The sequence below is a fragment of the Paraburkholderia strydomiana genome (genome assembly GCF_031456815.1).
Lineage (GTDB): Bacteria > Pseudomonadota > Gammaproteobacteria > Burkholderiales > Burkholderiaceae > Paraburkholderia > Paraburkholderia caledonica.
The window spans coordinates 628,209-684,822 of sequence record NZ_JAVDVL010000002.1 but is presented as its reverse complement, the minus strand read 5'-3'; the positions used below and the strand labels follow the sequence as shown (position 1 = coordinate 684,822).

Below are 56,614 nucleotides of genomic sequence, written 5' to 3'. Positions count from 1 at the left end.
TCAGGCGGCGTCGATGAGTGGCGTTGCGCTTCCCGCCGCATTTGCCTTCGTGCCGACGGTGCTTACCCAAACGCATGTCGGCTACGGCTGGAGCATTGCGTTCGCGGGCGCACTGGTGTTGCTGGGCACGGCAATGACGGCTCATAGCGGCATGTTGCGCAACGCGCTGCTGTGGCTCGCGGTGATTGCAATCGCCGCAGGCAAGGCGTCGCTCGGGCACGCGGTGGACGCAGGGCCGGCATCCGCGGCCATCGCAATGCAAACGCTTCACGTGCTCGTGACCAGCGTGTGGGCCGGCCTCGCGATTACAGCCGGACTGGCGGTGTTGCCGGCGCTCGGCTTGTCGACCGCGCGCGGCATATTGATCCGCACAGCGACGCAGGTGTCGAACGTGTCGGTGGTCGCGGTGGGATTCGTGCTGCTCTCCGGCATCTTCAACGCGGTGCGCGGCTCCGGTGGCTCATTCGAGGCGATCGGGTCGAGCACATGGGGCCACGTTTTGATCCTCAAGCTTTCGCTTGTCGGTCTCGCGCTCGTGCTCGGCGGCCTCAATCGCTTCCTTGCGCTTCCGCGTCTGCGCCGTACTGCATCGACGATGGACGCCCATACGTTCACCAACGTGCTTTATCTGGAAGCGCTTGCCATGATCGGCGTTCTCGTCGCAGCCGCAGCGCTGTCGCATAGCGTGCCGGCGTTCGCGATGGTGAACTGAGTTCTATACGCGAGAGGACCGGCGTCACCGCGCGGGCTGTATTGCGTACACGTCTATGCATCCGCGTAAGAATGCGCCGCACGGTTTCAACGTGCGGCGCGATCACCAACTCAAGTGAACAACCGCGTGTCGAGCATTCGGCCGATCGACCAATTCATTCGAGTCCCAGCCGATGACCGAGAATCGGCGCACAAAATAGCGCAATTGCGCAGCCAGCTACTTTGCCTTCGAGTTCCGCTGCTGCCGCATGGGCGCCGTAGACATGCATGAGCAGATCGAAAAGCTGGGGGATGCAGTACACGACGGCGGCGACGACAAACCATTTTTCAATCGCCGCGATGCGCCAGCCGCGTTCATAGGCAACGGCCGCGCCGATCACGCGAAGCACGCCGAATAGCACCAGCGCGCCGACGGCCGCCTGCTCGCGCAGCAGATAATCCGGAATGAATTCGCCCATGAGACTCCCCGATGCATTCGTTGTTCGGACGCATTTCAGCAAGGAGCAGGCCATACATCTGTCTGATGCCGAACAAAGGGCAAGCAAGCCTTTCGGGCAAGGCCGGGGCGACGCAAGTCGTAGCGCCGTAATCTGTCACGGTGCCCAAAAGAGAACGCCGCCCGAAGGCGGCGTCCGTCAGCAAGCGAGTGAAGCGATTACCACTCGGCGACGCTGCCGTCCGCGTGACGCCAGACCGGATTGCGCCAGCGGTGGCCGACCTTCGCCATCTCGCGTACTTTCTCCTCGTTCACTTCGATTCCGAGGCCCGGACCTTGCGGAATCGACACGAAGCCGTCTTCGTATTTGAAGACTTCGGGGTTCTTGATGTAGTCGAGCAGGTCATTGCCCTGGTTGTAGTGAATCCCGAGGCTTTGTTCCTGGATAAACGCGTTGTAGCTCACGGCGTCGATCTGCAGACAAGTTGCCAGTGCAATCGGGCCGAGCGGACAGTGCAGCGCGAGCGCGACGTCGTAGGCTTCGGCCATCGACGCGATCTTGCGGCACTCGGTGATCCCGCCCGCGTGCGACGCGTCCGGCTGGATGATGTCGACGTAGCCGCCGGACAGAATGTGCTTGAAGTCCCAGCGCGAATAAAGACGCTCGCCCAGTGCAATCGGCGTGTTCGTCTGATTGACGATGTCGCGCAGCGCTTCTGCATTTTCCGAAAGCACTGGCTCTTCGATGAAGAGCAGTTTGTACGGGTCGAGTTCTTTCGCCAGCACCTTGGCCATGGGCTTATGCACGCGGCCATGAAAGTCCACGCCGATGCCGATGTTCGGCCCTACCGCCTCGCGCACGGCCGCGACGTTGTTGATGACGCCTTGCACCTTGTCGAAGGTGTCGATGATCTGTAGCTCTTCTGAGCCGTTCATCTTGACGGCCTTGAAGCCCCGTTCAACCACGGCGCGCGCGTTGTTCGCGACGTCGCTCGGACGATCGCCGCCGATCCACGAATACACCTTGATCCGGTCACGCACCTGGCCGCCGAGCAGCGCGTGCACCGGCACGCCGTGATGCTTGCCCTTGATGTCCCACAGTGCCTGGTCGACGCCGGCAATCGCGCTCATCGTGATCGGACCGCCGCGATAGAACCCTGCGCGATACATGACCTGCCAGTGGTCTTCGATCAGAAGCGGGTCTTTGCCGATCAGATAGTCCGACAACTCCTCGACCGCTGCCGCGACCGTATGCGCGCGGCCCTCGACCACCGGCTCGCCCCAGCCGACGATGCCTTCGTCGGTCTCGATCTTCAGGAAGCACCAGCGCGGTGGAACGATGAAAGTTTCGAGCTTGGTGATTTTCATAGTGTGCGTCTCCGATCGCATGCCAAATTTTCGAGGATCCTCATGCTACAACAAAAGGCCGCTACAGTACTATTAATAGTACTATTCGCCACATGTTGAGCGGCCTCGCCGCAAGGAGGAACCTATTCAGCACGATCTGCATGGGCGCGTCGCCCACAGGCTGGCTACTGCGATATTGCGCGGCGATTACGCGCCCGATTCGATTCTGCCGCGTGAGGCGGAGCTAATGGACGCGTTTGGCGTGAGCCGCACGGTGTTACGCGAGGCGCTACGCACGCTGACGTCGAAAGGGTTGATCGAATCGCGCCCGCGCGTAGGCACGCGGGTGCGGCCACGGCACGCGTGGAATCTGCTCGATGTCGACGTGCTCGACTGGTATTCGCGCGTCGCCGAGCCGATGCAGTTCGCGCTCAAGCTGCAGGAAATGCGGGAGATGATCGAGCCGTATGCCGCGGGTCTCGCGGCCGCTTCACATTCCGACGAGACATTCGGCGCACTTGCAGCCGCTCACGCCGCGATGACCGGTGCGCGTAACGTCGATGAATGGGTGCGGGCCGATCTGCAATTTCACCTGAGCGTGTTGATTGCGTGCAGCAATGAACTGCTGATACCGCTGGGCACGCTGATCGAGCGCACGCTCGAGGCGCAGCTTCGGCTGAATGCGAAACGTGCGGACGTCTTCAACGCTTCGCTCGCCGAACATACGGCGGTGTTCGAGGCGATTCGCGACCGCGACGCGCACAGGGCGCGCGACGCAATGGCGCGCCTGCTCAGCGTGACGCGCGCCCGCATCGAGGCGTGACCGGTTCATCGCCGCATGTGCCGTCGAGGCTTCTTGCGTCTTATGCGTCTGGTGGAGTGTCAGTAGACGGAGACCGGCAGCTTCGCGGCGATGAATGTCAGCGTGAGGTCGTTTAGATAAGCGACCATTGACGCCAACTGCGTGGTTCATGCATTTCAATGCCGGCATGCCGCGGTTCGAGCCGCTGGCGAATTTTCGACTGGAACGGCGGGGTTGAACGGCGTCGAAGTGACCGCCAGCGCCGGGTGTCAACGACGCAACTGGCGCAGCCGCTTCCGGTCGCGTGCTATTTCGCTTCGGAGCCTGTAGCCGTGCCCGACGGCGGCGCAAGTTCATAGCAGCCCGGCGCGGTTTTGCCCGCTTCCGGCGCTTGTGGATCGATGCACTTGAAAGCGCTTTGATCGCGCTGCACGAAGATCGTGTCGGCGGGACCGCCCGCGCCGCGAGGCGTATTGACGACGGCGACGATCTTGTAGCCGTTTTGCAGGAGTGTCGACAACGTGGTCTGACTTGCTCGCCACTGATTGTCGGTCGATTGCGCCAGAACGGCAGCTGCGGAAGCGGCGCCGAGAAGCGCGATCGATACGGCAGCCACGGCGCGCGCGGCGGTGCGGAACGTCATCAAGAAACCTCCTTGAAGTTGCGGGTGTAAAACAAAAAAGCCGCTGAACCTTGCGGATCAGCGGCTTTTTCTTGCAACTGGTGGCGAATCAGGGACTCGAACCCCGGACCTGCGGATTATGATTCCGTCGCTCTAACCAACTGAGCTAATTCGCCGAAAGAAGCGAGATTATGAGGATAGCACCGGGGGCTGTCAACCCCCGGCGCCCAACTTTTTCAGTTGCCGCCCGGGCAGGGCGCCTCAATCCTTTGCGTAGATGTCCGAGTCTTTGGTTTCACGGACGAACAGCATGCCGATCACGAAGGTAATGAGCGCGATCACGATCGGATACCACAAGCCCGAGTAGATATTGCCCTTCGCCGCGACGATCGCAAACGCCGTGGCCGGCAAGAAGCCGCCGAACCAGCCGTTGCCGATGTGATACGGAAGCGACATCGACGTATAGCGGATTCGCGTGGGGAACATCTCGACCAGCATCGCCGCGATTGGTCCGTAGACCATCGTCACGTAGATCACGAGGATCGTCAGAATCACCACGCTCATCGGCCAGTTGATCTGCGAAGAATCGGCCTTCGGCGGATAGCCGGCGGACTTCAGCGTCGTCGAAAGCGACTTGTCGAACACCTTCCCCTGATCTTTGGCGTCGGCGGCTTTGCCGTCATAGGTGGAGACCACCGTATCGCCGACCTTGATCTGCGCAAGCGTGCCCACCGGAGCCGCGACGTTTTCGTAGTTCAAGCCTGACTTCGAAAGCGCGCTCTTCGCGATGTCGCACGAACTCGTGAACTTCGACGTGCCGACCGGATTGAACTGGAACGAGCATTCGTCCGGGTTCGCGATCACCACGATCGGCGCCTTCGCCGTGGCCGTTTCAAGCGCCGGGTTGACATAGTGCGTCAGCGCCTTGAACAGCGGGAAGTACGTGAGTGCCGCGATCAGCAGGCCGGCCATGATGATCGGCTTGCGGCCGATCCGGTCCGACAGCGAGCCGAAGAACAGGAAGAAGGGCGTGCCGATCAGAAGCGCAATGGCGATCATGATGTTGGCCGTCGCGCCGTCCACCTTCAGCGTCTGCGTCAGGAAGAACAGCGTGTAGAACTGGCCCGTGTACCAGACCACGGCCTGGCCGGCGGTCAGCCCGATCAGCGCGAGGATCACGACCTTCAGGTTCTTCCACTGGCCGAAAGCCTCGGAGAGCGGTGCCTTGGACGTCTTCCCTTCTGCTTTGATGCGCTCGAAGACCGGCGATTCGTGCAACTGCAACCGGATCCACACCGAAACGCCCAGCAGGAGGATCGACGCGATGAACGGAATTCGCCAGCCCCACGCGCCGAACGCGTCTTCGCCCATTGCCGTGCGCACGCCGAGAATGACCAGCAGCGAGAGGAACAGGCCGAGCGTGGCAGTCGTCTGGATCCACGCGGTGTAGAAGCCGCGACGTCCCGGCGGCGCGTGTTCGGCCACATAGGTTGCAGCGCCGCCATATTCGCCGCCGAGTGCGAGGCCTTGCAGCATGCGCATCGCGATGAAAATCACCGGCGAAGCAATGCCGATCGCCGCATAGCCGGGCAGGAAGCCGACCAGGAAGGTCGACAGACCCATGATCACGATCGTGACAAGGAACGTGTACTTGCGGCCGACCATATCGCCGAGCCGTCCGAACACCACCGCACCGAACGGCCGGACTGCGAAGCCCGCGGCGAAACTGAGCAGCGTGAAGATGAAGCCCGCAGTCGGATTGACGCCTGAGAAAAAGCTCTTGCTGATGAAGGCCGCGAGCGAACCGGCCAGATAGAAGTCGTACCACTCGAAAACCGTACCTAGCGACGATGCGAAGATCACCCGCTTCTCATCGCGCGTCATGGGCACGGGCGAAATGTGTCCGCCAACGGTAGCCATATGTCGTCTCCAATATTGATATGCACGCGGTGCGCCGGCCCGCGGCGTTCCCGTGTAACCGATTATTGGAGTGAAAACTTACGGCCTTCTGACATGAAGGGCTGCTGCCGCAGCTTTTGATGCGCCGGCGGAATGTCGTGAACATCCGTCAACTGGCATGCAACGTCGCCTCGCGTGGCATGAACGCCGCCTATCTCGCTATCTGGCGCCCGTCGCGGTCAGTTCGCGTTAGGGTAAGTCCTGCCCCGTTCCAGCACATGCAAACTGACACGTACGAGCGTGCCTGCGAGCCGCGGAGAGTTCTGATAGATGTTGTCGTCGATAGTCAGCTCGCCGCCGTGCATCGTCGCAATCTCGCGAACGATCGCAAGCCCGAGGCCACTGCCGTCGCCCTCACGGCCGAGAATCCGGTAGAACCGTTCGATCACTCGCGAACGTTCGGCCACTGGAATGCCGAGGCCTGTATCTTCCACTTCCAGATGCACGAGCCGAGCGGCTTTCTCGTGTCTCACCCTGACCGTGATGCGGCCGCCCGCCGGCGTGTAGCGAATGGCGTTGTCGATGAGATTCGACAACATTTCGCGCAGCATGACGGGATTGCCTTCGACTTCGACGGGCTCGTCCGGCGCTTCGTAGCCGAGATCCATCTGTTTGGCGAACGCGGCCTGCACCCAGTCGCGCACGGCGTTGCGGGCCACTTCTGTCACTTCCACCGGCGTGAAAATCTGTCCGGACATGCGGTTTTCCGCGCGAGCGAGCGCCAGCAACTGCGTGACGAGGCGGGCCGCGTGTTCCGAACTCGTCGCGATCTGCTCGAGCGAGCGGTGCACTTCCGCCGACGCGTCCTGCCGCAACGCCAGCTCCGCCTGGGTCCGCAGGCCGGCAAGCGGCGTTTTCATCTGATGCGCGGCGTCGGCGATGAAGCGCTTCTGCAATTCCATGTTCTGTTCGAGGCGCGTCAGCAGATCGTTGAACGACGTGACGAGGGGCTCGATTTCCGGAGGCGCGCGACGCGCTTCCAGCGGCGACAGATCGTCGGGGCGCCGCGCGCGGATATGCGCCTGCAATGCGTGCAGCGGCGCGAGACCACGCGACAGGCCGAACCACACGAGCAGGATGGCGAGCGGCAGGATCACGAACTGCGGCAGGATCACGCCTTTGATGATGTCGTTGGCAAGCTGACTGCGTTTGTCGAGCGTCTCGGCGACCTGAACGAGCACGGGCTCAGCGCCGGGCGTCTGCGGAAACTCGACCGTCGTATAGGCCACGCGGATGTCGTTGCCGCGCAGCATGTCGTCGCGAAATGCGACGAGCCCCGGTTGCGGCCGGTCTTCTTCGTGCGGCAGCGGCATGTCGCGCTCGCCGGCCACCAGTTCGCCTCGCGTGCCGAGCACTTGATAGAAAACACTGTCGACGTTGTCCGTGCGTAAAAAGTCGCGTGTGGAGTCGGGCAGCGTCAGTTCGGCCACGCCGTTGACCGGGTGGATCTGGCGCGCGAGCACATAGGCGTCGGTTTCGAGCGCGCGGTCGAACGGTCCGTTCGCGATCGACTTGGCGACCAGATAAGTCACCGCGAGACTCATCGGCCACAGCAACAACAGCGGCGCGAGCATCCAGTCGAGAATTTCACCGAATAGCGAGCGCGGGCGGGCCTCGGCGGCGGCTTCGGTTTCGTCGGGCGGAGCGAACGGATTGGCGTAGCGCTCGTCGCGCGCCTCGTCGAGATCCGCCGCGCGGGCCGTCGCGCGATCGGCGCGTGCGGACATGGGTGTGCTCTATTTGTAGTGGTGGCTCGCCGGCATCCCGTCTGACTGCGGCGATGAAGGCGAAGAAGGCGGCTCGGGTTCGGGCTCAGCGGGCGCCGACGCGGCGGCGTTCGTACTGAGGTTTGCGGGCGCGACCGCCTTCTCGAGACAGTAACCGAGCCCGCGCACGGTAATGATGCGCACACCGCTCGGCTCGATTTTCTTGCGCAGCCGGTGCACGTATACCTCGATCGCGTTGTTGCTGACTTCCTCGCCCCATTCGCACAGATGATCGACGAGTTGCTCCTTCGAAACCAGACGCCCGATTCGCTGCAGCAGTACTTCGAGCAGTCCGAGCTCGCGCGCCGAAAGCTCGATCACCTGCTCGTTGATATAGGCGATCCGGCCCACCTGGTCGAAAGACAGCGAACCGTGCCGCACGACCGTCGGGCCGCCGCCCGCACCGCGCCGCGTCAGCGCGCGCACCCGCGCTTCGAGTTCGTTGAGCGCGAACGGCTTGGCCATGTAGTCGTCGGCGCCGAGATCGAGGCCTTTGACCCGTTCGTCGACGCTGTCCGCAGCGGTCAGGATCAGTACGGGCAGATTGGAGTTGCGAGCGCGCAGGCGGCGTAGCACCTCGAGTCCGGACATGCGCGGCAGGCCGAGATCGAGAATCAGCAGGTCGAAACTTTGCATGGACAGCGCCGTATCGGCCTCAACGCCGCTCTTCACGTGATCGACAGCATAGGCCGATTGGCGGAGTGATCGAACCAGACCGTCCGCGAGTATGCTGTCGTCTTCGGCAATCAGAATTCGCATGGTGCGCCAGCTCAAGGCTTGGCCGGCACCTCGGGTGTCCCCGCGGCGCACAGCGGTCTCCGAAAATTATTGTGGGTGGTTTGGGCAGCGCGGCGGTAAACATGCGCGTTCGCATGAGAATCGCGCTTGCCAAAACCACTGTTTTTTTATACAGTGTCTGGGTTTCGTGTGCTGTCCTTCAAAAGGTGGGCCGCACATCTGCCTCAGACGCCGTTCATCATAGCAAAGGACGATTCATGGAAGAAAGCAAGAAAGGCTCGGCTGGACTGACTGCTGAAAAGAGCAAGGCACTCGCTGCCGCCCTCGCGCAGATCGAAAAGCAGTTCGGCAAAGGGTCGGTCATGCGGCTCGGCGCAGGTGAGGTAGTCGAAGACATCCAGGTCGTTTCAACGGGATCGCTCGGCCTCGACATCGCACTTGGCGTCGGCGGTTTGCCGCGTGGCCGCGTGGTTGAAATTTACGGTCCGGAGTCGTCGGGTAAAACCACGTTGACGCTGCAAGTTATTGCTGAAATGCAAAAGCTGGGCGGCACGGCAGCGTTTATCGACGCGGAACACGCGCTGGATATCCAGTATGCGGGCAAGCTCGGCGTGAACGTGAACGACCTGCTGGTTTCGCAACCGGACACGGGTGAACAGGCGTTGGAAATTGCCGACGCACTGGTGCGTTCGGGCTCGATCGACATGATCGTGATCGACTCGGTCGCGGCGCTCGTGCCGAAGGCTGAAATCGAAGGCGAAATGGGCGATTCGCTGCCGGGCCTGCAAGCGCGTCTCATGTCGCAGGCGCTGCGCAAACTCACTGGCACGATCAAGCGCACGAATTGCCTCGTGATCTTCATCAACCAGATCCGCATGAAGATCGGCGTGATGTTCGGCAACCCGGAAACCACTACGGGTGGTAACGCGCTGAAGTTCTACGCGTCGGTGCGTCTGGATATTCGCCGCATTGGTTCGATCAAGAAGAACGACGAAGTGATCGGCAACGAAACGCGCGTGAAGGTGGTCAAGAACAAGGTGTCCCCACCGTTCCGCGAGGCGATTTTCGACATCCTGTATGGCGAGGGTATTTCGCGTCAGGGCGAAGTCATCGACTTGGGCGTGCAAGCCAAGATCGTCGACAAGGCCGGCGCGTGGTACAGCTATAACGGTGAGCGTATCGGCCAGGGTAAGGACAACGCGCGCGAATTCCTGCGCGAGAATCCGGACATCGCTCGTGAAATCGAGAACCGTATCCGCGAATCGCTCGGCGTGAATGCAATGGCTGAAGCGGTGACCGGCGCAGGCGCAGAAGTCGCGGGCGAAGAAGAGTAACCATTACGTGATACGCAAGGGCCGGCCACTGTCCGATAGCGGACGCAACGCGGGCGGCCCGCGTAATGACGAGAACGATTCGGTCGATCCGTCCGAATCGTTCGACGCGCATGATCGCGCTGCGGGCCGTGGCCCGCGGCGCGCCCAGTCTCACAAACCGCCTGCTAGCCCAAATTCCGCAGATTTCTCGGACCCATTCGAGACTGCAGGAAATGCCACGGCTACCGAGCCCACGTATAGCCGCTCACGTGACTCACGCCGAGCATCCGCCGACGCGAAGTCCGGGCAAAACGAAGCGAAAAAATCCCAGCGTCCCGCACGTTCGCTTAAGGGGCGCGCGCTCGGCTATCTGTCTCGTCGCGAATATAGCCGCAGCGAACTTGCACGTAAGCTGAAGCCGTTCGTCGAAGAGAACGACTCGCTCGATACGCTGCTTGATACGCTGGAAGCCGAGAACTGGCTGTCCGATTCGCGTTTCACCGAAAGTCTGATTCATCGCCGGTCGTCGCGAATGGGCACGAGCCGGATCGTCGGCGAATTGAAGCAGCATTCTGTCGACCAAACGCTAGTCGAAGAGGCGAGTGCCCAATTGCGCGAAACGGAGCTTGCGCGTGCCCAAGCGGTGTGGCGCAAGAAGTTCGGCGAACTTCCACAGACACCGGCCGAGCGCGCGAAGCAGGCGCGCTTTTTCGCATCGCGCGGTTTTTCGGGCGCCACGATCGGCAAAATCCTCAAAGGCATCGACGAAGAATGGAGCGGTGAATAGGCGCAAGCCGGGGAGTAGTCCGCGACCGCGCGCAGGATCGTCGAGCACGAAACCGGCTCTGGGCGGCCTGCAGGCCGTTTCGCCGCATTCGAGGCTGTCTCAAATACCCAGTATGCTAAAATTCACGCGTTTTCCAATTCGGCCTTTCCTTTCCGCATGCCGCTTTCCTCGCCAGTGCCCCGTCAATTGCGCCATCGCCGCGCAATCAGAGCGGAAGCTTTTGAGCGAGCCGATGGCCTGTGGGATGTGGAAGCGTGCTTGACCGACGAAAAGCCACGCGATGTGGCGCTTGCGTCGGGCGTCCGGCCCAATGGTCAACCGATCCATGAACTCTGGCTTCGCATCACCATCGATCGCAAGCTCAATGTCGTCGACGCCGAGGCGTCGTCCGACTGGGTGCCCTATCCCGGGCTATGCCAAGCCAGCAATCCTGCCTACCGTGCCCTCATCGGGCTCAATCTCCTTCACAACTTCCGTCGCGATGCTGCCCGTTTGCTGGCCGGCACGGCTGGTTGCACGCATCTCACCGAGTTGTGCGCGATCCTGCCGACCGCTGCTATCCAGGCGTTCGCCGGCGACGTGTGGGATACCGGTGACAAGGCGGCAGGCGCGAGCGCCAGTTCAGAAAATGAGTCGGCCGACGGTACCGCCGAACGTTTAAACGACAAACCGCCATTCCAGTTGGGACGCTGCCAGGCGCTGCGTTTCGACGGGGAGGCAGTGCAGAAGTTTTACCCGCGCTGGTATGGCTATGCGCCACGCCCAGCTGACCGCCCGGCATCGCCAGACAACGGGGCGGCCCGCCAAGAAGGCAGGGGCAATGCGCCCGGCATGTTGGACGGTAGCGGAAACGAAGTTCAATCCAACTCTCAGACTGAAGGGAATCACGCATGAAGATTCACGAGTACCAGGGTAAGGAAATCCTGCGGAAATTCGGCGTCGCGGTACCGCGCGGCAAGCCGGTCTTCTCGGTGGATGATGCGGTCAAGGCCGCGGAAGAGCTCGGCGGCCCGGTTTGGGTCGTGAAGGCTCAGATCCACGCGGGTGGCCGTGGCAAGGGTGGCGGCGTGAAGGTTGCCAAGTCGCTGGAACAGGTTCGCGAATACTCGAACCAGATCCTCGGCATGCAACTCGTCACGCACCAGACTGGTCCGGAAGGCCAGAAGGTGAATCGCCTGTTGATCGAAGAAGGCGCGGACATCAAGAAGGAACTGTATGTCGGCCTCGTGATCGATCGTGTTTCGCAGAAGATCGTCGTGATGGCATCGAGCGAAGGCGGCATGGACGTCGAAGAAGTCGCGGAAAAGACGCCCGAGCTGATCCACAAGGTTGCGGTCGATCCGTCGACGGGCCTGAAGGACGCCGAAGCTGACGACCTCGCGAAGAAAATCGGCGTGCCCGACGCATCGATCCCGCAAGCGCGCGCGATCCTGCAAGGCCTCTACAAGGCATTCTGGGAAACCGACGCATCGCTCGCCGAAATCAACCCGCTGATCCTGACGGGCGACGGCAAGGTCATCGCGCTCGACGCAAAGTTCAACTTCGATTCGAACGCACTGTTCCGTCATCCGGAAATCGTCGCGTATCGCGATCTGGACGAAGAAGATCCGGCTGAAGTCGAAGCGTCGAAGTTCGATCTGGCGTACATCTCGCTCGACGGCAACATCGGCTGTCTGGTGAACGGCGCGGGCCTCGCAATGGCAACGATGGACACCATCAAGCTGTTCGGCGGCGAACCGGCGAACTTCCTCGACGTGGGCGGTGGCGCCACGACGGAGAAGGTCACGGAAGCGTTCAAGATCATGCTGAAGAACCCGAACCTGACCGCGATTCTGGTCAACATCTTCGGCGGCATCATGCGCTGCGACGTGATCGCGGAAGGCGTGATCGCGGCGTCGAAGGCCGTGTCGCTGAAGGTGCCGCTCGTGGTCCGCATGAAGGGCACGAACGAAGACCTGGGCAAGAAGATGCTCGCTGAATCCGGTCTGCCGATCATCGCGGCTGACAGCATGGAAGAAGCGGCTCAGAAGGTCGTCGCGGCCGCTTCGGGCAAGGCGTAAGCCTAGTCCACAGCGCGTTTACCAGGATTAACCAGGATTACGAATGGCATCGCGCGAGCGACGCTGGCGGCGAACGTGTCGTCCAGTGGCGCTCCCGCGCGACGCCAAACGAACAGAGGTCAATACATGTCGATTCTGATTAACAAAGACACCAAGGTCATCACGCAGGGCATCACCGGCAAAACCGGTCAGTTCCACACGCGTGCTTGCCGTGAATACGCAAACGGCCGCGAAGCGTACGTTGCCGGCGTGAACCCGAAGCGTGCCGGTGAAGACTTCGAAGGCATTCCTATCTACGCGAGCGTCGCTGAAGCCAAGGCTGAAACGGGCGCGACCGTGTCGGTGATTTACGTGCCGCCGGCGGGCGCTGCTGCCGCAATCTGGGAAGCAGTCGAAGCCGACCTGGATCTCGCAATCTGTATCACGGAAGGCATTCCCGTGCGCGACATGATCGAGATCAAGGACCGCATGCGTCGCGAAAACCGCAAGACGCTGCTGCTCGGACCGAACTGCCCGGGCACGATCACGCCGGACGAGCTGAAGATCGGCATCATGCCGGGCCACATCCACCGCAAGGGCCGCATCGGCGTCGTGTCGCGTTCGGGCACGCTGACGTATGAAGCGGTTGGCCAGTTGACGGCGATCGGCCTTGGTCAGTCGTCGGCAGTCGGCATCGGCGGCGACCCGATCAACGGTCTGAAGCACATCGACGTCATGAAGATGTTCAACGACGATCCGGAAACGGACGCCGTCATCATGATCGGCGAGATCGGCGGTCCGGACGAAGCGAACGCGGCCGAGTGGATCAAGGGCAACATGAAGAAGCCGGTGGTCGGCTTTATCGCCGGTGTGACGGCGCCTCCGGGCAAGCGCATGGGCCACGCCGGCGCGCTGATCTCGGGCGGTGCCGATACGGCCGAAGCGAAGCTGGAAATCATGGACGCATGCGGCATCAAGGTCACGAAGAACCCGTCGGAAATGGCGCGTCTTCTGAAGGCCATGCTGTAAATCGAAACTGGCGCCCAGTTAGAGCGCCTTTTTTGATACGCTTACGAGATCCTTTCGTTAGCGTGCGGTTTCAAGAGCGGGGGAGTTAAACACTCCTCCGCTTTTTTATTGGCCGCGCTTCCCGTTCCCTTCTATTCTTTCGCTCATGTTCGAGTTCCTCGCCACGCTCCATTGGGGCGCAGTCATTCAGATCATCGTCATCGACATCCTGCTGGGTGGCGACAACGCCGTCGTGATCGCGCTTGCCTGTCGCAATCTGCCGCCAGCCCAGCGCACGAAGGGCGTGCTGTGGGGCACGGCGGGCGCCATCCTGTTGCGTGTCGTATTGATTGCGTTCGCGGTTGCGCTGCTCGACGTGCCGCTGCTGAAGTTCGCGGGGGGGCTGTTGCTGTTGTGGATCGGCGTTCGCCTGATGGCGCCGGCGCACGACGCGCACGAGAACGTGAAGCCCGCTGACAAGCTGATCTCGGCAATCAAGACGATCATCGTCGCGGATGCCGTCATGAGTCTCGACAACGTGATCGCCATTGCGGGCGCGGCCGAGGCCGCCGACCCGCAGCATCGCCTCGCGCTCGTGATTTTCGGGTTGGTGGTGAGCATTCCGTTGATCGTGTGGGGCAGCCAGTTGGTGCTGAAGCTGCTGGACCGTTTCCCGATCGTGATCACGCTCGGCGCCGCGTTGCTCGGGTGGATTGCGGGCGGGCTCATCATCAACGATCCGGCAGGCGACCGTTGGCCGGTCCTCGATACGCCGGTAGCCGAATATGGGATGAGCATTGCCGGTGCGCTGTTCGTCGTGATCCTCGGCTACCTGATCAAGCGCCGCAACGCCAATCGCGCGGCGGCTCAACATTAGCCATTCGGCCGACTGTGTGACACGAGCGTCGCTCGCTACGATGGAAGCGCCTGTTCCCGATCCGTGGGGCAGGCGTTTTTTGTTTCTGGAGCCTGCCGATGATCGTCACTTTGCCTTATTCCCCATATTCCCAGTCCGCGTTGATCTCCCAGTCGCGGCTCACGCGAGCACGCTGGTCGTCTACATTTGCGCGCGCGTGCCGGCGCCTCGGTCTCGGTTTTACGCTGATCGAACTGATGATCGTGCTCGCGATTGTCGGCGTGATCGCGGCCTACGCGATTCCCGCGTATCAGGACTATCTGGCGCGCAGCCGTGTCGGCGAGGGCTTGTCGCTTGCGGCGTCGGCGAGACTCGCCGTATCCGAAAACGCGGCGAGCGGCAACGCGTTTAGCGGCGGCTATGCGTCGCCGCCCGCGACGCGCAACGTCGAGTCCGTCCATGTCGACGACGACACGGGTCAGATCACCGTCGCCTTCACGACACGCGTGGCTCCGTCCGGCTCCAACACGATCACGCTCGTACCGTCGGTGCCCGACAACGTCGATGCACCCACCGCACGCGTCGCGCTGACAAAGGGTTCGGTGCAGGCAGGCGCCCTCGCGTGGGAATGCTTCGCTGGCGGTAAAACGGCGTCCTCTTTGCCCGCGCCGGGCGCGGGACCGAGTCCTGTCAACGCGCCTACGTTGTCGTCGAACCTTGCGCCGCCCGAGTGCCGCACGTAATGCAACGGACGGGCGCATGGCGGGCAGTTCGAGCGTAAATCGCTGATTTTCGGGATATTTCGGCTGGGCCGGCGCACAGCACAAGGATTTTTTTGTATAGTGCGCCGGTTGCTGACGCCCACCGCTTATTCGATGCCCACCCCATTCGCGCGCTACCTTTCTCTCGTTCTGTTGGCTCTCGCGTTGGTGCTGCCTTATGCAGTCGTCAACCATACCTATCCGATTCCGACGTTCTACGCGGAGTTCACCGCGCTCGCGCTGTACCTGTTGGTGGGCGCGGGCGTCGTCTTCCTGATCGCGAGTTCGCGGCCGCGTATCGGCTTTGCGTCCCCCGTCGTCGCACTCGTGCCGTTGCTGTTCGGCTTGCTGCTGGTCGCGCAGTCGGTGGTGTTGCCAGTCTCCCAGCCGTCGATGAACTGGCTCGGCGGCGGTTTCCTGCTCGCCGCTTTCATGGCGACACATGCGGGCTATGGCTTCGTACGCGCGAAGCTCAATGAGACGGCGCTTCGGTGGGCCGCCTCAGCGCTGGTCGTCGGCGGTCTTTACGCGGTGTTCTGCCAGGTCATTCAGCTGTTTCATCTCGAGGCACGAGTATCGCCGCTGGTCGTCGCGTACAACGTGACCGTCGAGCGTCGGCCGTTCGGCAACATGGCGCAGGCGAATCACCTCGCCACTTATATCGCGTTCGCGATGGCGGGCGCACTGTTTCTCGTCCAGACGCGCCGGATCGCCGTCGCCATCTGGGCATTGGTGTCGACGCTATTCGCAGTCGGACTCGCGCTGACCGTCTCGCGCGGACCGTGGCTGCAAATGGGCGTGATCGTGGTAGCCGGTTTCTGGATGGCGTTTGCGCAGACTCGCGCCGAGCCGCAATTGCGCCGCAGTCATCGTCAGTGGCTTATTCCGATCGCGCTCGGGGTGCTGTTCTTTGTCGTCAACGCGCTGATTCGATGGGCCAACGTGCGCTATCACCTGGAGCTGGGGCAGTCCGCGGCCGATCGCTTCAAGGATGCTGGCCAGATCGCGCCGCGGCTCGCGCTCTGGAAATACGGCTGGACGATGTTCCGGACTCATCCGCTGATGGGCGTCGGTTGGGGCGAGTTTCCGAGTTACCAGTATCAGTTCGCGAAGACCCTCGGCGGCGTCGAGATCGCCAACAATTCACACGACATTTTTATCGACCTGCTCGCGAAGACGGGCTTGATCGGCCTCGCGATCGTGCTGTTCGGTCTCGTTACGTGGCTGGTGCGGGTGGTGCGCGCTCCGCAGAGCGCCGCGCGTGTTTTCGGCATCGCGCTGATCGGCGTGCTCGTCATGCATGCGCTCGTGGAATATCCGCAGCAGTACATGTTCTTCCTGCTGCCTGCCATGTTCGTGTTCGGCCTGCTGGAGACACGCCCGCTGCGTCTCGTGCCCGCGCGCTTGTCGTTCGGCGCATTTGCGGTGGTCGTGTTCGGTGGCATTGCTGCGCTGTATCCGGTTTATCGCGATTACGCACGCGCCGAGGTGCTGTACTACGGCTCGCGTCCGGCCGAACAATATCGCGCCGATCCGTCGTTCCTGTTCCAGGCATGGGGCGAATACGGTATGGCCACGCTGTTGCCGATGGATTCGACGGATCTGCAACGCAAGCTCGCGATGCACCGCCAGGCGATGGCGCTGTTGCCCGGCGAAACGGTGCTGCGTCGTTATGCGGTGCTGCAGGCGTTGAGCGGCGATACGGCCGCGGCATTCGACACCGTTGAGCGGCTCAAAATCTTCGCGCAGGAGTTGAAGGACTGGCCGTCGCAATTGAGTTACCTGTACCAGCTCTGCGATGAGCAGAAGACGCTCGCCGGCTTCAAGGCCGAACTGGTCAAGCGTTATGGCATGCCGTCGGGCGACGTCGCGCCGGACGACGACAGCGACGAGGATTGAGCCGCGCTGTCGTTTGAGGTTGAGTCGAAGAGGGGACGACGTGAGTGGGTATTCAGCCCGCCACCCAATCCCCCGACTTCCCGCCATGCTTCTCCATCACCCGCACATCGGTAATCGTCATTCCGCGATCCACCGCCTTGCACATGTCGTACACCGTCAGCAGTCCAACCTGCACGGCGGTGAGTGCCTCCATCTCAACCCCAGTTCTGCCCAACGTCTCGACCTGCGCAGTGCAATGCACGCCCGGCAGCGTGTCGTCGAGTTCGAAATCCACTTTGACGCGCGTGAGCGCAAGCGGATGACACAGCGGGATCAGGTCGGCGGTGCGCTTCGAGCCCTGGATCGCGGCAATGCGCGCGACGCCGATCACGTCGCCCTTTTTGGCGTTGCCGTCGCGGATCAATGCGAAGGTTTCCGGCAGCATGCGGATCGAACCGCGTGCGATGGCAATGCGCTTCGTCTCCTGCTTGCCGCCGACGTCCACCATGTGCGCGTCGCCGGCAGCGTCGAAATGAGTGAGTTCAGGCATGGTTGGCTCCTTCAGAGGGCGCCTATCATAGCAGTGCAGCGCGGACGTCCGGCTTGCATGAACGAGCCGAATCCGCGCAACGGCTGATTACAATTGCGGCGTGCCCGCTTATCTTAGACCGCTTGTCCCTGAGCGAAGGGCGTCGCTTTCCGATTCCGTCATACGAACTCGCAATGCGTCCGAACCGGTTCCTTGCTGCGTTGCTGTGTGTCGCGCTTGCGGCGCCGCCCGAGGCGTTCGCGCAAGCGCGAGCCGCGTCCGGCGTCGCGCCTGTCGTTACGCAGTCCGCTGAGCCGCCGCTCGTGAGTGGGCCGGTGGAGTCGTACTCCGATCCGATGGTGCCGCCTGAGATCGCCCAAGGTGTATTCGGCGTGTACGGCGGCGCGGAAAGCCGCTTTTCCGGCAATTTTGGTTTGAACCGCGGCGCCGGCAATTCGACCGGTGGCGGAAGCAACGACGGCTGGCGCGCGCCGATTGCCGCGCAGCAACTACCCGACCTCGGCAGCGGCGGCTCGGGCTCGCTCACGCCGCAGGCAGAGCGCAAGCTCGGCGAACGCGTCATGCGCGACTTGCGCCGGGACCCCGACTATCTCGACGACTGGCTGGTGCGCGACTATCTCAACTCAGTCGCCGCGAAGCTCGCCGCGGCGGCCAACGCGCTCTATATCGGCGGCTATCGGCCGGACTTCGATCTGTTCGCGGTGCGCGACATGCAGATCAACGCCTTCTCGCTGCCAGGCGGTTTCATCGGCGTGAACACGGGGCTGATCGTCGCCACGCAAACCGAGTCTGAACTCGCGTCCGTGCTCGGTCACGAAATGGGGCACGTCCTTCAGCGCCATATCTCGCGGATGATCACCGCCGGTGAGCGCAGCACCTACGCCGCGCTTGCCAGCATGCTGTTCGGCGTTCTCGCGGGCGTGCTCGCGCACAGCGGCGACCTGGGCAGCGCGATCGCGTTCGGCGGCCAGGCTTATGCCGTCGACAACCAGTTGCGTTTCTCCCGATCCGCCGAGCACGAAGCCGACCGCGTCGGCTTTCTCCTGCTCGCCGGCGCAGGCTACGATCCGTATTCGATGATTACGTTTTTCGGCCGGCTCGACCGCGCGGCAATGAGCGACACCGGCATACCGGCGTATGCGCGCACCCATCCGCTGACCGGCGAGCGGATCGCCGACATGGAGGACCGCGCTCGCCGCGCGCCTTACCGTCAGCCGCATCAGGCCGCCGAATACGGGTTCGTGCGTGCGCGAGCGCGTCTGTTGCAGGACCGCTCCCGCAGCGAGTACGCGGACGAGATCTCGCGGATGCGCTCGGAGATCGAGGACCGCACCGCGCTGAACATCGCGGCTAACTGGTACGGCATTGCGTTTGGCCAGATGCTGCTCGAACGTTATGACGACGCGGCGGCTTCGCTGGCGTCGTCGCGCGCGGCGTTTGCCGCGGTCACACAGGCGACCAGCGACGCCCCCCGCAGTTCGCCGAGCCTCGACGTGCTGGCCGCCGACATTGCGCGGCGCGCGGGCCATGACGACGAAGCCGTCCGTCTCGCCGACCTCGCGCAAAAGCGCTGGCCACAGTCGCATGCCGCTATCGACATGCACATACGCACGCTGCTGACGTTGCGGCGATTCACCGAAGCCCAGGCGCTAGCGCAGAAAGAGACGCAGGCGCAGCCCGATCAGCCCACATGGTGGTTGTATCTCGCGCAGGCAAGCGTGGGGACTGGCGACGCGCTCACGCGGCGCCGGGCGCTCGCCGAAAAGTTTGCGCTCGAAGGCGCGTGGCCGTCGGCGATCCGGCAACTGAAGGACGCACGTGATATGAAGACGATCGGCTATTACGACCTCGCGACCGTCGACGCCAGACTGCATGAGATGGAGAAGCGCTACCAGGAAGAGCGGCTCGACGAGAAGGGCTAGGCGCGGGTTGAGCGGTTCCGCGCTACGCGAGCATGGTGAGAGGCGCGGCTGTCAATTGAATGCGCGCGCGTGAGCCGCACGGGTTGCGCGGCAGATCGGCGAAGGCTTCTGCCTCAAGCGTTCGCCGCCGGACTTTGAACAAAGTCGAAGCGCGACGCAATATCCGCCCGACGCACGGGCTCCAGCGACAGCTTCACGCCGTCGTTCCAGTGAAATTCGCCGCTCAGCGAATCTTCGGCGAGCGCTGCGTGATCCGCGAAAACTTCGAGATCGTGATCGTGCAACACGGCGACTCGCGGCTGCGCGGAGGTGTCGGCGAACAGAATGCTGCCTTCGTCATCGGCCAATACTGCCGACGGCTCGAAATCGTTGCCTGCCTGATCTTTCAGCGCCAGCGTGCCGTCGGGTTCGACTATCAGGCGCACGACCCAGGGCGTGTAGCCGAGCTCCACATATACGCGCTGCGGACCGTTCTGAAAGAACCATTGCCCGCGTTCGTCGCGCTCGTAATTGCGGTTGATGAAGCCGAGCAACGCCTCGTGACGGATCGGCACGCCCGACGAACCGCTCGCCTGCGCGGCGTCGTCGCGCATACGCCAGTTGCCGCGCCGGTCGAGCATCAGCCAGCCGGTGCAACTCGGTACGTTCGGCCACTTGGCCAACGCCTGCTTGACGATGTCATCCATGATCGACGTGCTGCTCCAGATAGCCGAGCACGCGCCGCGACAACCAGTCGATGCGGCCCGGAAACGGTCCGGTCATGAAGCCGGCGTGGCCACCGTGCCGCGGCTGATCCAGTTCCACCGCTGCCGACACCTCATGCCGCGACGGCAACGCCTCGGCCGGCAGGAACGGATCGTTGCGCGCGTTCAGCACGAGCGTGGGCACCTGAATGTGCGGCAACAACGGTCGCGTGGTTGCCGCGCTCCAATAGTGGTCAGTATTGCGAAAGCCGTGCAGCGGCGCGGTGACGACATTGTCGAACTCGTACATCGTGCGGCTTGCAAGCATCGCGTCGCGGTCGAAAAGACCCGGAAATTGCACGAGCTTCTGCGAAGCTTTCAGCTTGAGCGTCTTCAGGAAGTTGCGCGTATAGACGAGCCCGAAGCCCTGCGACAACGCTCGGCCGCCAGCGTGCACGTCGATCGGCGTGGAGATCGCGGCGGCGGCGGAGACGATCGACGCCGCGTCCTCGCGCTGCTCGCCGAGCCAGCGCAGCAGCACATTACCACCGAGCGAGACGCCCGCCGCGGCGATCGGGCCGCGATGCACAGCGCGCAGGCGTCGCAGGACCCAATCGACTTCGTTGCTATCGGCAAGATGATAAAAGCGCGGCAAGCGATTCAGCGTGCCGCTGCAACTGCGGAAATGCGGCACTACGCCGTGCCAGCCGTACTCGCGTGCGGCCGCCATCAACGTGGACGCGTAGTGCGATGCCGAACTGCCTTCCAGGCCGTGGAACAGAACGAGCAACGGTGCGTCGGCGGCCGGAATTGCGGCTGCCGTATCCGCTGCAAGCGTCGGGCGCGGCTCGCCGCCGTGCACGACCCAGTCGACGTCGATGAAGTCGCCGTCAGGCGTATCCCAGCGCTCACGGCGAAACGCCACCGCCGGACGCCGGGCGAACAGCGACGGCACGATGGTCTGCACATGCTTGTTCGGCAGCCAGAGCGGTGCGCGGTAGAGCAGGTCGATGGCTGCCTCGACGGCAGCTTCGGCGCGCGTCACGCCCGAAGACGTGGATCCGTCTTGCATCGTTCCTGACGAAGACTTGCTGCGGGGCGTGCTCATGCCGGCCGTGGAGCGAGAGTGCGGCGCTGCCGACCGCGCGTCAGTGAAGCGACCCTTGGCCATGTCGCATCTTCGTAGCGAACTGGCTGGCTGCTTCGTTCGGCATAGGGCTCGCGTGGATGTGCGCGATGCGCCACTCGCCGCGTTCGTGAACCATCACGTAGGTGGTGAAGACCATTGCAGGCAAGGCTTTCGGATCGACCGGGCGATGCGCTTCCGCGATCGCGTAGACGACGGTGCCCAGGCTGTCGTACACGCGGATATCGAGCGGCTCGATCGAGACCGGCGCGGCTTCGAGCTGGATCTGCAAGCCGGCCCGAATGCTGTCGAGGCCATGCAGATGCGAGCCGTCTGCACAGATGCAGCTCACGAACTCTTCATCGATCCACAGGCCCATGAGGCTGTCGATATTGACCTCGGCGACAGCCTGGTAATAGGCGTTGAGGGTATCGGCGGCAGCTTCGAAGATATGGGCAAAACGTGGCATGGCTCGTCAGTCTCTTGTGCGCGGCGCGCGGTTGCGGGGCAGCGGTCAGCGGGACAGTCCGGCGCACCGGACAATCGCCCCGGGCGCCAGAATGCCCGCGCCGTAAGGCGTGAACATGACGCGACGCGCTCAGGGGCGTGCGGTGTTGCGTGCGAGTGCTGCGTACGAGTGTCAGCCGGCTCAGCGATGCGCGAGCAACATGCCGCGCAGATCGCCGAAAACCTGCTCGGCGCTCAACTGCTTCAGACAGTTCAGATGACCAAGCGGACACTCGCGCTGAAAACAGGGGCTGCATTCGAGATGAAGCCATTGTACCTTCGCAAGCTCCGACAAGGGCGGCGTGTGGCGCGGATCCGTTGAACCGTAGACGGCCACGAGCGGCCGGCGCAGCGCCGCGGCGACGTGCATCAACCCGGAATCGTTCGTGACGACCGCATTGGCTCGCGCGATCAGCGCACATGCTTCGCCGAGCGCCGTCTGTCCGCACAGATTGCGCACGTTCGGCGCTTTCTCGGCAATCGCCTGCGCAAGCGGCGCGTCTTTCGGCGAGCCGAGTGCGACGATCTGCGTGTACGGGAACGACTGTCCGACCATTTGCGCGAGCGCCGCGAAGTGCTCGGGCGGCCAGCGTTTGGCCGGACCGTACTCGGCGCCGGGACAGAACACGAGCAGCGGCACGCGCGTGTCGAGGTTGAAGCGCGCCGACACGCGCGACGCTTCGTTCGGGTCGGCGTCGAGCCGCGGCATTGGCAGGTCGTCGGGGATTTTGGCGCCGGGAGCGTAGGCGAGGGCGGCGTAATGCCGGACCATCGGCGGACGCTCGTCTTTGCGCGGATTCGCATGACGCACGTTCAGCAGGCCGAAACGGCTTTCGCCGGTATAGCCGATCCGCAAGCGGATGCCCGCCATCCACGGAATCAGCGCCGACTTGAACGAGTTCGGCAATACGTACGCCGCGTCGTAGCCGACGTCGCGCAAGTCGCTCGCGAGTTGCCAGCGGCGCAGCATCTGCAGCTTGCCGTGCGCGAGGTCGGTCGCGTAGACATCATGGATTTCCGGCATGCGTTCGAGCACGGGCGCGACCCAGGAGGGCGCGACCGCGTCGATGGCGATGCGGGGATGCAGTTTCACGAGGCGCGCAAACAGCGGCTGCGCCATCAATGCGTCACCGATCCAGTTCGGTGCGATAACCAACGCGCGACGCATCAGAGTGATTGTCCGGTGTCGAAACGAAGCGCCGCGCGCGATGCGCGTGGCGCTTCGGATAGGTAAAAGTGAAAGGGGAAGCCGTCAGCGAGGCGCCGCGATGCCGTCATAGCTGTCATGCCGCCTGGTTGCCTTGCTGCTGCGCACCCGTCTGCTCGCGTTGCCTCGAACGCGCTGCCAATGGAGCGCAATGGAGCGCAACGGAAAGCAACGCGCCGAGACAACGCATGCGAGGCCGAGTCTCACGACACCGCGCGTTGCAAATTCACGCGATCAGTCGGACAGGCAGTGACAGGCGACTTCGCAGACAACGCCGAAGACGAGCGAGTCAGAGCGCGAGCTTCAGTGGCCCTTGATGACTTCGCCGTCGCGCAGCTTGTAACGGGTGCTGCAATAGGGGCAGCGCGCTTCGCCGTGCGTGACGTCGATAAAGACGCGGGGATGCGCGCTCCAGCGCGGCATGGCCGGATTCGGGCAGTACGCCGGGAGGTCTTTTGCCGTCAGTTCGACCAGCGGCATTTCCTTGATATCGCTCATGAGACTTTCTCGTTGTATGCAGGGTGCGTGCGGCGCGCCGTCCCGGACCGTCGTCAAACGAAGGCGGCCCGAAGCGAGGTGCGGCGCGCGTTAGATCTTGGTCAGCCAGTGCGCGTACTTCTCGCTCTTGCCGTTGACGATATCGAAGAAGCCCGACTGCAGCTTCTCCGTGATCGGGCCGCGCGCGCCCGCGCCGATCGTGCGGTTGTCCAGTTCACGGATCGGCGTGACTTCCGCGGCGGTGCCGGTGAAGAACGCTTCGTCGCAGGTATAGACCTCGTCGCGGGTAATGCGCTTTTCAATGACCGGAACGCCCATGTCGCGGGCGAGCGTGATGACCGTGTCGCGCGTGATGCCGTCGAGGCACGACGACAGGTCCGGCGTGTACAGCTTGCCGTTGTTCACGAGGAAGAAGTTTTCGCCGGAGCCTTCCGACACGTAACCGTCGACGTCGAGCAGCAGCGCTTCGTCGTAGCCGTCGGCGATGGCTTCCTGATTGGCGAGAATCGAGTTCACGTACCAGCCCGACGCCTTCGCGCGGACCATCGACACGTTCACGTGATGCCGCGTGAACGACGAAGTCTTTACGCGGATGCCCTTGGCAATGCCGTCTTCACCGAGGTAAGCGCCCCACGGCCACGCCGCGATCGCCACGTGGATGGTATTGCCCTTGGCCGAGACGCCGAGCTTTTCCGAGCCGACCCAGATGATCGGGCGCAAATAGCACGACTCGAGCTTGTTCTCGCGGACCACCTCGCGCTGCGCGGCGGCGAGCGTTTCGTGGTCGAACGGCACGTCCATCTGGAAAATCTTGGCCGAGTTCAGCAGGCGTTTGGTGTGTTCCTGCAAGCGGAAAATCGCGGTGCCGCCGTCTGCTGTTTTGTAGGCGCGCACGCCTTCGAAAACGCCCATGCCGTAATGCAGCGTGTGGGTCAGCACGTGGATCTTGGCATCGCGCCAGTCGATCAGCTTGCCATCCATCCAGATCTTGCCGTCGCGGTCGGCCATTGACATACGATTCTCCAGCAGGTGCGTGTTTATCTGAGCCCCCAGGCCCGTCGCCTCGCGTCAGGCCCCCGAAGGGGCGGGACAGCCGGTACGTGCCGGCGGCTTCCGGTGGGGTGCGGCGAAGAGCGTCATTTTAGCGTCTTTTGCACACGGAACGGGCATTTGGACGCACTTCGGGCGCTATAATTCGGCACACGCATAATTCACATCCGGACGCGCCAGCGGGTGCTTGACGACCTGGCGCCCATTTCCCTCATCGCGGCCACCTGCGCCGGCGCTTTTTCGCCTCATGCTCGCTCGTCTGTCAGATATCGATCGCCGTGCCTTCCGTGAAGGCGCTCGCGACTATTCGCCAACGCTCATGGCGATCTGCTCGTGGGGTCTCGTCACCGGCATCGCAATGAGCAAGTCCGTGCTCACGCTGCCGCAGGCGCTCGCCATGTCGCTGCTGTGCTACGCCGGTTCGTCGCAGCTGGCGGTGCTGCCGCTCCTCGCCGCCAAGCTGCCGGTCTGGACCGTGCTGCTCACGGCCGCCATGGTCAACATGCGTTTCGTGATCTTCAGCGTCGGCCTCGCGCCGCATTTTTCCTATCTGTCGATGTGGCGGCGCATCTCGCTTGGCTACTTCAACGGCGACGTGATCTATCTGCTGTTCGTAAAGAAGAACTTCCCGACCGGCTACGTGCCCGGCAAGGAGGCGTACTTCTGGGGCATGGCGGTGAGCAGCTGGCTGTCGTGGCAGGTCGCGTCGATCGCGGGCATCCTGCTCGCGAGCCTGATTCCCGACAACTGGGGCCTGGCGCTCGCCGGCACGCTTGCGCTGCTGCCAATCATGGTGGCGGCAATCGCGACCCGCTCCACACTGGTGGCGGTCGGCATCGCGGGCGTCGTCTCGCTTCTCGCGTTCGATCTTCCGTACCGGCTCGCGCTGCCGCTCGCGGTGATCGCGGCGATTATCGCGGGCAGTGCTGCGGATCTGATGGTCGAGCGCGCCGACTTACGGCGCATTCGCGGCGGCGCGGGAGATTCGCGGTGACATCCACGGAAATCTGGCTGGCAATTATCGGCATGACCATCGTCACCGCGGTGACACGCGCGATGTTTCTAATCGGCGGCGAGCGCACGGTTTTGCCCGCGCGCGTTCAGCGCATGCTGCGCTATGCGCCGGCCGCGGCGCTCGCGGCGGTAGTGCTGCCCGACGTACTGGCAACGCCCGAGGGCCTGTCGTTTGCGCCGTCCAACCATGAGTTCTATGCGACGCTTGCCGGCCTCGGGTGGTTTTTGTGGCGCCGCACCATGCTCGGTACGATCGTCGTCGGAATGGTGGTGTTCACGATGTTGCGGCTCTTCATGTAACTCCCGTGCGGCCGATGCTGCGCTGCGGCATGCAGCGCGCCGTCCAAATACGGGACATTCGCCTGTTCGCGGGTCAGAAGGCAGTTCGGATCAGTTAAAATGCCCCTTTCCGGGATGATCGCGCCGATGCCTAGCGCCTGCGCCGCGGCCTTGCCGCCGGCCCCCGACTTTGTGGAGCCGCCGTGCCGACGCGCTGGAGTTCACCGCGCCCAAAGCCCTGAGCGACGTCCGCCACCGCCTTCTCATCAACTCGCACACAAACGCCCATGAACAAGGTATTGCGTCTCTCCGATCTGATCGCCGAAGGCAAGCTGTCCGGCAAACGGGTGTTCATCCGCGCCGATCTGAACGTGCCGCAGGACGATCAAGGCAACATCACCGAAGACACCCGCATCCGCGCCTCTGTGCCGGCCGTCAAGGCAGCGCTCGACGCTGGCGCAGCCGTGATGGTCACGTCGCACCTGGGACGTCCGACCGAAGGTGACTTCAAGCCGGAAGATTCTCTCGCGCCGGTTGCAAAGCGTTTCGCCGAACTGCTTGGCCGCGACGTGCCACTTGTCGCGAACTGGGTGGAAAACGGCGTGAACGTCGCGCCGGGCGAGGTTGTGCTGTTGGAGAACTGCCGCGTCAACAAGGGCGAAAAGAAAGACTCCGACGAGCTCGCGCAGAAAATGGCGAAGCTCTGCGACATCTACGTGAACGACGCGTTCGGCACCGCGCATCGCGCTGAAGCCACCACGCACGGCATCGCGAAATATGCGCCGATCGCTTGCGCCGGCCCGCTGCTCGCCGCCGAGCTGGAAGCGCTCGGCAAGGCGCTCGGCGCGCCGAAGCGTCCGCTGGTTGCGATCGTCGCGGGCTCGAAGGTGTCCACCAAGCTGACCATTCTGAAGTCGCTGGCCGAGAAGGTCGATCAGCTGATCGTGGGCGGCGGCATCGCCAACACGTTCATGCTGGCGGCCGGTCTGAAGATCGGCAAGTCGCTGGCGGAAGCGGATCTGGTGAACGAGGCCAAGGCGATTATCGACGCGGCGAAAGCACGCGGCGCATCGGTGCCGATTCCCACCGACGTGGTCACCGCCAAAGAGTTCTCGCCGACCGCCAAAGCGGAAATCAAGGCCGTCGCCGATGTCGAAGACGACGACCTGATCCTCGACATCGGGCCGGAAACTGCGAAGGCGCTCGCCGCGCAACTGGAAAAAGCCGGCACCATCGTGTGGAACGGCCCGGTCGGCGTGTTCGAATTCGACCAGTTCGGCAATGGCACGAAGACATTGGCCGACGCCATCGCGAGATCGTCCGCGTTCTCGATTGCGGGCGGCGGCGATACGCTTGCCGCGATTGCCAAGTACGGCATCCACGACAAGGTGAGCTATATCTCGACGGGCGGCGGCGCCTTCCTCGAGTTCCTCGAAGGCAAGAAGCTGCCCGCCGTTGAAGTACTGGAATCGCGGGCTTAACGTGGCGACGCGCTCACCAACGTCGAAATCTGCAAAAGCGGACGGTCAGCGCGGCAAGCCGCGCGACACCGCAACAGCAGCGGCAGGGGAGCGCGCCACGCGCTCCGACGTGGCAACGGCGACAACGGCAGCCCCGGAGTCGGCGCTTGCCGACACGGTTGCGGCCGCGGTCGCGGCTGTCGGCGAAGCCGCTCACGCTGACAGTCATCCAGAAACATCCGGGACTTCTCCCGAGCTTGCGGAGTCGACCACTGCAGGCGACACCGCGGGATCGGCCGGCGACCAGGCTAGCGAATCGGCCGGCCCGCCGGCAGAACACCCCGATCCGCAAGTCGCGCCCGCTCCCTCGCCGGCGCCTCGCGTGCTGGTTTCGAACACTGCTTCACCCCATAAAGCGACGCTGGTTTCAACCGGCGCGCAGCCCCTGGCAGCATCTTTCGGTGCGCAGCCTCCGCATCCGACTCGCAGCGCTCTTTCCAGCGATCCCATCCAGACGAGGAGACTCATGCATCGCGCCACCAAGATTGTCGCTACCATCGGACCGGCTTCCAGCACGCCGGAGATCCTGCTGCAAATGATTCAGGCAGGCGCCGACGTGGTGCGGCTCAATTTCTCGCACGGCACGGCCGACGACCACCGCCAGCGCGCCGAATTCGTGCGCGAGGCGGCTCGCCAGGCGGGCCGCGAGGTCGCCATCATGGCGGACCTGCAAGGCCCGAAGATCCGGGTCGGCAAATTCGAAAACGGCAAGGTTTCGCTCGTCGCGGGTGAGCCGTTCATCCTGGACGCCGACTGCGAGCTCGGCAACCAGGAGCGCGCCGGTCTCGACTACAAGGACTTGCCCCGCGACCTGAAGCCGGGCGACGTGCTGCTGCTCAACGACGGCCTGATCGTGCTGAACGTTCAACGCGTGATCGGCAACGAGATTCATACGATCGTGAAGATCGGCGGCGACCTGTCCAACAACAAGGGCATCAACCGCCAGGGCGGCGGTCTGTCGGCGCCCGCGCTGACCGCCAAGGACATGGAAGACATCCGCACGGCCATGTCGCTCGGCGTCGATTTTGTCGCGGTGTCGTTCCCGAAGAACGCGACCGACATGGAAATGGCTCGCCAGCTGGCGAACATCGCCGGCGCACCTTACGGCATCAAGCCGAAGATGATCGCCAAGATCGAGCGCGCCGAAGCCATTCCTGCGCTGCAAGGCATTCTCGACGCATCCGACGGCATCATGGTTGCGCGCGGCGATCTCGCCGTGGAAGTGGGGAATGCCGCAGTCCCCGCGCTGCAAAAGCGGATGATTCGTATGGCGCGCGAGTCGAACAAGTTCGTGATCACCGCGACGCAGATGATGGAGTCGATGATCTACGCGCCGGTGCCGACCCGCGCCGAAGTGTCGGACGTCGCGAATGCGGTCCTGGACGGTACGGACGCGGTGATGCTGTCGGCGGAATCGGCAGCGGGCAAGTATCCGGTGCAGACCATCGAGACAATGGCCGCGATCTGCGTCGAAGCCGAGAAGTCGGAGCAGTCGGAGCTGGACCGGGATTTCCTCGATCGCACGTTTACGCGCATCGACCAGTCGATCGCCATGGGCGCGCTCTTCACGGCGTTTCACTTGGGCGCGAAGGCGATCGTCGCGTTGACCGAATCGGGTTCGACCGCGCTGTGGATGTCGCGTCACTGGACGCACGTGCCGATCTTCGCGCTCACGCCGCGGGTCGGCAGCGAGCGGGCAATGGCGCTGTACCGCAACGTGACGTCGCTGCATCTGGACACCAACACCGACCGCGACACCGCGTTGCAACAGGCGTTGGAGACGGTGGTCAGCAAGGGGTACGCGTCGCGTGGCGACATGGTCGTGCTGACCGTCGGCGAGCCGATGGGGCAGGCCGGCGGCACGAACACGCTGAAGATCGTGCGGGTCGGCGAGCCGTATTGATCGCATGCCCGGCGGACCGGGGTGAGTGAGTCGCACCCGCCCAGGTCGACCGCCCTGCATGGGACTGGAGTAACGCGCTAAAGCGCGAACTCCGGTCGACAGATTCGCATGACCGGTACTGGCTGGATCGAACGAAGCAGGTTGTCAGGCCCCGCGAGAGGCGGTGCACCCGCCGCGATTGCGTGCGTGGCGTGAATGTACGGGTGCGCACGGGTATGCAGCTTGCTTCGCGACAAGATCGCCCACAAGATGCCGGCGGCACAAGAATTCGTTTCAATCTAAGGAGTTACAGCATGCCTCTCGTATCAATGCGTCAACTGCTGGACCACGCCGCTGAAAACGGCTACGGCCTTCCGGCATTCAACGTGAACAACCTGGAGCAGGTGCAGGCGATCATGGCGGCGGCCGACAAGGTCAATGCGCCGGTCATCATGCAGGCTTCCGCCGGCGCGCGTAAGTACGCGGGCGAAGCGTTCCTGCGCCATCTGATCGAAGCAGCGGTCGAGTCCTATCCGCACATTCCCGTCGTGATGCACCAGGACCACGGCCAGTCGCCGGCGGTCTGCATGGCGGCGATCCGCAGCGGCTTTACGAGCGTGATGATGGACGGCTCGCTCGAAGCCGACGGCAAGACGGTCGCTTCGTACGAGTACAACGTCGACGTATCCCGCAAGGTCGTGGAAGCCGCGCATTCGATCGGCGTGACGGTCGAAGCGGAACTTGGCGTGCTCGGCTCGCTGGAAACCATGAAGGGCGACAAGGAAGACGGCCACGGCGCGGAAGGCACCATGACCCGCGAGCAATTGTTGACCGATCCGGAGCAGGCCGCCGACTTCGTCAAGCTGACGCAGTGCGATGCGCTCGCAATCGCAATCGGCACGTCGCACGGCGCATACAAGTTCAGCAAGAAGCCGACGGGCGACATTCTGTCGATCCAGCGCATCAAGGAAATTCACCAGCGCATTCCGAACACGCACCTCGTGATGCACGGTTCGTCGTCGGTGCCGCAGGAACTGCTCGCGGAAATCCGCGAATTCGGCGGCGACATGAAGGAAACCTACGGTGTGCCGGTCGAGGAAATCCAGGAAGGCATCAAGCACGGCGTGCGAAAGGTCAACATCGACACCGACCTGCGTCTCGCGATCACCGGCGCAATTCGCCGCTACATGGCGACCAATCCGGGCAAGTTCGATCCGCGCGATTACCTGAAGCCGGCGCGTGAAGCTGCGATGAAGATCTGTATCGAGCGCTACACGCAATTCGGCTGCGAAGGCCAGGCTGGCAAGATCAAGCCCGTTTCGCTTGATAAAATCGCGGAGAAGTACAAGTCGGGCGAGCTTGCGCAGGTCGTCCGCTAAGCGGTATTTGCTTCAGCGCAGGCTCTACGCCTGGCCGTCTGGCCAGGTTGTCGTTAGATCGCCGTTCCCGCATCATCCGGGGAACGGCGTTTCCCTTTTGTTCCGGTCACACTTTTTGCCTTACTTTTAGCGAACCACGACGATGTCTACCCTCTACGAATCCACGCTCCGCTCGCTGCCGCTGCTCGGCCGCGGAAAAGTCCGCGACAACTATGCAGTGGGCAACGACCAGTTGCTGATCGTCACGACCGACCGTCTGTCGGCGTTCGACGTCATCATGGGCGAGCCGATTCCGAATAAGGGGCGCGTGCTCAACGAAATGGCGAACTTCTGGTTCGAAAAGCTCAAGCACGTGGTGCCGAATCACCTGACCGGCGTGGCGCCGGAATCGGTTGTGGCGGCGGACGAAGTCGAGCAGGTCAAGGGCCGCGCGGTCGTCGTGAAGCGCCTCGAGCCGATCCTCGTTGAAGCCGTGGTGCGCGGCTATCTGGCCGGCAGCGGCTGGAAAGATTACCAGGCCACGGGTTCGGTGTGCGGTGTCGAATTGCCGGCTGGTCTGCAAAACGCGCAAAAGCTGCCTGAGCCGATCTTCACGCCGGCAGCCAAGGCCGAGATGGGCCATCACGACGAAAACATCACGTACAACGACATGGAGCGTCGCATCGGCACTGAACTGTCGGCCACGATCCGCGACATTTCGATCAGGCTGTACAAGGAAGCTGCGGATTACGCCGCCACGCGCGGCATCATCATCGCCGACACGAAGTTCGAGTTCGGTCTGGACAACCACGGCAAGCTGTACTTGATGGACGAGGCGCTCACCGCCGATTCGTCGCGCTTCTGGCCGGCCGACCAGTATCAGGTCGGCACCAATCCGCCGTCGTTCGACAAGCAGTTCGTGCGCGACTGGCTGGAAACGCAGGACTGGGCGAAAGAGCCGCCCGCGCCGAAGCTGCCGGACGACGTTATCCAGAAGACGGGCGAGAAATACCAGGAAGCGCTCGAACGCCTGACCGGGCAGAAGCTCGCCTGACCAGATCCGCGCCGTTCGAGAAAAGGAAGCCGCAAGATGAGTGAAGCACAGACCGCCCACACGCATGGCGCGCCGGTTATCGGCGTGCTGATGGGCTCCAGTTCCGACTGGGAAGTAATGAAGAACGCCGTCGCGATCCTGCAGGAATTCGGCGTGCCCTACGAGGCAAAGGTCGTCTCCGCGCACCGCATGCCCGACGAAATGTTCGCCTATGCTGAAAGCGCGCGCGAGCGCGGTATCCGCGCGATCATCGCGGGCGCGGGCGGCGCGGCGCACCTGCCGGGCATGCTGGCGGCCAAGACCACGGTGCCGGTGCTGGGCGTGCCGGTGGCGAGCAAGTATCTGAAGGGTGTCGACTCGTTGCACTCGATCGTGCAGATGCCGAAAGGCGTGCCCGTCGCCACATTTGCAATTGGGGAAGCGGGCGCGGCAAATGCGGCGCTGTTCGCGGTCTCTATTCTGAGCGGCACGAGCGGCGAATATGCCGCGAAGCTTGCGGCGTTCCGCGTGCGCCAGAACGAAGCGGCACACGCAATGGTATTGCCGGCGCTGTAAGCGCGCGCCGGGAAATGGGCCGATGCACCTGCTGAAACGGCCTCAGTAACGGCTCGATTGATACACGAAGTCCCCTGTCAGACCCACCGGCCGGACGGTTGCCATTGCAGGAGTTGCAGGACTGCAGGCACACCCGGTCGCGACCGACCACTAAGATGAACCCAGACAACACACCGGTTTCACCGATTTTGCCCGGCGCATGGCTCGGCATGGTTGGTGGCGGCCAGCTCGGCCGCATGTTCTGCTTTGCCGCTCAGGCAATGGGCTATCGCGTCGCCGTGCTCGATCCTGATGAAAGCAGCCCCGCGGGCTCGGTCGCCGACCGCCATCTGCGCGCGGCCTACGACGATGAAGCGTCGCTGACCGAACTCGCGCGGCTATGCGCGGCGGTGTCCACCGAATTTGAGAACGTGCCGGCCGCGAGCCTCGACTTCCTCGCGAAGACCACGTTCGTGAGCCCGGCTGGCCGATGCGTCGCCGTGGCTCAGGATCGCATTGCCGAGAAGCGCTTTATCGCGTCGTCGGGCGTGACGGTCGCACCGCACGTGGTGATCGAATCGTCGGACGCGCTCGCCGCGCTTGACGATGCGAAGCTCGAAGCCGTGCTGCCCGGCATCCTCAAAACGGCTCGCATGGGTTATGACGGCAAGGGCCAGGTGCGCGTGCGCAATGCCGCCGAAGTGCGCGAGGCGTATGCGTCGCTCGCCGGCGTGCCGTGCGTGCTGGAAAAGCGCTTGCCGCTGAAGTTCGAAGTTTCCGCGCTGATCGCGCGCGCGGCGAGCGGCGCTTCGGTGGTGTACCCGCTCGCGCAAAATACGCATCGCGACGGCGTGCTGTCGCACACCATCGTTCCGGCGCCGGACGCAAGCGCCACACTCGTCGAGCAGGCGCAACAAGCCGCGCTGCAAATCGCGGACAAGCTCGGCTATGTCGGCGTGCTGTGTGTCGAATTCTTCATCCTCGAAGACGGCTCGCTCGTGGCCAATGAAATGGCGCCGCGTCCGCACAACTCCGGGCATTACACCGTCGACGCCTGCGCGACCAGCCAGTTCGAACAACAGGTACGTGCAATGACCGGTATGCCGCTTGGCGACACCCGTCAGCATTCGCCGGCAGTCATGCTGAACATTCTCGGCGACGTCTGGTTCCCGGACGGCCCGAAGGGCGCGTCGGTCACGCCGCCATGGCACGAGGTCGCGGCGATGCCGGCGGCGCGTTTGCATCTGTACGGCAAGGAAGAAGCCCGTTGCGGCCGCAAGATGGGCCATGTGAATTTCACGGCTGCGACGCTCGAAGAAGCACGCACGGCGGGGCGCGACTGTGCGCGGCTGCTGCACATCGCCACGAGTTGACGCGCGAGCCATGCCCGATCGACAGCAACCCGCTCAACCCGGCGCAGACGCCGCCAATGCGCTGCCCGTGAGCGCCGAGCAAATCGAGCACGCAGCGGCGCTGCTCGACGCAGGCGGTCTCGTCGCGTTTCCCACGGAGACGGTCTACGGGCTCGGCGGCGACGCGGAGAACCCAGACGCGGTGGCTCGCATTTATGCGGCGAAGGGCCGGCCGGCAAATCATCCGGTGATCGTGCATCTGGCTCTGCAAGGCGATCCGCACTACTGGGTCGAGCACTTGCCTCAGGAAGCGCAGCGTTTGATCGACGCGTTCTGGCCTGGGCCGCTCACGCTCATCCTGAAGCGCGCCGCGCGCATACCCTCGGCGGTCAGCGGCGGGCAGGATTCGGTCGGACTGCGCTGTCCTTCGCATCCCGTAGCGCAAGCGTTGCTGCAGGCGTTCAGCGCGTTGCGCGACGGACATGGCGGCGTCGCGGCGCCCTCGGCGAATCGCTTTGGGCACGTGAGTCCGACCACCGCACAACATGTTCGCGAGGAGTTCGGCAGCGCGATTCATGTGCTGGACGGCGGCGCGTCCGACGTCGGCATCGAATCGACAATCGTCGATTTGTCGCGTGGTTTTCCCGCCTTGCTGCGACCGGGCCGCGTCACGCCGCAAGACATCGCCGACGTGCTCGGTGAAGCGCCGCGCCTTCCCGACGGCTCCGACGCAACGGCGCCGCGTGCGTCCGGAACGCTGAAGGCGCACTACGCGCCGCGCACGCCGTTGGCGCTGTTGTCGTTCACCGCGCTCGAACCGGTGCTAGCCGCCCGCGAGCCGGGCGAGCGCGTTGCGCTGGTCGCCCGCGCTTCGCGCGCGGGGCATTGGGCCGACGCCGAAGGCGTGCATTTCATTGCGGCCCCGGAAGATCCGCATGTGTATGCACGCGAGCTATACGGCTTGCTGCGGGCGCTCGATCGTGCCGACGTCACGCGCATATTGATCGAGAAGTTGCCGGATACGATCGAATGGATCGCCGTGAACGACCGCCTGGGCCGCGCGGCAGCGGCGTTCGAAGCGCAAAGCCACGCCTGAACTCTCGCATCCCGCGCCGTGCTCCGAAGTAGCGGAGAAGCGCGCAATAAAAAAACGCCTGGCTGCAATCGACACGCTCACACAGTCGATCGGCCAGGCGTTTCGCATTCCAACCTTCGCAGCTAAAGACCGCGTCACGCGCGGTCTCCCAAACTCCACTTATTTACCGAGCCCGGTCGCCGCGATCTGCTGCTGGACATACTGCGCGAACAACGCGTGCATGTGCGTGCTCGGGTGGACCGTGTCCGCGAACATGTAGGTCTGGTCGGCGCCGGCCACCGTGTAGGTTTGCGGCGAGCAGAACAGCGAAGAGGCGAACTGGCTGCCGTACTGCTCCGGAGTCAGGCCGTTCGTCGCGGCGGGATTGGCTCGGGCGTAGGCCGTTGCGTTGGCCTGCATCGCGCTCAGGTTGCACGCAGTGTCGGTGTTGGACACCGTGAAGCCGAGCGCCTTGTAGTTCGGCAACTGCTGATCCTGCCACGCGAACGCATCGACCACGATCACTTTGCCCGTGCCCACGAGGCCGAGCGCCGTGAGGTTCTGAACGAAGAGATAGTTATACGCGGCGGCGATTCCCGACAGCAGCGCGGCGGAGCCCGGTGTCTTCGCGTTGGACGCAACGCCTAGCGGCGTATTGCCGATGTCGGGCACAGTCGAGACCACCACGTGGGTCGCACCCGCGCCAACAATGGTTTTGACTTGCGCGGCCAGTTGGGCGGCGGCCTGAGCGACCTGCGGGTTAGACAACTGCTGCAGATAGCCGACGATGAACGCGACCTGGCCTGCCTGCGTGTTCGGCAGCTTGCCTGCCTGCACGAGCAGCGGGTATTGCGTCTGTAGCGCGGTGCCGAGCGCGGTCAGGTTAGCGGTGTTTTCCGCGAACTGGAAGATGTCGTTCGCTCCGCCGTTCACGAGCACGAGCTGATTCGGGTTGAAGCTCGAATGGGCACCGAGGTAATTCGCGACCTGGGTCACGATGGGCACCGTCGTGGCCGCCATGTTGTTAGGCGCCCAGCCTTTGCCTTGAGCATTGACGACGTCCGAGCCGCCCTGCGCATAACCGTAGCCGCCTGTTGCGACCAGCGGCTGGCCAAAGCCGCCGAGGTATGCCGGCTTCAAGGTATCGCCGTAATACTCGGCCACTTTCTGCGTCCACACTTCGCCCGGATTGGTCGTGAAGCGGCCGCCGCCGAAGCTGCCCTGAATCACCGGCGAATAGGTGCCGGCGTCCGAGAGGCTGTCGCCGAACGAAACAACTTGCAACTTGACGCCGCCCGCGGGCGTGCTGCTGGCGTTGTTGTTATTGTCGCTGCCACCGCCGCACGCGGCCAGCAGCGCAAACGCCGCGCTTGCGATGGCGGTTTGCGAGAGGCGCAACCAATGCTGTTTCCTCGATGCTGTGTGCTTCATGTTGACTACATCTCCTCGTATGTTTGGCCCTTGCGCCATATATTGCAGGCCGCGTCCACCGCGTCGGCGGCGTGACGACAGCTTACAGAATCTTCTACAGTCTGCGTCGTGCGGAAAACGCGGCCGTATCGTTGTTATCGTCGATGGTTGCGCGCGCAAGCGTGGCCGTTGAGCCGCCGCTGCTGCGCGCGTGATAGTCGGCCGCCCACGCGGGCGGTGCGAAAAGTGCACGCAGCTTGTTGCGCGCGCCGTGCACGCTCGCGAAGTCGCGCGCCATCGACGCCCATTCGTGGAACGTCACCTTCAGCGGGTTATACGTGTCGAGCGGCTCCACGATGCCGTACACGGGCGGCTCGCGCGGGTCCTCGTCGACGTAGCTGCCGAAGAGCCGGTCCCACACCACGAGCACGCCAGCGTAGTTGCGGTCGATATAGCGGTCATTGCGCGCGTGATGCACGCGGTGAATCGACGGCGTGTTGAATACGTACTCGAGCCAGCCGAGCTTGCTGCCCGTTTTGTTGCCGAATTTACCGATCGCCTGCGTATGCACGAAGAACTGGAAGCCCAGGTTGATCAGCACAATAGCGACGATCTGCTTCGGCGGAAACCCGAGTACGGCGAGCGGAATCCAGAAGAGCCACATGCCAGCCACCGGATACATCAGGCTCTGGCGGAACGCGGTCGAGAAATTCATCCGTGCCGACGAGTGGTGCACGACATGCGCGGCCCACAGCCATCGCACGCGGTGGCTGCAACGGTGAAACACGTAGTAGAGCAGATCCTGCGCGACGAACAGCACGGCAAACGAAAGCCAGCCTGCGTGCCACGTGTAGACGCGGTAGTGATCGTAGAAGAACGCATAGACAGGGATGATCGCGAGCCAGGCGAGCTTGTCGGCGGCTTGCTGCATGAGCGCGAGCGCTGCGTTGCACAGCGTGTCGCGCCAGCTATAGAGCCGCGCGCCGGGGCGCGTTCGCCGCAGGTGCCACGCCTCCCAGCCGATACATGCGAGAAAGACTGGCGCCATGGCGAACAGCAGCAATTCGGCGTCGAATTGCATGGTGTCTTCCTCCGTGGTCCCTTGTCGCCGCGTGATATGCCGCGGTGTTTTGTCGTGTTGCTGTGCGAGCGTGCAGCGCGTCTCGAACACTGCTCGACAGCGTACACGCTTAAGGTCTCACCGCGCGCCGCCTTCGCTAGAAGGAATCCTCAATGCGCTTCGCGCTTGCGCGGATTTTTCCTGGGCTTGCCATGCGGTGCCACGCCGGCCGATTCCGCGGCAGGCGCCGAGATTTTGCTGAAGCCCGAGCTCGGTCCCTGATACACCCATTCGAGCAGCGCGTCGTGCGCGGCGCGCGCGGCCTCGGAGTGCGGATCGTTGATGAAGCTCACCACCACGTAGCTGTTGCCGTCCGCCGATGCCACGTAGCCCGCGATCGCCCGCACGTCGCGCAAGGTGCCGGTCTTGATTTGCGCGTTGCCGCCCGCGCCCTGGTTGGTCAGCCGGTTGCGCATGGTGCCGTCGACACCGGCGATGGGCAGCGACTGCACGAACACCTGGGCGACAGGGCTCGCGTTGGCGCGTTGCAGCAGGTCGGCGAGCGACAGCGCGGTGATGTGCTCCTCGCGCGAGAGGCCCGAGCCGTTGTCGAGCGTCAGATATTCCATGTCGATGCTGTCACGCCGCAGGAACGCCTCGATCGCGCGGGCCGATTTGGCGGGCGTCGCAGGCCCTTTTTCTTCAGCCGCTCCGATCGACAGGAACAGGTTGCGCGCCATGGTGTTATTGCTGAACTTGTTGATGTCGCGAACGATATCCGACAGCACCGGCCCCTGATGCGTGGCCACCAGTTTTGCGCCGACGGGCACGGCGCCTTCGCGCGTCGCGCCGCTGAAGGTGCCGCCCGTCTGCTGCCACAAAGCAAGGAAGCCGCCCGCGAAGAACGCCGAGTGATCGAGCACCGCGACGTTGACGGTGCGCGGACCGCAGCGCACCGAATAGTCGCCGGCGAACGATGCGACGAGCGTGCCGTTCGGCGTCGGCGTGACGGTGGGCGACACGGATGCCGCTTCGCCGCGGCACGGGCCGTTGACCGCGCGCATCTGATTGTCGATCTGCAACTGTGCAAGCGCGGGCAGTACGTCGATGGTGACGGTGCCGTCCGATGAAGGCGTCAACGTGAACGACAGCGATTTGAATGCGTACAGCAGCGGGTCCGGCCCGACGTTGTATGGCGCGGTCGCGTCGTCGTCGAACGGCGGCAGATCGCGCGTCGACGGATCGAAGTAGCGCTTGTCGAGCACGAGCGCGCCGTCTATGCCGCGAATCCCCGCCTTGTGGATCTTCTGCACGAGGTCGATGAGTTCTTCGGGCACGAGCTTCGGGTCACCCGTACCTTGAATGTACAGATTGCCGTGCAGCACGCCGTTGGCGTCGACTGTGCCGTCGGCGTACGCGTTGGTGCGCCAGCGGTAGTCGGGGCCGAGAATCGACAGACCGGAGTAGGTGGTGACGAGCTTCATCGTCGAGGCGGGCATCATCGGCTTGCCCGCATTCAGCGCGACGATCGGCGTGCGATCGCCGACTTTTTCGATGACCACGCTGATCGACGACAACGGCACGTGCGCGCGCTGCAAGCCGATCATCACCGATTGCGGCAACACGGTGCTGACGTTGACGCTCGGATGGGCCGCCTTGACACGCGCCTGCGCAGCAAGCGGCAGCGACGCGCCGCCGGCAAGCGCAGCACAGACGAGCAGCCATGCGCTCGCGTGCGACGCCGCGCGGCGCGGCGCGACGGAACCACAGCAGGCGGACAAGGGTGCGATGAACGACGACGTTAAGCGCGAGCGCAGCGCCGCTTGATGAAGATGGCGTGCGGCGAAAGACAGGAAAGCGTGCGTCATGGACGGGCGAGAAAGCAAAATGTCAGGGCGTGCAGCACGCGGCGATTCAAAGCAGTGGAGATGCGCCGCACGAAGGTTCGCAGCGCGTCGGCGGGTTCGTCATTGCGCATGCGGCGTTGAGGCATTCGAGCTGGCGCGCATTGCTTGCGTACTACGTGAGTCAAGCCCGAAACCGCCGCGCGACGCAAAGCGCCCATTGTAGTGACATGCCGCCGCGCTGCGGTGAAAAAAGCGCCACACGGCGCGCACGCGCGGGGCGGGCGCTAGAATGCGGCATCATCGAATGTTGAGGGAACGGGACCATGCGCATCTTGCTAGTCGAAGACGACCGGATGATCGCCGAGGGCGTCCGCAAGGCGCTGCGCGGCGAAGGCTTCGCGGTCGACTGGGTGGAAGACGGCGAAGCGGCGCTCAGCGCGGCTGGCAGCCAGCCCTACGACCTCGTGTTGCTCGACCTCGGACTGCCCAAGCGCGACGGTCTGGACGTATTGCGCACGCTGCGCGCGCGCGGCCACGCTTTGCCGGTGCTGATCGTCACGGCGCGCGACGCGGTAGCCGACCGCGTGAAGGGTCTCGACGCCGGCGCGGACGATTACCTCGTCAAGCCATTCGATCTCGACGAACTCGGCGCGCGTATGCGCGCACTGATCCGTCGTCAATCGGGCCGCAGCGATTCGACAATCCGCCACGCCAATCTGACGCTCGATCCCGCGTCGCATCAGGTCACGCTCGACGGCGCGCCGGTGGCCTTGTCGGCGCGAGAATTTGCGCTGCTCGAAGCGCTGCTCGCCCGGCCCGGTGCCGTGCTCTCGAAGAGTCAGCTGGAAGAAAAAATGTACGGCTGGGGCGAGGAGATCGGCAGCAATACCGTCGAGGTCTACATCCACGCGCTGCGCAAGAAGCTCGGCGCGGACCTGATCCGCAACGTGCGTGGCCTTGGCTACATGATTGCTAAGGAAGCCTGAGCCGATGCGTTCAATCCGCCGTCAATTGCTGGTGTGGCTGCTTGCGCTCGTGTTACTCGGCGTCGGCGTGGCGGGCTGGTTGATTTACCGCCAGGCGCTTGCCGAAGCGAATGAACTGTTCGACTACCAGTTGGAGCAGATCGCCGCGGCTCTGCCGTCCGAACCGTTCTCACAAGTGCTCGGCTCGCGCGATACCGGCGACGAAGGCATCGTGCTGCAGATCTGGAATCGCAACGGCGTGCTGATGTACTACTCGCGTCCTCGCGCGCCGCTCGCGCCGCGCGCTGAACTGGGCTTCACGACCGAGCATACGGATCGCGGCGACTGGCGCGTGTATGGGGCGATCGTCGGCGATAACGTCGTGCAGTTGGCGCAGCCGCTGTCGGTGCGCAACCGCCTTGCCGCCGACGTCGCATTGCGCACGTTGTGGCCGTTGATCGTGCTGCTGCCGGCGCTCGGGCTCGCAGTGTGGGTGATCATCGGACGCGGGTTGCGCCCGCTGCGGCGCGTGACGAGCGCGCTCGATGCGCGTCATCCCGAGGCGCTCGATCCGTTGCCCGATCAGCGCCTGCCGCTCGAAGTGCAGCCGCTCGTGCGCGCGTTGAACGGGCTGTTGCAGCGGCTCGCCACCGCGCTCGACATCCAGAAGGCGTTCGTCGCCGACGCCGCCCACGAACTGCGCACGCCGCTTGCCGCCGTGCAGATTCAATCGCAACTGGTGGCGCGCGCGAAAGACGATGCGGCGCGCAGCGAAGCGCTCGCCGACCTGCAAGCGGGTGTGACGCGCGCGACGCGCCTTGCCGAGCAACTGCTCGCGCTCGCGCGTTCCGAACCGGACGGCCTCGGCGCGACCGACGCCGTCGACTTGCGCTCGTTGCTGCAGGACTGCGTGGTGACCTATGCGCCGCTGGCTGAAAATCGTGGCGTGGACCTCGGCATCGAGGCGAGCGAAGCGGCTACCGTGATCGGCGATCCCGAGTCGCTGCGCGTCATGTTCAACAATCTCGTGGATAACGCGACCAAATACACGCCGCGAGGTGGGCGCGTCGACGTGAGCCTGCATGTTGAACAGGGTCATCCGGTCGTGCGTATCGCCGACAGCGGACCCGGCATCGAGCCTGCGGAACGCGAGCGTGTCTTCGACCGTTTCTATCGTGCGGGCGCCGGCGAGAATCGCGTGCGTACCGATGTGGCCGGCAGCGGACTCGGCCTCGCGATCGTCCGGCGAATCGCGACGCAACATCACGCTACGGTGTCGCTCGACGAATCGCCGGCCGGCGGCCTTGAGGTTACCGTGCGCTTCTGAACCAATGCTTTCAATTTGCATGGTGCGGAAAAACCCCTGAAAAGAAGGCCAAAACACGATCTGTCGCTGCTTAAGACTCTTTTAAGCGATGCCCCGTACGCTTCCTGACATCCAAGTTTCTTTCTCCAGTCAGGAGTACACGATGAACGCGAAAACCTTGTCTCGCAGCGCTGTTGCAGCGGCTGTCGCCGTTGCGCTTTCCGCCGGCTATGTGGCGGGCCATCGCGACGTGCCCGCGCCCCAGGTCATCTCACCGGCGCAAGCGGCCATGATGCCCGCCGAAGCCGCCGCGAAAACCGGCATTCCCGATTTTTCCGGTCTCGTCGAAACGTACGGACCGGCGGTAGTCAACATCAGTGCAAAGCACGTCGTGAAGCGCGCGGCGCTGCGCAGTAATGGCGGCAATGGCGGCATGAGCGGCGGCAATCAGTTGCCGATCGATCCGAGCGACCCGTTCTACCAGTTCTACAAGCACTTCTTTGGCGGCGCGCCGGGCATGCAGGGCGGCGACGGCGGCGATGCGCCCGACCAGCCGAGCGCGAGCCTCGGTTCAGGGTTTATCGTCAGCAGCGACGGTTATATCCTGACCAACGCGCATGTGGTGGACGGCGCAAACGTCGTCACTGTGAGGCTGACCGACAAGCGCGAGTTCAAAGCCAAGGTGATCGGCGCCGACAAGCAGTCGGACGTCGCCGTCCTGAAGATCGACGCAAGCAGTCTGCCGACAGTGAAGATCGGCGATCCGCGTCAGAGCAAGGTCGGTCAATGGGTGGTCGCGATCGGTTCGCCATACGGTTTCGACAATACGGTGACCTCCGGCATCATCAGCGCGAAATCGCGTTCGCTGCCGAACGAAAACTACACGCCGTTCATTCAGACCGACGTGCCCGTGAATCCCGGCAATTCCGGCGGGCCGCTGTTCAATCTGCAAGGCGAGGTGATCGGCATCAACTCCATGATCTACTCGCAGACCGGCGGCTTCCAGGGACTTTCGTTCGCAATCCCGATCAATGAAGCGATCAAGGTCAAGGACGACATCGTCAAGACGGGTCACGTGAGCCGTGGGCGCCTGGGCGTCGCGGTGCAAAGCATGAATCAGACGCTGGCAAATTCGTTCGGCATGCAGAAGCCGCAAGGCGCGCTCGTCAGCTCGGTCGATCCGGACGGTCCTGCCGCGAAGGCGGGGTTGCAGCCGGGAGACGTGATTCTGTCGGTGAACGGCGATCCGGTGGGCGATTCGTCGGCGCTGCCTTCGCAGGTGGCCGGGCTCGCGCCCGGCAGCATGGCCACCGTGCAGGTCTGGCGTGACAAGGGCACGAAGGATCTGAAGGTGACGATCGGCTCGTTGTCGGACGCAAAGCTGGCCTCGGACAAAACCGATCAGCCCGCGCAGTTGCAAGGCCGTCTGGGCGTGGCCGTGCGTCCGCTGACGCCGGAAGAAAAGAGCAGCGCGTCGATCTCGCACGGTCTTCTCGTGCAGCAGTCGGGCGGCGCGGCAGAAAGCGCGGGTATTCAACCGGGCGACGTCATTCTCGCCGTCAACGGCCGGCCGGTGACGAGCGTCGATCAGTTGAAGCAGATGGTCTCCGGCGCGGGCAATAGCATCGCGTTGCTGATCCAGCGCGACAACGCGCAGATTTTCGTGCCGGTCGATCTGGGTTGATCGACGTCCGGTCAGTCATGACTGGTCGATGAAGAGCATCGAGTAACGCTTGCCGGTCTGTTTGCACTTACTGCAGACAGACCGGCATTTTTCTTTCTGTACCGGAAGCCGCAAACCGGGCGCTTTGCGGCGTGTGACGTGCGAAGCGGGCGATTCGCCGTGCTGACGAGCGGCCGCGTGGCACGGCAGTTGCATCCACGTTGAATCCGGTCCCATCGACGGGTAACGGATAAGGACGTCAATAAGGAGCAAACCGATGAAGAACCAACGCACTCAGCGAAAGATCGTAGCCGCCGCGGCCAGCGTGGCGCTCACTCTCGGTCTGGCGGGCGGCGCATACGCGCAGCAGGCGAGCGAAGTAACCGGCGGCACCACCGCCGACCAGACGAGCGCAGGCAACGCCAACGGCGGAGGTCTACCGCAAATCCAGCAACAAGGTGACGTGTCGTTCGTCTCGGGCGGCGTCGGTCTGGACGAGTCCAAGGCACTGCAGCAGGCGCAAAGCCAATGGCCGTTGTCGCTGCGCTTTACCGGACCGGGCTCAGACTACCTGGCCGACGTCCACGTACGCATCGTCGACGCGCATAACGGCGAGGTGTTGAGCACCGCGTCGCGCGGGCCCTACATGCTCGTGAGGCTGCGCCCGGGGCGCTACACGGTGCATGCGACCTACAAGGACCGCGACCAGTCGAAGGCATTGACGGTGCCCGCGAAGGGCACGGCGAAAGCGGCGTTCTACTGGAACACGCAGTAAACCCGGGGCTTGTCGGGCATGCAGCACGGAGGCCGCGCAATCGCGAGGACTTTGACCGATAATGAAGCCACGGGCCTGTCCCGTGGCTTTGCTGTATGCACGACCGCACACTTTCACGGAGCCGAGACATGAGCGATGCCTTGACACCTCACGCAAACCCGGACAAACCCTCCGGCGGGCACGCCATTACGATAACGGGCAATCATCACCGGGTGCGGGTGATTCATGGCGGCGTGACAATGGCCGACACGCACGCGGCGCTCACGCTCGCCGAGACCGGTCTGCCCGACGTTTTCTATTTCCCGCGTGAAGACGTGAACATGGCGCGGCTCGAACGCTCCACGCACACGTCGCACTGTCCGTTCAAGGGCGACGCATCGTACTACCACCTGCGCACTGAAGACGGCTTGATCGAAAACGCCGTATGGACCTACGAGACGCCATTCGAACAGGCGGCCCCGATCCAGGGATATCTCGCGTTTTACTCATCGCGCGTCGACCGCATCGATCAGACGTCCTGATCCGCTGTCGCGCGTCTGTCGGAGGCTGGGATGGAACTGAACGACGCGTTACGGATTCCACTTGCGCCGTCCGATGTCTGGGACGCGTTGCAAGACCTCGCGCTCCTGCGCGCCAGCCTTGATAACTGCGAGTCGTTCACGCGCCTTTCGCACGGCGAATACGCGCTGGCTATGACGGTGCCACTCGGGCCGCTGCGTGCGCGTTACGAAGCGCGCGCGCACGTCGCGGGCCAAGATTCCGGCCCTGCCGACGCGGAGCGCCGCACGATCAATTTCAAGGCGCGCGCCGAAGGTATCGGCTCACTGCGCGGACAAATCGAAGTGCGTCTGCGCGCGGAAGAGGGCGCGCTCGGCAGCAGGGAGCGCGGCACGCGGATCGACTACACGATCTGGGCGACGTCGTCGGGGCCGCTCGCTGAACTGCCCACGCGTCAGCTCGAAAACGCGCTTCATCATCTCGCCGACGATTTCTTCGCCGAATTCAGCGCGGTCGTGCGTGCGAAGCACGGGCAGGGACCGAACCGCGCGCGCGGTTCGGCGGCGCGTCGTCAGCATGTATTTTTACGGCCTATCACGCTGAGCGGTGTTTCGCGTCGCACCCGCGCCGAACATGGCAACCCGCTCGCCGGACGCGCTGCCAGCGTGTCGCACGGCGTCTCGCACCCCGAGCCGACGCCGCATGCCATGCCGAACTGGGCGTGGGCAGCGATGATTTTTCTCGTTGCGCTTCTGCTGTATGTAGCGCGCTGGATCAGCGAGCACTGACGGCGCTCTTGCTGTTCTTCATGCCTCGACCGGCGCGCGGAACGGTTGCGCGGTCTGTAGGGTCGAGTGTCGTGCGGGCGCGACTACGAATTCGCGGTGTACGACTACGAAAGCGCGTCGCTTTTCACCCTGCGTTGCTTCGCGACGTCGATGCCATGCTTCGCTTTTAATGTGTCATCCGGCGTTTGCTTCGCTCGTAGCGTGCGTGTCACGCGGCAATTGCGTGGGCGCTGTGTTTCATGCGCCGCGAAATTCTCTTCGCCATGCCGAGGGCGAGGTCCGAAAGGCTTCGGCGAAATGTTGACGCAATGACGCCGCCGACCCGAACCCGGCGATGCCCGCAATCGCTTCCACCGACTGATCCGAACTCTCCAGCAACTGCTGCGCGCGCGTGAGCCGTTGTGCGAGCAGCCACGCGCCGACGGTCGTGCCGGTGGCGAGCCTGAAGCGCCGCGTGAAGGTGCGCCGGCTCATCAGCGCGCGCGCCGCGAGGCTGTCGAGCGTGTGCGGCGCGTCGAGGTTGCCGCACACCCAATCGAGCAGACCCGAGAGCCGGTCTTCGCGGACGTTCGGCGGCAGCGGCTGCTGGATGTATTGCGCCTGGCCGCCTTGCCGGTGCGGCGATACGACGAGCCGCCGCGCGACGAAGTTCGCCACCTCGGCGCCGCACATCTTGCGCAGCACATGTAAACAGCAATCGAGGCCGGCAGCCGTGCCCGCCGATGTCAGCACGTTCCCGTCGTCGACATAAAGCACGTCGCGATCGAGCCGGACACGCGGATAACGGGCCGCGAAGTCGTCAGCCCATGCCCAATGCGTGGAGGCCGGGCGGTCGTCGAGAATGCCGGCGGCAGCCAGCACGAACGCGCCGAGGCATAGACCGACGAGTTGCGCGCCGCGTGCGTGCGCCGCGCGCAGTGCGTCGAGCAAAGCGGCTGGCGGCGGCTCAGCGGGATCGCGCCAACTCGGCACGATGATCGTGTCGGCTTCGGTGAGCGCTTCGAGGCCGTGAGTCACGGCAATGGAGAATCCTGCGGTCGTCGTCAGCGGGCCGGTTTCGGCTGCGCACACGCGGAAGTCGAAGCCGGGACCGCCGGCGCCGCTGCGGTCCTCGCCGAACACCACGCACGGCACGGAAAGGTGGAATGGGCTGATGCGGTCGAACGCGATCACGGCGACGATGTGCGAACGCTGTGCGCCGGGCTTTTCGGCGGCCGGGGCGGGAAAGGCTGCGGGTGTAGCCATGAGTCAGGCACCTTATGAGAGCAACGACGATGGCCCGATTCTAGCGAAGATTGTCAGTCGGGCCGCTGTTGGCAAAACGGGTGTAGGCGAACAATGCGTCATCGCGGCGGCCTCGCTTGCCTGAAGCTCGCGGGGCTGTGGCGCGCGACCTCATCAATCTTTCACAGGAGTCTTGCCATGACCACACCACGCCGTGCGTTGATCGTCATCGACGTGCAGAACGAATACGTAACGGGCAATCTGCCGATCGAGTATCCCGACGTCCAAAGCTCGCTAGCCAACATTGGACGCGCGATCGACGCCGCTCGCACCGCCGGCGTGCCGGTGGTGATCGTGCAGAACTTCGCGCCGGCCACTTCGCCGCTGTTCGCGCGCGGTAGCGAGGGAGCCGAACTGCACCCGGTGGTCGCTTCCCGTGAGCGCGATCATTATGTGGAAAAGTCGCTGCCGAGCGCGTTCACCGGCACGGACCTCGCCGACTGGCTGGCAGCACGGCAAATCGACACGGTGACGGTGGTGGGTTACATGACGCACAACTGCGATGCATCCACCATCAATCACGCGGTCCACGCGGGCCTCGCCGTCGAATTCCTGCACGATGCAACCGGCTCCGTGCCGTATGAAAACAGCGCGGGCTTTGCGAGCGCGGAAGAGATTCATCGCGTGTTCAGTGTGGTGCTGCAATCGCGCTTTGCGGCGGTGGCGAGCACCGACGAATGGCTTGCCGCCGTCAATAGCGGTGTGCCGTTAGAGCGCGGCAACATTTATGCATCGAATCAGAAGGCGCGCAGCCGGAATCGCTGATGCTGGCGTGAGGGACGCGGCTGAAAGGCCGCGAGTCGAGGGTCGCGTTTTGCAGGCCGCGGCGTATGGCGGTCCAACGCTGGTCCAGCGTGACAACGAGCGCTGCGAGGGCGGGCGCGGCCGTTTGCGCCAAATGGGAAGTTTGCCGACAGGGCAGCGACGACAGCCACCGCTCGGTCGGCCGCAAACTACACCGCGTGCGCCGCCCGCAGCCGCCGCGTCACGTCGACTTGCGCAGCGCCGGACTCAGACGCAATGCGTCGAAAATGCCTTCGACCATCCGCTCGCCGAGCGCGGTGAAATCCGTGGCATCGGGTAGAAACAGCATGTCGCGCAGCGATCCGCCGACGAACGCATGCACCATGGCAGCAGCGAGCTTCGTATCGAGATCTTCCGGCAATTGCCCTTTCGAGATCGCGTTGCGCAAGCCGCCTTCTATCTTGATCAGCGCCTCGCGCATATTGGTCTGATAGCGGACCATGACCGGTCCCATCTCTTCGACCAGCTCGCACTTCAGAAACAGAATGTCGAACACGCGACGGCGCCGCTGATCGGTCGCGGTATCGCGCACACAGACGATGCAGATCTCCATCAACCGCCCAAGCGGATCGGGCTCGTTCGGGTCCAGCGATGCGGCCTTGAGTTCGTCCAGCGGCAGCAGCACGCGGTCGAACATCTCGGTGAACAGATCGCTCTTGTGGGAAAAATGCCAATAAATGGCGCCGCGCGTGACCCCGGCCGCCTGTGCGATGTCGGCGAGCGAAGTGCGCGAAACACCCTTTTCGAAGAAGACCCGTTCGGCTGCGTCGAGGATGCTGTTGCGCGTCTCCAGCGCTTCTTCTTTGGTTCTTCTGACCATATTTGTATAACTTGCCCTGATTGCGGGTTTTCCCGAGCTTTTTTAAGTACGCTCGATGACAATCCGTTTGCCCTGAACTGTTTGGCGAAGCTTTCTTCCGGGTCCCCGCCCCGCAAGAGAAGTAACGCACTTTTACATCCATTCGTGAATGTATATATAATAGCACCCCACGATCGGATAGCCCAAGCTGTGACGACCGGTTAATATCCGTCACTGTTGTCTTCAGAACGCTTACGCGCCGTGCTTCAACGGGCGGCGCGGTGCGGCATTTCCCGGTATGGCGCATTTGGTTCAGGTTGCCTCGCAACTGTTGCCGGCAACCATGGGCTTTCGGTCGAGCGTCGCAAGACGCATGTGTGCGCCGTCGTCCCCGGGGTAGGGATGCGCGCACTTTTTCATTCTCAGTCATAGACAGAGGTCGCTCCATGCGCGTCGAACGGGTTCCATTCCGCTTAATCAGTGCCGCGACGGCTGCCATATTGCTGGCAGCATGCGGACCAAAACAATCTGCCCCGCCGCAACAGACGCCCGAAGTCGGCGTCGTCACAGTCCAGCCGACTACCGTACCTGTCGTCACTGAATTGCCGGGCCGCACCAGTGCTTTCCTCGTCGCGCAGGTGCGCGCGCGGGTGGACGGCATCGTGCTGCGCCGCGAATTCACCGAAGGCGGCCAGGTCAAGGCAGGCCAGCGCCTGTACAAGATCGATCCGGCGCCGTACATCGCCACGCTGAACAACGCGAAGGCGACGCTCGCCAAGGCGCAGGCCAACCTCGCGTCCACCACGGCGCAGGCAAGCCGCTTCAAGGTGCTGGTTGCGGCCAACGCGGTCAGCAAGCAGGACTACGACAACGCAGTAGCCGCGCAAGGCCAGGCTGCCGCCGACGTCGCCGCCGGCAAGGCCGCGGTCGAGACGGCGCAGATCAACCTGGGCTATACCGACGTGACCTCGCCCGTGACGGGCCAGATCGGCGTGTCGCAAGTCACGCCGGGCGCTTATGTTCAGGCGAGCGCCGCGACTCTGCTCGCCACCGTGCAGCAACTCGACCCGGTCTACGTCGACCTGACGCAATCGAGCCTCGAAGGTCTGAAGTTGCGCCGCCAGATGCAGGAAGGGCGTCTCAAGACGAACGGCCCAGACGCCGCGAAGGTTTCGCTCATTCTCGAAGACGGCCGTACGTATTCCGAAAAGGGCAAGCTGCAGTTCACCGACGTGACGGTCGACCAGGGCACGGGCTCTGTCACGGTCCGCGCGATCTTCCAGAACAAGGACAAGGTGCTGCTGCCGGGCATGTTCGTGCGCGCGAAGATCGAGGAAGGCGTGAACGAGAACGCGCTCGTCGTGCCGCAAGTCGGTATCACGCACGACCAGAAGGGTCAGCCTACTGCGCTCGTCGTCGGTGAGGACAACAAGGTCGCGTTGCGTCAGCTCGTCACCTCGGGCACGTACGGTTCGAACTGGGTGGTCGAGAGCGGCCTGAAACCCGGCGACCGCGTGATCGTGCAGGGCACCGACAAGGCGAAACCGGGCATGCAGGTCAAGACCGTCGCCGCGCAACTTCCCGCTACACCCGCCTCCGGCGCAGCCGCTCAAGGTGCGCCGGCCGCCAGCGGCAGTGCGCAGACGGCTCAACCTGCCTCCGCTGCATCGGGCGCGTAATAACAGGGAGCCCGCCACATGGCAAAGTTCTTCATTGATCGCCCGATTTTTGCATGGGTGATCGCCATCATTTTGATGCTCGCGGGTATCGCGTCGGTATTCACATTGCCGATCGCGCAATATCCGACCATCGCGCCGCCGGCTGTGCAGATCAGCGCAACGTATCCGGGCGCTTCGGCGAAGACGGTGGAAAACACCGTCACGCAGGTGATCGAGCAGCAGATGAGTGGTCTCGACCACTTGCTGTACCTGTCGTCCACTTCGGACGACTCGGGTACCGCAACCATCACGCTGACGTTCGCGGCCGGCACCAATCCTGACATCGCGCAGGTGCAGGTGCAGAACAAGCTGCAGCTCGCTACTCCGTTGCTGCCGCAAGCGGTTCAGCAACTGGGTACGAAGGTCACGAAGTCGAGCAGCAGCTTCCTGCTGGTCATGGCGTTCGTGTCCGAAGACGGCAGCATGAACAAGTACGACCTCGCGAACTACGTGGCGTCGAACATTCAGGACCCGGTCAGCCGTATCGACGGCGTGGGCACGGTCACGCTGTTCGGCTCGCAGTACGCAATGCGAATCTGGCTCGACGCGAACAAGCTGACCAACTTCGGCCTGACTCCCGTAGACGTGCAGACCGCGCTGCAGGCGCAGAACGTACAGGTTGCCGGCGGCTCGCTCGGCGGCACGCCGTCGGTGCCGGGGCAGGTGTTGCAGGCGACCATCACGGAAGCGACGCTGCTCAATACGCCCGAACAGTTCGGCAACGTGCTGCTGAAGGTCAATCCCGACGGTTCGCAGGTTCGTATCAAGGACGTCGCGCGCGTCGAGCTCGGTGGCGAGAACTACAACTTCGACACCAAGTACAACGGTCAGCCTACCGCCGGCTTCGGTATCCAGCTCGCCACCGGCGCGAATGCGCTCGCAACGGCGAAGGCAGTGCGCGCGAAGGTCGCCGAACTGTCGAAGTACTTCCCGCACGGCCTGGTCGTCCAGTATCCGTACGACACCACGCCGTTCGTGCGTCTGTCGATCGAGGAAGTGGTCAAGACACTGCTCGAAGGTATCGTGCTGGTGTTCCTGGTCATGTACCTGTTCCTGCAGAACCTGCGCGCCACGCTGATCCCGACCATCGCAGTTCCGGTGGTGCTGTTGGGCACGTTCGCGGTCATGAGCATGGTGGGCTTTTCGATCAACACGTTGTCCATGTTCGGGCTCGTGCTGGCAATCGGCCTCCTGGTGGACGACGCGATCGTGGTGGTGGAAAACGTCGAGCGGGTGATGGCGGAAGAGGGCTTATCGCCTCGTGAAGCCACCCGCAAGGCGATGGACCAGATTACCGGCGCGCTCGTCGGCGTGGCGCTCGTGCTGTCGGCGGTGTTCGTGCCGGTGGCGTTCTCGGGCGGTTCGGTCGGCGCTATTTACCGGCAATTCTCGCTGACTATCGTGGCGGCCATGGTGCTGTCGGTGCTGGTCGCGTTGATTCTGACGCCGGCTTTGTGCGCGACGATTCTCAAGCCGATTCCGCAAGGTCATCACGAAGAGAAGAAGGGTTTCTTCGGCTGGTTCAACCGGAACTTCAACAAGAGCCGCGACAAGTATCACTCGGGCGTGCACCACGTGATCAAGCGCTCGGGCCGCTGGCTCATCATCTACATGGTGGTGATCTTTGCGGTTGGTTTGCTGTTCGTGAAACTGCCGAAGTCGTTCCTGCCGGACGAAGACCAGGGCACGATGTTCGTGCTGGTGCAGACGCCTTCGGGTTCCACGCAGGAAACCACGGCGCGCGCGCTGAAAGACGTGTCGGACTATCTGCTCAACGGCGAGAAGGCGATTGTCGAATCCACCTTCACGGTGAACGGCTTCAGCTTCGCGGGCCGCGGCCAGAACGCCGGTCTCGTGTTCGTGCGGATGAAGGACTACGCGCAGCGTCAGCATGCGGATGAAAAGGTGCAGGCGCTGGTGGGCCGCCTCTTCATGCACTTCGGCAGCTACAAGGGTGCGCTCGTGTATCCGGTGAATCCGCCGTCCATTCCGGAACTCGGCACGGCTGCGGGCTTCGACTTCGAGCTGCAGGACCGCGCGGGTGTCGGCCACGAAAAGCTGATGCAAGCGCGCAACATGCTGCTCGGCATGGCCGCGCAAGATCCGACGCTGGCTCAGGTGCGTCCGAACGGCCTGAACGATACGCCGCAGTTCAAGGTGAACATCGACCACGAAAAGGCCTCGGCACTCGGCGTATCGCTGTCCGCAATCGACCAGACGTTCTCGATCGCGTGGGCGTCGCAATACGTGAACAACTTCCTCGACACCGACGGCCGGATCAAGAAGGTGTACCTGCAGGGCGATGCACCGTTCCGTATGACGCCGGAAGACCTGAACACCTGGTACGTGCGCAACACGGCAGGCGGCATGGTGCCGTTCTCGTCGTTCGCAAGCGGCCAGTGGACCTATGGTTCGCCGAAGCTCGAACGTTACAACGGTATTTCCGCGGTGGAAATCCAGGGCGCGGCGGCACCGGGCAAGTCGACGGGTCAGGCGATGACGGCAATGGAAGCGCTCGTGGCGAAGCTGCCCGCGGGTGTCGGCTACGAATGGACGGGCCTGTCGTTGCAGGAACGCCAGTCCGGTTCGCAGGCGCCGATCCTGTACGGCATCTCGATCCTCGTCGTGTTCCTGTGTCTCGCGGCGTTGTATGAGAGCTGGTCCATTCCGTTCTCCGTGATCATGGTGGTGCCGCTCGGCGTGATCGGCGCATTGCTGGCCGCTACGCTGCGTGGGCTCGAGAACGACGTGTTCTTCCAGGTTGGTCTTCTGACAACCGTGGGGCTCTCGGCGAAAAACGCGATCCTGATCGTCGAATTCGCGCGCGAATTGCAGCTGAGCGAGGGCATGGGTCCGGTCGAGGCCGCGTTGGAAGCGGCACGTCTGCGGCTGCGTCCGATTCTGATGACGTCGCTCGCGTTCATTCTCGGCGTGATGCCGCTCGCGATCAGTAACGGCGCGGGCTCGGCGAGCCAGCACGCAATCGGTACGGGCGTGATCGGCGGTATGTTGACGGCGACCTTCCTCGCGATTTTCATGATCCCGATGTTCTTCGTCGTGATCCGCGCGAAGTTCGGCGGCGACAAGGAAGACCCGGACGCGGCGCTCGCACACTACAACGAGCACCATCCGCATGATCCGCAAGGTGGCGGAGCGGCTGGCGGTTCCGACACCAATGGCTCGGGCAAGGACGGACATTGAGATGCAAAAACACTCTTTGATTGCAGTGGCGGTCGCGTTCCTCGCCGCCGGTTGCACGATGGCGCCGAAGTACGAACGCCCCGCCGCGCCGGTGACGAGCACGTTCCCGACCGGCGGCGTGTACGACACGCAGCCGGGCACGACGCAGCCTGGCGGGGCCGGTGCGCGCAGCGCGAACGGTCTCGCGGCGGCCGACATCGGCTGGCGCGATTTCTTCATCGATCCGCGCATGCAGCAGTTGATCGACATCGCGCTGAAGAACAACCGCGATTTGCGCGTGACGGTGCTGAACATGCAGGCGTCGCAGGCGCAGTTCCGGATCGTTCGCGCGGGGCTGTTCCCGACGCTCGACGCCGCGGCATCGCAAAGCAAACAGCGGACGCCGAAAGATCTGTCGGTGTTCGGCAATACGATTTCGAACTCGTATTCGGTCGGCCTGAACGCATCGTGGGAAATCGACTTCTTCGGGCGGATTCAAAGCCTGAAGGACCAGGCGTTGGCTCAGTACCTGGCCACGGCTCAAGCGCGCAAGGCGGCTGAAATCGCGTTGGTCTCGCAGGTGGCGAATCAGTACCTGACGGTGCTCGAACTCGACGATCTGCTGAAGGTTACGCAAGGTACGCTGAAGACCGCGCAGGAGTCGTTTCGCATCACGAAGCTGCAGTTCGACAACGGTACCGGCTCCGAACTCGATGTTCGCCAGGCGCAGACCGTGGTCGAGCAGGCCGAGGCGAACCTGCAAGCGCAGGCGCGTCTGCGGGCACAGGCGGAAAACGCGCTGGTGCTGCTGGTCGGCGAGCCGTTGCCCGCCGGCCTCGCGCCGGGCCTCACTTTGAACGACCAGAATCTGCTCACGGATATTCCGGCGGGTCTGCCGTCCGATCTGCTGACGCGTCGTCCCGATATCATGGAGGCCGAAGAGAATCTGCTTGCGGCCAACGCGAATATCGGCGCCGCGCGCGCGGCCTTCTTCCCGAAGGTTTCGCTCACGGGCAGCTTTGGCACGCTCAGCCCGACGCTCGGCGGCCTGTTCAAGCCGGGTTCGGCAGCGTGGAGTTTCGCGCCGTCGATCACGCTGCCAATCTTCGAAGGCGGTCAGAACATGGCCAACCTCGATCTCGCGAATATCCAGAAGAACGTCCAGATCGCCACGTACGAAAAGGCGATCCAGACGGCCTTCCGCGAGGTAGCAGACGCGCTAGCCGCGCGCGGCACATACGATCAGCAGATCCAGTCGCTCGAGCGCAACGCGTTTGCGGAACAGCGCCGGCTGGATCTGTCGGATCTGCGCTATACGAACGGGGTCGACAGTTACCTCGCGGTGCTGACCGCGCAGACCGCTTTGTATTCGGCGCAGCAGTCGTTGATTACTGCGCGCATGGAGCGTCTGCAGAACCTGGTGACGTTGTACCAGGCGCTCGGCGGCGGCTGGATCGAGCATAGCGGCGATCAGCCGCGTCCGGCCGACGCACCCGTGGACTACGGTGCAGCAAGTGCGCCCGCAGCGGCTTCGGCTGCGACCGCCGGCTGACCGTTACAGCAGTTCGACGGTTAAGCCACCGAAGAAAAACGCCACGGCATGCCGTGGCGTTTTCTTTTACAGCGGTGAGCGGGGCGCGCCTGCTTGCGAGGCATTGCAATAAAACCCCAAGCTTCACCGATTCAACGTCGGAGCCCTCACTTTCAATGCAGGTCCGCCGCGCGCAGCATTTCGTCGCGAGGCTGATCGTTGCCGCCGCGTCCATCGAAATCGTGGCCGGCCTTGCGGATTTCGCACTGCGCCTTCTTCTCGCTTTTGACGCCGTTGAAAATCAGATTCAGCACGACCGCGGATACCGAAGCCAGCAAGATCCCGCTATGCAGCAGCGGTGACAACGCGGGCGGGAGTCTGGAGAAGAAGTGTGGCGACACGACCGGTACGAGTCCCAGCCCGATACTCACCGCGACGATGAACAGGTTGTGGTGATTCCTTACGAAGTCGACTTTCGACAGCACCTTGATGCCATTGGCCGCGACCATGCCGAACATCACGATGCCTGCACCGCCGAGTACGAATGCCGGCACCGACGCGACCACTTGCGCCATCTTCGGAAACAGGCCGAGCAACACGAGGATCACGCCGCCCATCGCGCAGACAAAGCGGCTCTTCACGCCCGTGACGCCGATCAGGCCGACGTTCTGCGAGAACGACGTATGCGGAAACGAGTTGAAGATGCCGCCGATCAGCGTGCCGAGTCCGTCCACGCGCAGGCCGCGCACGAGCGCTTTCTGATCGACAGGACGATCGACCATGTCGCCGACCGCGAGGAACATGCCCGTCGATTCGATGAAGGTGACGAACATCACAGTGACCATGGTCGCAATCGACAACGGATCGAAGTGCGGCAGGCCGAAGTGGAACGGCATCACGAAGCCGACCCACGGTGCGTGCGTGACGCCTTCCATGTTGACCCGGCCGAGCGCCAGCGCGATCACGAAGCCCGCGACAATGCCGAGCAATACGGAAATATTCGCGATGAACCCCTTGGCGAACTTGTTGATGAGCAGGATCAGCATCAGCACGAGCAGCGACAGCCCGAGGTAGACCGGATTGCCGTAGTCGGGATTGCCCACGCCGCCGGCCGCCCAGTTAATGCCGACGCCCATCAGCGACAGACCGATCACCGAGATCACCACGCCGATCACCACCGGTGGAAAGAAGCGCAGCAGCTTGCCGACGGCCGGCGCAAGCAGGATGCCGATCACGCCGGCGGCAATCGTCGAGCCGAAGATGTCGAGAATGCCGAGCGACGGATTCGTGCCGATCGCGACCATCGGACCGACTGCGGCGAACGTGCAGCCCATGATGACCGGCAGGCGGATGCCGAAAATCCACAACCCGAGCGTCTGGATCAACGTGGCGATGCCGCACGAGAACAGGTCGGCGCTGATCAGAAACGCGATCTGGTCTTTCGGCAGTTTCAGCGCGGCGCCGACGATCAGCGGGACGGCGACAGCGCCCGCGTACATCACCAAAACGTGCTGGATGCCGAGGGTAAGCAACTGGCCCGCGGGCAGTCGCTCGTCGCACGGGTGAACCGTGTTCGATTGCATAACGTCTCTCTCCACAATCTAGTTTTGGGATGGACTCCAAGGTATCGGGGACGAAAAAGCGCAACAAGACCGCTGGGGCCTATTCCGGCATTCCCGGTGACGATATGCGCCAGCCCGTTTTGAAAGCCGGAATCGACGCGAGCGGCGGGGTCACCGGCGGTCAGCCCCTTGTAGCGGCGATGCGCGCGCGGTCGTGCGCATGCCCGAGCCGCCGCGATATATGTGAGAATCGATCAGGTGTATCCGGGCTGGCACATAGTCGTGTTTTCACGAAACTCGTTGCCGACCGGGGTTAACCCGCGATCTGGCCGCATTGCGCATGCTGCAGCCCTTGGTTTGCACACATCGCGCGACTGGCAAAAGTCGGCGCTCACGGCACGGTCTGCGTGCTCTCAATCACACCCTAACTGACGACGCTCCATCACTCATGAGCTTTCTCGGCATCGACCTCGGCACCGGCTCCCTCAAAGTTGCAATCGTCGATGAAGACGGCCATGAACGGGCCGCCGCGAGCGTCGCTTATGGTCTTGAGACGCCGCACGCCGGCTGGGCGGAGACGTCGGTGCAGACGTGGTGGCGCGCGCTGTGCGAAGCGGCTGCCCGCTTGCCCGACGGCTTGCGTCGCGAGGTCAAGGCGATCGGCTTGTCGGGGCAAATGCACGGCGTCGTGTTGATCGACGAAACCGGCAATGCCGTTCGGCCTGCCATGCTGTGGCCTGACACGCGCGCGCGGACTTTGCTCGAAGCGTGGCCCGAGCCGCAGCCCAAC

The 56,614-nt window shown here is 63.5% G+C and carries 50 protein-coding genes and 1 tRNA gene (2 of these 51 only partly in view); 31 read left to right on the top strand and 20 right to left on the bottom strand.

Going from position 1 to position 56,614, the window contains the following annotated elements; translation table 11 throughout:
* On the top strand, nt 1–712 hold the 3' portion of the coding sequence (locus tag J2W46_RS08710; RefSeq protein ID WP_020069261.1) for a CopD family protein. Its footprint begins 218 nt before the window's first position; the window shows 712 of its 930 coding nt (coding positions 219–930); its start codon lies beyond the left edge, outside the window; its stop codon occupies nt 710–712.
* A 154-nt stretch (nt 713–866) separates the two neighbouring features.
* Here the strand turns inward: J2W46_RS08710 and J2W46_RS08705 are convergent, their stop codons facing one another.
* Together J2W46_RS08705 and dgoD are read right to left on the bottom strand one after the other, a co-directional pair.
* Nucleotides 867–1,169 carry a hypothetical protein gene (locus tag J2W46_RS08705; RefSeq protein ID WP_214877852.1) on the bottom strand — a complete coding sequence of 101 codons (303 nt, stop codon included), beginning with the start codon at nt 1,167–1,169 and terminating at the stop codon, nt 867–869.
* 197 nt (nt 1,170–1,366) lie between these two features.
* Nucleotides 1,367–2,515: a galactonate dehydratase gene (gene dgoD, locus J2W46_RS08700; RefSeq protein ID WP_020069259.1), complete on the bottom strand. Its 1,149-nt coding sequence runs from the start codon at nt 2,513–2,515 to the stop codon at nt 1,367–1,369.
* Nucleotides 2,516–2,639: 124 nt separating this feature from the next.
* Between dgoD and J2W46_RS08695 the strand changes: the two genes are divergently transcribed.
* Nucleotides 2,640–3,317, top strand: a complete 678-nt coding sequence (locus J2W46_RS08695; RefSeq protein WP_310353097.1) for a FadR/GntR family transcriptional regulator — start codon at nt 2,640–2,642, stop codon at nt 3,315–3,317.
* Between the two features lie 286 nt (nt 3,318–3,603).
* On the opposite strand, the gene J2W46_RS08690 is transcribed toward J2W46_RS08695, so the two are convergent.
* From J2W46_RS08690 to J2W46_RS08670, 5 genes are all read right to left on the bottom strand, one after another.
* Nucleotides 3,604–3,939 (bottom strand): hypothetical protein, encoded by a 336-nt coding sequence (locus J2W46_RS08690; RefSeq protein WP_310352855.1) that lies wholly within the window; start codon nt 3,937–3,939, stop codon nt 3,604–3,606.
* A 78-nt stretch (nt 3,940–4,017) separates the two neighbouring features.
* A tRNA-Met gene (locus tag J2W46_RS08685) sits at nt 4,018–4,094 on the bottom strand.
* Nucleotides 4,095–4,179: 85 nt separating this feature from the next.
* The gene (locus J2W46_RS08680; RefSeq protein WP_020069256.1) at nt 4,180–5,838 is read right to left on the bottom strand and encodes an MFS transporter; all 1,659 of its coding nucleotides are present in this window, start codon (nt 5,836–5,838) and stop codon (nt 4,180–4,182) included.
* Between the two features lie 218 nt (nt 5,839–6,056).
* Nucleotides 6,057–7,604 (bottom strand): sensor histidine kinase, encoded by a 1,548-nt coding sequence (locus J2W46_RS08675; RefSeq protein WP_310352852.1) that lies wholly within the window; start codon nt 7,602–7,604, stop codon nt 6,057–6,059.
* A 9-nt stretch (nt 7,605–7,613) separates the two neighbouring features.
* A complete protein-coding gene (locus J2W46_RS08670; RefSeq protein ID WP_310352851.1) occupies nt 7,614–8,402 on the bottom strand; it encodes a response regulator transcription factor in 789 nt (262 codons plus the stop codon).
* A 236-nt stretch (nt 8,403–8,638) separates the two neighbouring features.
* Between J2W46_RS08670 and recA the strand changes: the two genes are divergently transcribed.
* The 8 genes from recA to J2W46_RS08630 all read left to right on the top strand — a co-directional run bounded on the left by recA (nt 8,639) and on the right by J2W46_RS08630 (nt 17,044).
* Nucleotides 8,639–9,715 carry a recombinase RecA gene (recA, locus tag J2W46_RS08665; protein ID WP_020069253.1) on the top strand — a complete coding sequence of 359 codons (1,077 nt, stop codon included), beginning with the start codon at nt 8,639–8,641 and terminating at the stop codon, nt 9,713–9,715.
* 7 nt (nt 9,716–9,722) lie between these two features.
* Nucleotides 9,723–10,481, top strand: a complete 759-nt coding sequence (gene recX / locus J2W46_RS08660) for a recombination regulator RecX (RefSeq protein ID WP_310352848.1) — start codon at nt 9,723–9,725, stop codon at nt 10,479–10,481.
* Nucleotides 10,482–10,637: 156 nt separating this feature from the next.
* The gene (locus J2W46_RS08655; RefSeq protein ID WP_087752946.1) at nt 10,638–11,375 is read left to right on the top strand and encodes a DUF2889 domain-containing protein; all 738 of its coding nucleotides are present in this window, start codon (nt 10,638–10,640) and stop codon (nt 11,373–11,375) included.
* Complete coding sequence (sucC, locus tag J2W46_RS08650) at nt 11,372–12,541, top strand: ADP-forming succinate--CoA ligase subunit beta (protein ID WP_020069250.1); 1,170 nt, start codon at nt 11,372–11,374, stop codon at nt 12,539–12,541. The genes J2W46_RS08655 and sucC overlap by 4 nt, the downstream gene beginning before the upstream one ends.
* 126 nt (nt 12,542–12,667) lie before the next feature.
* Nucleotides 12,668–13,549: a succinate--CoA ligase subunit alpha gene (sucD, locus tag J2W46_RS08645; protein ID WP_020069249.1), complete on the top strand. Its 882-nt coding sequence runs from the start codon at nt 12,668–12,670 to the stop codon at nt 13,547–13,549.
* Between the two features lie 145 nt (nt 13,550–13,694).
* The gene (locus J2W46_RS08640) at nt 13,695–14,405 is read left to right on the top strand and encodes a TerC family protein (protein ID WP_087752945.1); all 711 of its coding nucleotides are present in this window, start codon (nt 13,695–13,697) and stop codon (nt 14,403–14,405) included.
* Between the two features lie 98 nt (nt 14,406–14,503).
* Entirely contained in the window at nt 14,504–15,127 is a 624-nt protein-coding gene (locus J2W46_RS08635) for a pilin (RefSeq protein ID WP_020069247.1), read from the top strand.
* Nucleotides 15,128–15,259: 132 nt separating this feature from the next.
* Nucleotides 15,260–17,044 (top strand): PglL family O-oligosaccharyltransferase, encoded by a 1,785-nt coding sequence (locus tag J2W46_RS08630; RefSeq protein WP_214877843.1) that lies wholly within the window; start codon nt 15,260–15,262, stop codon nt 17,042–17,044.
* Between the two features lie 52 nt (nt 17,045–17,096).
* On the opposite strand, the gene moaC is transcribed toward J2W46_RS08630, so the two are convergent.
* A complete protein-coding gene (gene moaC, locus J2W46_RS08625) occupies nt 17,097–17,573 on the bottom strand; it encodes a cyclic pyranopterin monophosphate synthase MoaC (RefSeq protein WP_131320079.1) in 477 nt (158 codons plus the stop codon).
* 173 nt (nt 17,574–17,746) lie between these two features.
* Between moaC and J2W46_RS08620 the strand changes: the two genes are divergently transcribed.
* The gene (locus J2W46_RS08620; protein ID WP_310352839.1) at nt 17,747–19,495 is read left to right on the top strand and encodes a M48 family metalloprotease; all 1,749 of its coding nucleotides are present in this window, start codon (nt 17,747–17,749) and stop codon (nt 19,493–19,495) included.
* Nucleotides 19,496–19,608: 113 nt separating this feature from the next.
* On the opposite strand, the gene J2W46_RS08615 is transcribed toward J2W46_RS08620, so the two are convergent.
* The 6 genes from J2W46_RS08615 to J2W46_RS08590 all read right to left on the bottom strand — a co-directional run bounded on the left by J2W46_RS08615 (nt 19,609) and on the right by J2W46_RS08590 (nt 24,530).
* Nucleotides 19,609–20,181: a DUF2946 family protein gene (locus J2W46_RS08615; protein WP_310352836.1), complete on the bottom strand. Its 573-nt coding sequence runs from the start codon at nt 20,179–20,181 to the stop codon at nt 19,609–19,611.
* Complete coding sequence (locus J2W46_RS08610; protein WP_310352834.1) at nt 20,174–21,250, bottom strand: YheT family hydrolase; 1,077 nt, start codon at nt 21,248–21,250, stop codon at nt 20,174–20,176. Before J2W46_RS08610 ends, J2W46_RS08615 begins: the two co-directional genes overlap by 8 nt.
* A gap of 76 nt (nt 21,251–21,326) precedes the next feature.
* Nucleotides 21,327–21,773: a nuclear transport factor 2 family protein gene (locus J2W46_RS08605; RefSeq protein ID WP_020069241.1), complete on the bottom strand. Its 447-nt coding sequence runs from the start codon at nt 21,771–21,773 to the stop codon at nt 21,327–21,329.
* A gap of 180 nt (nt 21,774–21,953) precedes the next feature.
* Nucleotides 21,954–22,979 (bottom strand): lipopolysaccharide heptosyltransferase II, encoded by a 1,026-nt coding sequence (waaF, locus tag J2W46_RS08600; RefSeq protein ID WP_020069240.1) that lies wholly within the window; start codon nt 22,977–22,979, stop codon nt 21,954–21,956.
* Between the two features lie 342 nt (nt 22,980–23,321).
* Complete coding sequence (locus J2W46_RS08595) at nt 23,322–23,516, bottom strand: zinc-finger domain-containing protein (protein ID WP_020069238.1); 195 nt, start codon at nt 23,514–23,516, stop codon at nt 23,322–23,324.
* 90 nt (nt 23,517–23,606) lie between these two features.
* Entirely contained in the window at nt 23,607–24,530 is a 924-nt protein-coding gene (locus J2W46_RS08590; RefSeq protein ID WP_310352830.1) for a branched-chain amino acid transaminase, read from the bottom strand.
* A gap of 283 nt (nt 24,531–24,813) precedes the next feature.
* On the opposite strand from J2W46_RS08590, the gene J2W46_RS08585 reads away from it, so the two are divergent.
* The 9 genes from J2W46_RS08585 (at nt 24,814) to J2W46_RS08545 (ending at nt 34,655) form a co-directional block, all read left to right on the top strand.
* On the top strand, nt 24,814–25,560 hold the full coding sequence (locus J2W46_RS08585) for an AzlC family ABC transporter permease (RefSeq protein WP_020069236.1): 747 nt from the start codon (nt 24,814–24,816) through the stop codon (nt 25,558–25,560).
* Nucleotides 25,557–25,880: an AzlD domain-containing protein gene (locus tag J2W46_RS08580; RefSeq protein WP_027778879.1), complete on the top strand. Its 324-nt coding sequence runs from the start codon at nt 25,557–25,559 to the stop codon at nt 25,878–25,880. Before J2W46_RS08585 ends, J2W46_RS08580 begins: the two co-directional genes overlap by 4 nt.
* 266 nt (nt 25,881–26,146) lie before the next feature.
* Nucleotides 26,147–27,340 (top strand): phosphoglycerate kinase, encoded by a 1,194-nt coding sequence (locus J2W46_RS08575; protein ID WP_088175700.1) that lies wholly within the window; start codon nt 26,147–26,149, stop codon nt 27,338–27,340.
* A gap of 505 nt (nt 27,341–27,845) precedes the next feature.
* Nucleotides 27,846–29,282: a pyruvate kinase gene (gene pyk / locus J2W46_RS08570; protein ID WP_020069233.1), complete on the top strand. Its 1,437-nt coding sequence runs from the start codon at nt 27,846–27,848 to the stop codon at nt 29,280–29,282.
* A 293-nt stretch (nt 29,283–29,575) separates the two neighbouring features.
* A complete protein-coding gene (gene fba, locus J2W46_RS08565) occupies nt 29,576–30,640 on the top strand; it encodes a class II fructose-bisphosphate aldolase (RefSeq protein ID WP_020069232.1) in 1,065 nt (354 codons plus the stop codon).
* Between the two features lie 142 nt (nt 30,641–30,782).
* A complete protein-coding gene (locus tag J2W46_RS08560; RefSeq protein WP_088175699.1) occupies nt 30,783–31,673 on the top strand; it encodes a phosphoribosylaminoimidazolesuccinocarboxamide synthase in 891 nt (296 codons plus the stop codon).
* A 36-nt stretch (nt 31,674–31,709) separates the two neighbouring features.
* Nucleotides 31,710–32,228, top strand: a complete 519-nt coding sequence (gene purE, locus J2W46_RS08555) for a 5-(carboxyamino)imidazole ribonucleotide mutase (RefSeq protein WP_214877832.1) — start codon at nt 31,710–31,712, stop codon at nt 32,226–32,228.
* A gap of 155 nt (nt 32,229–32,383) precedes the next feature.
* On the top strand, nt 32,384–33,580 hold the full coding sequence (locus J2W46_RS08550) for a 5-(carboxyamino)imidazole ribonucleotide synthase (RefSeq protein WP_020069229.1): 1,197 nt from the start codon (nt 32,384–32,386) through the stop codon (nt 33,578–33,580).
* A 10-nt stretch (nt 33,581–33,590) separates the two neighbouring features.
* Nucleotides 33,591–34,655 carry an L-threonylcarbamoyladenylate synthase gene (locus J2W46_RS08545; RefSeq protein ID WP_310352825.1) on the top strand — a complete coding sequence of 355 codons (1,065 nt, stop codon included), beginning with the start codon at nt 33,591–33,593 and terminating at the stop codon, nt 34,653–34,655.
* 159 nt (nt 34,656–34,814) lie between these two features.
* On the opposite strand, the gene J2W46_RS08540 is transcribed toward J2W46_RS08545, so the two are convergent.
* From J2W46_RS08540 to dacB, 3 genes are all read right to left on the bottom strand, one after another.
* Nucleotides 34,815–36,065, bottom strand: a complete 1,251-nt coding sequence (locus J2W46_RS08540; RefSeq protein WP_020069227.1) for an SGNH/GDSL hydrolase family protein — start codon at nt 36,063–36,065, stop codon at nt 34,815–34,817.
* Nucleotides 36,066–36,159: 94 nt separating this feature from the next.
* Complete coding sequence (locus J2W46_RS08535; protein ID WP_310352822.1) at nt 36,160–37,125, bottom strand: sterol desaturase family protein; 966 nt, start codon at nt 37,123–37,125, stop codon at nt 36,160–36,162.
* Nucleotides 37,126–37,274: 149 nt separating this feature from the next.
* Nucleotides 37,275–38,972: a D-alanyl-D-alanine carboxypeptidase/D-alanyl-D-alanine endopeptidase gene (dacB, locus tag J2W46_RS08530; RefSeq protein WP_310352820.1), complete on the bottom strand. Its 1,698-nt coding sequence runs from the start codon at nt 38,970–38,972 to the stop codon at nt 37,275–37,277.
* Nucleotides 38,973–39,274: 302 nt separating this feature from the next.
* Between dacB and J2W46_RS08525 the strand changes: the two genes are divergently transcribed.
* The 6 genes from J2W46_RS08525 to J2W46_RS08500 all read left to right on the top strand — a co-directional run bounded on the left by J2W46_RS08525 (nt 39,275) and on the right by J2W46_RS08500 (nt 44,946).
* Nucleotides 39,275–39,937: a response regulator gene (locus J2W46_RS08525; protein WP_020069223.1), complete on the top strand. Its 663-nt coding sequence runs from the start codon at nt 39,275–39,277 to the stop codon at nt 39,935–39,937.
* A gap of 4 nt (nt 39,938–39,941) precedes the next feature.
* Complete coding sequence (locus J2W46_RS08520; RefSeq protein WP_310352816.1) at nt 39,942–41,243, top strand: ATP-binding protein; 1,302 nt, start codon at nt 39,942–39,944, stop codon at nt 41,241–41,243.
* Nucleotides 41,244–41,385: 142 nt separating this feature from the next.
* Nucleotides 41,386–42,906, top strand: coding sequence for a DegQ family serine endoprotease (locus J2W46_RS08515; protein ID WP_310352814.1), 1,521 nt, complete (start codon nt 41,386–41,388; stop codon nt 42,904–42,906).
* A 256-nt stretch (nt 42,907–43,162) separates the two neighbouring features.
* On the top strand, nt 43,163–43,660 hold the full coding sequence (locus tag J2W46_RS08510) for a hypothetical protein (RefSeq protein WP_020069220.1): 498 nt from the start codon (nt 43,163–43,165) through the stop codon (nt 43,658–43,660).
* Nucleotides 43,661–43,788: 128 nt separating this feature from the next.
* Entirely contained in the window at nt 43,789–44,181 is a 393-nt protein-coding gene (locus tag J2W46_RS08505; protein ID WP_027778891.1) for a DUF427 domain-containing protein, read from the top strand.
* A 30-nt stretch (nt 44,182–44,211) separates the two neighbouring features.
* Nucleotides 44,212–44,946, top strand: coding sequence for a CoxG family protein (locus J2W46_RS08500; protein WP_020069218.1), 735 nt, complete (start codon nt 44,212–44,214; stop codon nt 44,944–44,946).
* A gap of 237 nt (nt 44,947–45,183) precedes the next feature.
* On the opposite strand, the gene J2W46_RS08495 is transcribed toward J2W46_RS08500, so the two are convergent.
* A complete protein-coding gene (locus tag J2W46_RS08495; protein ID WP_310352812.1) occupies nt 45,184–46,191 on the bottom strand; it encodes a helix-turn-helix domain-containing protein in 1,008 nt (335 codons plus the stop codon).
* A gap of 177 nt (nt 46,192–46,368) precedes the next feature.
* Here J2W46_RS08495 and J2W46_RS08490 point away from each other — a divergent pair, with 177 nt between their 5' ends.
* Nucleotides 46,369–46,995: a cysteine hydrolase family protein gene (locus J2W46_RS08490; protein WP_310067560.1), complete on the top strand. Its 627-nt coding sequence runs from the start codon at nt 46,369–46,371 to the stop codon at nt 46,993–46,995.
* Nucleotides 46,996–47,215: 220 nt separating this feature from the next.
* Here J2W46_RS08490 and J2W46_RS08485 read toward each other — a convergent pair whose 3' ends face one another.
* Nucleotides 47,216–47,854: a TetR family transcriptional regulator gene (locus J2W46_RS08485; protein WP_020069213.1), complete on the bottom strand. Its 639-nt coding sequence runs from the start codon at nt 47,852–47,854 to the stop codon at nt 47,216–47,218.
* A gap of 425 nt (nt 47,855–48,279) precedes the next feature.
* Between J2W46_RS08485 and J2W46_RS08480 the strand changes: the two genes are divergently transcribed.
* From J2W46_RS08480 to J2W46_RS08470, 3 genes are read left to right on the top strand one after another with little or no spacing between them, the layout of a single operon-like run.
* Nucleotides 48,280–49,512: an efflux RND transporter periplasmic adaptor subunit gene (locus J2W46_RS08480; RefSeq protein WP_027804824.1), complete on the top strand. Its 1,233-nt coding sequence runs from the start codon at nt 48,280–48,282 to the stop codon at nt 49,510–49,512.
* A gap of 18 nt (nt 49,513–49,530) precedes the next feature.
* A complete protein-coding gene (locus J2W46_RS08475; protein ID WP_020069211.1) occupies nt 49,531–52,752 on the top strand; it encodes an efflux RND transporter permease subunit in 3,222 nt (1,073 codons plus the stop codon).
* 1 nt (nt 52,753) lies between these two features.
* Nucleotides 52,754–54,283: an efflux transporter outer membrane subunit gene (locus J2W46_RS08470; protein ID WP_310352807.1), complete on the top strand. Its 1,530-nt coding sequence runs from the start codon at nt 52,754–52,756 to the stop codon at nt 54,281–54,283.
* Between the two features lie 152 nt (nt 54,284–54,435).
* Here J2W46_RS08470 and J2W46_RS08465 read toward each other — a convergent pair whose 3' ends face one another.
* Nucleotides 54,436–55,845 (bottom strand): nucleobase:cation symporter-2 family protein, encoded by a 1,410-nt coding sequence (locus J2W46_RS08465; protein WP_020069209.1) that lies wholly within the window; start codon nt 55,843–55,845, stop codon nt 54,436–54,438.
* A 427-nt stretch (nt 55,846–56,272) separates the two neighbouring features.
* Here J2W46_RS08465 and J2W46_RS08460 point away from each other — a divergent pair, with 427 nt between their 5' ends.
* A protein-coding gene (locus J2W46_RS08460; RefSeq protein ID WP_310352803.1) for a xylulokinase crosses the window boundary here: on the top strand, nt 56,273–56,614 show its start. 1,125 nt of this gene lie beyond the right edge of the window; 342 of the gene's 1,467 nt are visible here — the first part of the coding sequence; its start codon is at nt 56,273–56,275; its stop codon lies beyond the right edge, outside the window.

What these genes read in the sequence shown, in the direction of transcription:
- J2W46_RS08465 (WP_020069209.1), bottom strand. Translation starts at nt 55,845, where the DNA reads ATGCAATCGAACACGGTTCACCCGTGCGACGAGCGACTGCCCGCGGGC.
- J2W46_RS08575 (WP_088175700.1), top strand. Translation starts at nt 26,147, where the DNA reads ATGAACAAGGTATTGCGTCTCTCCGATCTGATCGCCGAAGGCAAGCTG.
- J2W46_RS08640 (WP_087752945.1), top strand. Translation starts at nt 13,695, where the DNA reads ATGTTCGAGTTCCTCGCCACGCTCCATTGGGGCGCAGTCATTCAGATC.
- J2W46_RS08545 (WP_310352825.1), top strand. Translation starts at nt 33,591, where the DNA reads ATGCCCGATCGACAGCAACCCGCTCAACCCGGCGCAGACGCCGCCAAT.
- J2W46_RS08515 (WP_310352814.1), top strand. Translation starts at nt 41,386, where the DNA reads ATGAACGCGAAAACCTTGTCTCGCAGCGCTGTTGCAGCGGCTGTCGCC.
- J2W46_RS08705 (WP_214877852.1), bottom strand. Translation starts at nt 1,169, where the DNA reads ATGGGCGAATTCATTCCGGATTATCTGCTGCGCGAGCAGGCGGCCGTC.
- sucC (WP_020069250.1), top strand. Translation starts at nt 11,372, where the DNA reads ATGAAGATTCACGAGTACCAGGGTAAGGAAATCCTGCGGAAATTCGGC.
- J2W46_RS08670 (WP_310352851.1), bottom strand. Translation starts at nt 8,402, where the DNA reads ATGCGAATTCTGATTGCCGAAGACGACAGCATACTCGCGGACGGTCTG.
- J2W46_RS08610 (WP_310352834.1), bottom strand. Translation starts at nt 21,250, where the DNA reads ATGCAAGACGGATCCACGTCTTCGGGCGTGACGCGCGCCGAAGCTGCC.
- J2W46_RS08500 (WP_020069218.1), top strand. Translation starts at nt 44,212, where the DNA reads ATGGAACTGAACGACGCGTTACGGATTCCACTTGCGCCGTCCGATGTC.
- J2W46_RS08585 (WP_020069236.1), top strand. Translation starts at nt 24,814, where the DNA reads ATGCTCGCTCGTCTGTCAGATATCGATCGCCGTGCCTTCCGTGAAGGC.
- J2W46_RS08690 (WP_310352855.1), bottom strand. Translation starts at nt 3,939, where the DNA reads ATGACGTTCCGCACCGCCGCGCGCGCCGTGGCTGCCGTATCGATCGCG.
- recA (WP_020069253.1), top strand. Translation starts at nt 8,639, where the DNA reads ATGGAAGAAAGCAAGAAAGGCTCGGCTGGACTGACTGCTGAAAAGAGC.
- J2W46_RS08550 (WP_020069229.1), top strand. Translation starts at nt 32,384, where the DNA reads ATGAACCCAGACAACACACCGGTTTCACCGATTTTGCCCGGCGCATGG.
- J2W46_RS08535 (WP_310352822.1), bottom strand. Translation starts at nt 37,125, where the DNA reads ATGCAATTCGACGCCGAATTGCTGCTGTTCGCCATGGCGCCAGTCTTT.
- J2W46_RS08470 (WP_310352807.1), top strand. Translation starts at nt 52,754, where the DNA reads ATGCAAAAACACTCTTTGATTGCAGTGGCGGTCGCGTTCCTCGCCGCC.
- J2W46_RS08505 (WP_027778891.1), top strand. Translation starts at nt 43,789, where the DNA reads ATGAGCGATGCCTTGACACCTCACGCAAACCCGGACAAACCCTCCGGC.
- J2W46_RS08475 (WP_020069211.1), top strand. Translation starts at nt 49,531, where the DNA reads ATGGCAAAGTTCTTCATTGATCGCCCGATTTTTGCATGGGTGATCGCC.
- J2W46_RS08630 (WP_214877843.1), top strand. Translation starts at nt 15,260, where the DNA reads ATGCCCACCCCATTCGCGCGCTACCTTTCTCTCGTTCTGTTGGCTCTC.
- J2W46_RS08485 (WP_020069213.1), bottom strand. Translation starts at nt 47,854, where the DNA reads ATGGTCAGAAGAACCAAAGAAGAAGCGCTGGAGACGCGCAACAGCATC.
- dacB (WP_310352820.1), bottom strand. Translation starts at nt 38,972, where the DNA reads ATGACGCACGCTTTCCTGTCTTTCGCCGCACGCCATCTTCATCAAGCG.
- J2W46_RS08620 (WP_310352839.1), top strand. Translation starts at nt 17,747, where the DNA reads ATGCGTCCGAACCGGTTCCTTGCTGCGTTGCTGTGTGTCGCGCTTGCG.
- J2W46_RS08520 (WP_310352816.1), top strand. Translation starts at nt 39,942, where the DNA reads ATGCGTTCAATCCGCCGTCAATTGCTGGTGTGGCTGCTTGCGCTCGTG.
- J2W46_RS08510 (WP_020069220.1), top strand. Translation starts at nt 43,163, where the DNA reads ATGAAGAACCAACGCACTCAGCGAAAGATCGTAGCCGCCGCGGCCAGC.
- J2W46_RS08560 (WP_088175699.1), top strand. Translation starts at nt 30,783, where the DNA reads ATGTCTACCCTCTACGAATCCACGCTCCGCTCGCTGCCGCTGCTCGGC.
- J2W46_RS08525 (WP_020069223.1), top strand. Translation starts at nt 39,275, where the DNA reads ATGCGCATCTTGCTAGTCGAAGACGACCGGATGATCGCCGAGGGCGTC.
- purE (WP_214877832.1), top strand. Translation starts at nt 31,710, where the DNA reads ATGAGTGAAGCACAGACCGCCCACACGCATGGCGCGCCGGTTATCGGC.
- J2W46_RS08595 (WP_020069238.1), bottom strand. Translation starts at nt 23,516, where the DNA reads ATGAGCGATATCAAGGAAATGCCGCTGGTCGAACTGACGGCAAAAGAC.
- J2W46_RS08675 (WP_310352852.1), bottom strand. Translation starts at nt 7,604, where the DNA reads ATGTCCGCACGCGCCGATCGCGCGACGGCCCGCGCGGCGGATCTCGAC.
- J2W46_RS08605 (WP_020069241.1), bottom strand. Translation starts at nt 21,773, where the DNA reads ATGCCACGTTTTGCCCATATCTTCGAAGCTGCCGCCGATACCCTCAAC.
- J2W46_RS08480 (WP_027804824.1), top strand. Translation starts at nt 48,280, where the DNA reads ATGCGCGTCGAACGGGTTCCATTCCGCTTAATCAGTGCCGCGACGGCT.
- fba (WP_020069232.1), top strand. Translation starts at nt 29,576, where the DNA reads ATGCCTCTCGTATCAATGCGTCAACTGCTGGACCACGCCGCTGAAAAC.
- J2W46_RS08615 (WP_310352836.1), bottom strand. Translation starts at nt 20,181, where the DNA reads ATGGATGACATCGTCAAGCAGGCGTTGGCCAAGTGGCCGAACGTACCG.
- J2W46_RS08540 (WP_020069227.1), bottom strand. Translation starts at nt 36,065, where the DNA reads ATGAAGCACACAGCATCGAGGAAACAGCATTGGTTGCGCCTCTCGCAA.
- moaC (WP_131320079.1), bottom strand. Translation starts at nt 17,573, where the DNA reads ATGCCTGAACTCACTCATTTCGACGCTGCCGGCGACGCGCACATGGTG.
- waaF (WP_020069240.1), bottom strand. Translation starts at nt 22,979, where the DNA reads ATGCGTCGCGCGTTGGTTATCGCACCGAACTGGATCGGTGACGCATTG.
- dgoD (WP_020069259.1), bottom strand. Translation starts at nt 2,515, where the DNA reads ATGAAAATCACCAAGCTCGAAACTTTCATCGTTCCACCGCGCTGGTGC.
- J2W46_RS08590 (WP_310352830.1), bottom strand. Translation starts at nt 24,530, where the DNA reads ATGTCAATGGCCGACCGCGACGGCAAGATCTGGATGGATGGCAAGCTG.
- J2W46_RS08655 (WP_087752946.1), top strand. Translation starts at nt 10,638, where the DNA reads ATGCCGCTTTCCTCGCCAGTGCCCCGTCAATTGCGCCATCGCCGCGCA.
- J2W46_RS08490 (WP_310067560.1), top strand. Translation starts at nt 46,369, where the DNA reads ATGACCACACCACGCCGTGCGTTGATCGTCATCGACGTGCAGAACGAA.
- pyk (WP_020069233.1), top strand. Translation starts at nt 27,846, where the DNA reads ATGCATCGCGCCACCAAGATTGTCGCTACCATCGGACCGGCTTCCAGC.
- sucD (WP_020069249.1), top strand. Translation starts at nt 12,668, where the DNA reads ATGTCGATTCTGATTAACAAAGACACCAAGGTCATCACGCAGGGCATC.
- J2W46_RS08495 (WP_310352812.1), bottom strand. Translation starts at nt 46,191, where the DNA reads ATGGCTACACCCGCAGCCTTTCCCGCCCCGGCCGCCGAAAAGCCCGGC.
- J2W46_RS08680 (WP_020069256.1), bottom strand. Translation starts at nt 5,838, where the DNA reads ATGGCTACCGTTGGCGGACACATTTCGCCCGTGCCCATGACGCGCGAT.
- J2W46_RS08635 (WP_020069247.1), top strand. Translation starts at nt 14,504, where the DNA reads ATGATCGTCACTTTGCCTTATTCCCCATATTCCCAGTCCGCGTTGATC.